The sequence below is a fragment of the Streptomyces sp. NPDC002958 genome (genome assembly GCF_055563255.1).
On sequence record NZ_JBVHDS010000001.1, the window covers coordinates 477,838 to 534,884 of the forward strand.

The 57,047-nt window shown below is 69.8% G+C and carries 51 protein-coding genes (1 of these 51 running past the window's edge); 28 read left to right on the plus strand and 23 right to left on the minus strand.

The window, feature by feature from the left end; translation table 11 throughout:
- Positions 1–287: 287 nt before the first annotated feature.
- The 3 genes from ACZ3IC_RS02240 to leuE all read left to right on the plus strand — a co-directional run bounded on the left by ACZ3IC_RS02240 (position 288) and on the right by leuE (position 3,310).
- A complete protein-coding gene (locus ACZ3IC_RS02240; protein WP_467411667.1) occupies positions 288–1,868 on the plus strand; it encodes an acyl-CoA mutase large subunit family protein in 1,581 nt (526 codons plus the stop codon).
- 89 nt (positions 1,869–1,957) lie between these two features.
- Positions 1,958–2,569 carry a Uma2 family endonuclease gene (locus ACZ3IC_RS02245; protein ID WP_467411668.1) on the plus strand — a complete coding sequence of 204 codons (612 nt, stop codon included), beginning with the start codon at positions 1,958–1,960 and terminating at the stop codon, positions 2,567–2,569.
- Positions 2,570–2,629: 60 nt separating this feature from the next.
- Positions 2,630–3,310 (plus strand): leucine efflux protein LeuE, encoded by a 681-nt coding sequence (leuE, locus tag ACZ3IC_RS02250; protein ID WP_467411671.1) that lies wholly within the window; start codon positions 2,630–2,632, stop codon positions 3,308–3,310.
- On the opposite strand, the gene ACZ3IC_RS02255 is transcribed toward leuE, so the two are convergent.
- Positions 3,297–3,443, minus strand: a complete 147-nt coding sequence (locus ACZ3IC_RS02255; RefSeq protein ID WP_467411674.1) for a hypothetical protein — start codon at positions 3,441–3,443, stop codon at positions 3,297–3,299. The genes leuE and ACZ3IC_RS02255 overlap by 14 nt on opposite strands.
- A gap of 301 nt (positions 3,444–3,744) precedes the next feature.
- Here ACZ3IC_RS02255 and ACZ3IC_RS02260 point away from each other — a divergent pair, with 301 nt between their 5' ends.
- Complete coding sequence (locus ACZ3IC_RS02260) at positions 3,745–5,262, plus strand: glycosyltransferase family 29 protein (protein ID WP_467411675.1); 1,518 nt, start codon at positions 3,745–3,747, stop codon at positions 5,260–5,262.
- A 2-nt stretch (positions 5,263–5,264) separates the two neighbouring features.
- Entirely contained in the window at positions 5,265–7,640 is a 2,376-nt protein-coding gene (locus ACZ3IC_RS02265) for a glycosyltransferase (RefSeq protein WP_467412103.1), read from the plus strand.
- A 73-nt stretch (positions 7,641–7,713) separates the two neighbouring features.
- Here the strand turns inward: ACZ3IC_RS02265 and ACZ3IC_RS02270 are convergent, their stop codons facing one another.
- Positions 7,714–9,126, minus strand: coding sequence for a polysialyltransferase family glycosyltransferase (locus tag ACZ3IC_RS02270; RefSeq protein ID WP_467411677.1), 1,413 nt, complete (start codon positions 9,124–9,126; stop codon positions 7,714–7,716).
- Positions 9,123–10,112 carry a glycosyltransferase family 2 protein gene (locus tag ACZ3IC_RS02275; protein ID WP_467411680.1) on the minus strand — a complete coding sequence of 330 codons (990 nt, stop codon included), beginning with the start codon at positions 10,110–10,112 and terminating at the stop codon, positions 9,123–9,125. The genes ACZ3IC_RS02270 and ACZ3IC_RS02275 overlap by 4 nt, the downstream gene beginning before the upstream one ends.
- Before the next feature lie 209 nt (positions 10,113–10,321).
- On the opposite strand from ACZ3IC_RS02275, the gene ACZ3IC_RS02280 reads away from it, so the two are divergent.
- The 5 genes from ACZ3IC_RS02280 (at position 10,322) to ACZ3IC_RS02300 (ending at position 15,519) form a co-directional block, all read left to right on the plus strand.
- Entirely contained in the window at positions 10,322–11,671 is a 1,350-nt protein-coding gene (locus ACZ3IC_RS02280) for a DUF6716 putative glycosyltransferase (protein WP_467411681.1), read from the plus strand.
- 98 nt (positions 11,672–11,769) lie between these two features.
- Positions 11,770–13,002 (plus strand): cytidylyltransferase domain-containing protein, encoded by a 1,233-nt coding sequence (locus ACZ3IC_RS02285; RefSeq protein ID WP_467411682.1) that lies wholly within the window; start codon positions 11,770–11,772, stop codon positions 13,000–13,002.
- Between the two features lie 128 nt (positions 13,003–13,130).
- On the plus strand, positions 13,131–14,084 hold the full coding sequence (locus tag ACZ3IC_RS02290; protein ID WP_467411685.1) for an N-acetylneuraminate synthase family protein: 954 nt from the start codon (positions 13,131–13,133) through the stop codon (positions 14,082–14,084).
- Between the two features lie 11 nt (positions 14,085–14,095).
- The gene (locus ACZ3IC_RS02295; protein WP_467411686.1) at positions 14,096–15,151 is read left to right on the plus strand and encodes a hypothetical protein; all 1,056 of its coding nucleotides are present in this window, start codon (positions 14,096–14,098) and stop codon (positions 15,149–15,151) included.
- A gap of 146 nt (positions 15,152–15,297) precedes the next feature.
- The gene (locus ACZ3IC_RS02300; protein ID WP_467411689.1) at positions 15,298–15,519 is read left to right on the plus strand and encodes a hypothetical protein; all 222 of its coding nucleotides are present in this window, start codon (positions 15,298–15,300) and stop codon (positions 15,517–15,519) included.
- A 21-nt stretch (positions 15,520–15,540) separates the two neighbouring features.
- Here ACZ3IC_RS02300 and ACZ3IC_RS02305 read toward each other — a convergent pair whose 3' ends face one another.
- Both ACZ3IC_RS02305 and ACZ3IC_RS02310 read right to left on the minus strand, forming a co-directional pair.
- A complete protein-coding gene (locus ACZ3IC_RS02305; RefSeq protein ID WP_467411691.1) occupies positions 15,541–15,915 on the minus strand; it encodes a type II toxin-antitoxin system VapC family toxin in 375 nt (124 codons plus the stop codon).
- Entirely contained in the window at positions 15,915–16,157 is a 243-nt protein-coding gene (locus ACZ3IC_RS02310; protein WP_467411693.1) for a type II toxin-antitoxin system Phd/YefM family antitoxin, read from the minus strand. Before ACZ3IC_RS02310 ends, ACZ3IC_RS02305 begins: the two co-directional genes overlap by 1 nt.
- A gap of 247 nt (positions 16,158–16,404) precedes the next feature.
- On the opposite strand from ACZ3IC_RS02310, the gene ACZ3IC_RS02315 reads away from it, so the two are divergent.
- The 9 genes from ACZ3IC_RS02315 to ACZ3IC_RS02355 all read left to right on the plus strand — a co-directional run bounded on the left by ACZ3IC_RS02315 (position 16,405) and on the right by ACZ3IC_RS02355 (position 26,697).
- The gene (locus ACZ3IC_RS02315; RefSeq protein ID WP_467411696.1) at positions 16,405–17,028 is read left to right on the plus strand and encodes a hypothetical protein; all 624 of its coding nucleotides are present in this window, start codon (positions 16,405–16,407) and stop codon (positions 17,026–17,028) included.
- A gap of 199 nt (positions 17,029–17,227) precedes the next feature.
- Positions 17,228–18,502, plus strand: coding sequence for an amidohydrolase (locus ACZ3IC_RS02320; protein WP_467412104.1), 1,275 nt, complete (start codon positions 17,228–17,230; stop codon positions 18,500–18,502).
- 149 nt (positions 18,503–18,651) lie between these two features.
- A complete protein-coding gene (locus ACZ3IC_RS02325; RefSeq protein ID WP_467411698.1) occupies positions 18,652–19,692 on the plus strand; it encodes a BMP family lipoprotein in 1,041 nt (346 codons plus the stop codon).
- Between the two features lie 274 nt (positions 19,693–19,966).
- Positions 19,967–21,607, plus strand: coding sequence for an ABC transporter ATP-binding protein (locus tag ACZ3IC_RS02330; RefSeq protein ID WP_467411700.1), 1,641 nt, complete (start codon positions 19,967–19,969; stop codon positions 21,605–21,607).
- Positions 21,604–22,746, plus strand: a complete 1,143-nt coding sequence (locus ACZ3IC_RS02335) for an ABC transporter permease (protein WP_467411701.1) — start codon at positions 21,604–21,606, stop codon at positions 22,744–22,746. Before ACZ3IC_RS02330 ends, ACZ3IC_RS02335 begins: the two co-directional genes overlap by 4 nt.
- Positions 22,743–24,032 (plus strand): ABC transporter permease, encoded by a 1,290-nt coding sequence (locus tag ACZ3IC_RS02340; protein WP_467411703.1) that lies wholly within the window; start codon positions 22,743–22,745, stop codon positions 24,030–24,032. Before ACZ3IC_RS02335 ends, ACZ3IC_RS02340 begins: the two co-directional genes overlap by 4 nt.
- Positions 24,029–24,442 carry a cytidine deaminase gene (locus ACZ3IC_RS02345; RefSeq protein ID WP_467411704.1) on the plus strand — a complete coding sequence of 138 codons (414 nt, stop codon included), beginning with the start codon at positions 24,029–24,031 and terminating at the stop codon, positions 24,440–24,442. The genes ACZ3IC_RS02340 and ACZ3IC_RS02345 overlap by 4 nt, the downstream gene beginning before the upstream one ends.
- A 117-nt stretch (positions 24,443–24,559) precedes the next feature.
- On the plus strand, positions 24,560–25,837 hold the full coding sequence (locus tag ACZ3IC_RS02350) for a thymidine phosphorylase (RefSeq protein WP_467411705.1): 1,278 nt from the start codon (positions 24,560–24,562) through the stop codon (positions 25,835–25,837).
- Between the two features lie 269 nt (positions 25,838–26,106).
- Positions 26,107–26,697 carry a Uma2 family endonuclease gene (locus ACZ3IC_RS02355; protein WP_467411707.1) on the plus strand — a complete coding sequence of 197 codons (591 nt, stop codon included), beginning with the start codon at positions 26,107–26,109 and terminating at the stop codon, positions 26,695–26,697.
- 105 nt (positions 26,698–26,802) lie between these two features.
- Here the strand turns inward: ACZ3IC_RS02355 and ACZ3IC_RS02360 are convergent, their stop codons facing one another.
- Positions 26,803–30,138, minus strand: coding sequence for a S8 family peptidase (locus tag ACZ3IC_RS02360; RefSeq protein ID WP_467411708.1), 3,336 nt, complete (start codon positions 30,136–30,138; stop codon positions 26,803–26,805).
- A gap of 291 nt (positions 30,139–30,429) precedes the next feature.
- On the opposite strand from ACZ3IC_RS02360, the gene ACZ3IC_RS02365 reads away from it, so the two are divergent.
- Positions 30,430–30,810: an STAS domain-containing protein gene (locus ACZ3IC_RS02365; RefSeq protein ID WP_467411709.1), complete on the plus strand. Its 381-nt coding sequence runs from the start codon at positions 30,430–30,432 to the stop codon at positions 30,808–30,810.
- Between the two features lie 54 nt (positions 30,811–30,864).
- On the opposite strand, the gene ACZ3IC_RS02370 is transcribed toward ACZ3IC_RS02365, so the two are convergent.
- From ACZ3IC_RS02370 to ACZ3IC_RS02385, 4 genes are all read right to left on the minus strand, one after another.
- Positions 30,865–31,203, minus strand: a complete 339-nt coding sequence (locus ACZ3IC_RS02370) for a hypothetical protein (protein ID WP_467411711.1) — start codon at positions 31,201–31,203, stop codon at positions 30,865–30,867.
- A complete protein-coding gene (locus ACZ3IC_RS02375) occupies positions 31,200–32,228 on the minus strand; it encodes a sigma-70 family RNA polymerase sigma factor (RefSeq protein WP_467412107.1) in 1,029 nt (342 codons plus the stop codon). The genes ACZ3IC_RS02370 and ACZ3IC_RS02375 overlap by 4 nt, the downstream gene beginning before the upstream one ends.
- A gap of 67 nt (positions 32,229–32,295) precedes the next feature.
- Positions 32,296–33,012, minus strand: coding sequence for a L,D-transpeptidase family protein (locus tag ACZ3IC_RS02380; RefSeq protein WP_467411712.1), 717 nt, complete (start codon positions 33,010–33,012; stop codon positions 32,296–32,298).
- 85 nt (positions 33,013–33,097) lie between these two features.
- A complete protein-coding gene (locus ACZ3IC_RS02385) occupies positions 33,098–34,417 on the minus strand; it encodes an MFS transporter (protein WP_467411714.1) in 1,320 nt (439 codons plus the stop codon).
- 62 nt (positions 34,418–34,479) lie between these two features.
- Here ACZ3IC_RS02385 and ACZ3IC_RS02390 point away from each other — a divergent pair, with 62 nt between their 5' ends.
- The gene (locus ACZ3IC_RS02390; protein ID WP_467411715.1) at positions 34,480–35,433 is read left to right on the plus strand and encodes a LysR family transcriptional regulator; all 954 of its coding nucleotides are present in this window, start codon (positions 34,480–34,482) and stop codon (positions 35,431–35,433) included.
- A 134-nt stretch (positions 35,434–35,567) separates the two neighbouring features.
- Positions 35,568–37,898 carry a leucine-rich repeat domain-containing protein gene (locus tag ACZ3IC_RS02395; RefSeq protein ID WP_467411716.1) on the plus strand — a complete coding sequence of 777 codons (2,331 nt, stop codon included), beginning with the start codon at positions 35,568–35,570 and terminating at the stop codon, positions 37,896–37,898.
- Between the two features lie 71 nt (positions 37,899–37,969).
- Here the strand turns inward: ACZ3IC_RS02395 and ACZ3IC_RS02400 are convergent, their stop codons facing one another.
- Positions 37,970–38,731: an alpha/beta hydrolase gene (locus tag ACZ3IC_RS02400; RefSeq protein ID WP_467411717.1), complete on the minus strand. Its 762-nt coding sequence runs from the start codon at positions 38,729–38,731 to the stop codon at positions 37,970–37,972.
- A gap of 103 nt (positions 38,732–38,834) precedes the next feature.
- Between ACZ3IC_RS02400 and ACZ3IC_RS02405 the strand changes: the two genes are divergently transcribed.
- Positions 38,835–39,989, plus strand: a complete 1,155-nt coding sequence (locus ACZ3IC_RS02405; protein ID WP_467411718.1) for an adenosine deaminase — start codon at positions 38,835–38,837, stop codon at positions 39,987–39,989.
- 135 nt (positions 39,990–40,124) lie between these two features.
- A complete protein-coding gene (locus ACZ3IC_RS02410; RefSeq protein WP_467411719.1) occupies positions 40,125–40,442 on the plus strand; it encodes a hypothetical protein in 318 nt (105 codons plus the stop codon).
- A gap of 70 nt (positions 40,443–40,512) precedes the next feature.
- Here the strand turns inward: ACZ3IC_RS02410 and ACZ3IC_RS02415 are convergent, their stop codons facing one another.
- From ACZ3IC_RS02415 to afsQ1, 5 genes are all read right to left on the minus strand, one after another.
- Positions 40,513–40,713: a PspC domain-containing protein gene (locus ACZ3IC_RS02415; protein ID WP_467411720.1), complete on the minus strand. Its 201-nt coding sequence runs from the start codon at positions 40,711–40,713 to the stop codon at positions 40,513–40,515.
- A 94-nt stretch (positions 40,714–40,807) separates the two neighbouring features.
- On the minus strand, positions 40,808–41,356 hold the full coding sequence (locus ACZ3IC_RS02420) for a VanZ family protein (RefSeq protein ID WP_467411721.1): 549 nt from the start codon (positions 41,354–41,356) through the stop codon (positions 40,808–40,810).
- Between the two features lie 307 nt (positions 41,357–41,663).
- Positions 41,664–42,281, minus strand: coding sequence for a GerMN domain-containing protein (locus ACZ3IC_RS02425; protein ID WP_467411722.1), 618 nt, complete (start codon positions 42,279–42,281; stop codon positions 41,664–41,666).
- Entirely contained in the window at positions 42,278–43,816 is a 1,539-nt protein-coding gene (locus ACZ3IC_RS02430) for an ATP-binding protein (protein ID WP_467411724.1), read from the minus strand. The genes ACZ3IC_RS02425 and ACZ3IC_RS02430 overlap by 4 nt, the downstream gene beginning before the upstream one ends.
- Positions 43,813–44,490 (minus strand): two-component system response regulator AfsQ1, encoded by a 678-nt coding sequence (gene afsQ1 / locus ACZ3IC_RS02435; protein WP_176729344.1) that lies wholly within the window; start codon positions 44,488–44,490, stop codon positions 43,813–43,815. Before afsQ1 ends, ACZ3IC_RS02430 begins: the two co-directional genes overlap by 4 nt.
- A gap of 192 nt (positions 44,491–44,682) precedes the next feature.
- Between afsQ1 and ACZ3IC_RS02440 the strand changes: the two genes are divergently transcribed.
- Entirely contained in the window at positions 44,683–45,471 is a 789-nt protein-coding gene (locus tag ACZ3IC_RS02440; protein WP_467411725.1) for a SigE family RNA polymerase sigma factor, read from the plus strand.
- A gap of 345 nt (positions 45,472–45,816) precedes the next feature.
- Here the strand turns inward: ACZ3IC_RS02440 and ACZ3IC_RS02445 are convergent, their stop codons facing one another.
- The 4 genes from ACZ3IC_RS02445 to deoC all read right to left on the minus strand — a co-directional run bounded on the left by ACZ3IC_RS02445 (position 45,817) and on the right by deoC (position 49,955).
- Complete coding sequence (locus ACZ3IC_RS02445) at positions 45,817–46,524, minus strand: uridine kinase family protein (protein WP_467411727.1); 708 nt, start codon at positions 46,522–46,524, stop codon at positions 45,817–45,819.
- A gap of 104 nt (positions 46,525–46,628) precedes the next feature.
- Complete coding sequence (locus ACZ3IC_RS02450; RefSeq protein WP_467411729.1) at positions 46,629–47,558, minus strand: aldehyde dehydrogenase family protein; 930 nt, start codon at positions 47,556–47,558, stop codon at positions 46,629–46,631.
- Complete coding sequence (locus ACZ3IC_RS02455; protein ID WP_467411730.1) at positions 47,551–48,987, minus strand: aldehyde dehydrogenase family protein; 1,437 nt, start codon at positions 48,985–48,987, stop codon at positions 47,551–47,553. The genes ACZ3IC_RS02450 and ACZ3IC_RS02455 overlap by 8 nt, the downstream gene beginning before the upstream one ends.
- Before the next feature lie 5 nt (positions 48,988–48,992).
- Positions 48,993–49,955, minus strand: coding sequence for a deoxyribose-phosphate aldolase (gene deoC / locus ACZ3IC_RS02460; RefSeq protein ID WP_467412111.1), 963 nt, complete (start codon positions 49,953–49,955; stop codon positions 48,993–48,995).
- Positions 49,956–50,079: 124 nt separating this feature from the next.
- On the opposite strand from deoC, the gene ACZ3IC_RS02465 reads away from it, so the two are divergent.
- Positions 50,080–50,748 carry a PH domain-containing protein gene (locus ACZ3IC_RS02465; protein ID WP_467411732.1) on the plus strand — a complete coding sequence of 223 codons (669 nt, stop codon included), beginning with the start codon at positions 50,080–50,082 and terminating at the stop codon, positions 50,746–50,748.
- A 149-nt stretch (positions 50,749–50,897) separates the two neighbouring features.
- Positions 50,898–51,482, plus strand: coding sequence for a hypothetical protein (locus ACZ3IC_RS02470; RefSeq protein WP_467411733.1), 585 nt, complete (start codon positions 50,898–50,900; stop codon positions 51,480–51,482).
- A gap of 204 nt (positions 51,483–51,686) precedes the next feature.
- Here ACZ3IC_RS02470 and ACZ3IC_RS02475 read toward each other — a convergent pair whose 3' ends face one another.
- Positions 51,687–52,364 carry a helix-turn-helix domain-containing protein gene (locus ACZ3IC_RS02475; protein ID WP_467411734.1) on the minus strand — a complete coding sequence of 226 codons (678 nt, stop codon included), beginning with the start codon at positions 52,362–52,364 and terminating at the stop codon, positions 51,687–51,689.
- A gap of 274 nt (positions 52,365–52,638) precedes the next feature.
- Between ACZ3IC_RS02475 and ACZ3IC_RS02480 the strand changes: the two genes are divergently transcribed.
- The gene (locus ACZ3IC_RS02480) at positions 52,639–54,084 is read left to right on the plus strand and encodes an NCS2 family permease (protein ID WP_467411736.1); all 1,446 of its coding nucleotides are present in this window, start codon (positions 52,639–52,641) and stop codon (positions 54,082–54,084) included.
- A 586-nt stretch (positions 54,085–54,670) separates the two neighbouring features.
- Here ACZ3IC_RS02480 and ACZ3IC_RS02485 read toward each other — a convergent pair.
- Together ACZ3IC_RS02485 and ACZ3IC_RS02490 are read right to left on the minus strand one after the other, a co-directional pair.
- Positions 54,671–56,311: a phospho-sugar mutase gene (locus ACZ3IC_RS02485; protein WP_467411737.1), complete on the minus strand. Its 1,641-nt coding sequence runs from the start codon at positions 56,309–56,311 to the stop codon at positions 54,671–54,673.
- Positions 56,312–56,524: 213 nt separating this feature from the next.
- Positions 56,525–57,047, minus strand: partial view of a purine-nucleoside phosphorylase gene (locus tag ACZ3IC_RS02490; protein WP_467411739.1) — the 3' portion only. The gene runs 302 nt beyond the window's last position; only the last 523 of its 825 coding nucleotides appear in the window; the start codon falls outside the window, past its right edge; it ends in the stop codon at positions 56,525–56,527.

Sequence of the window (57,047 nt, forward strand, 5' to 3'; positions counted from 1 at the left end):
CCGTACCTGCGGCTCAGCGCATTGGCGCGGGCGGGACACGTTCCCCCGGTCCCGTCCGCGCCCCTTTCCTTCCGGTGTCCCATTGGGCGGATTCCCGCTCTGCCCGGTTGCCAAAGCCCACGCATGATGGGGAGAGCGGCGACGAGGGCCGTGAAGGAGGCTGTGAGCAAGGTCCCAGCCCGTGCCCCTCCACCGGTCTCGCGCCCGCCGCTACAGTCCGTCACGGGAACCCTTGGTTACCAGCAAGTAGAAGCTCCATTGAGCAGCTTCAGCGGGAGGCACAGCAGATGACGCGCGAGTCGGAGTCGGGACAGCCCATCGAGCCGGTGTACGGACCGGACGCACTCGACAGGTGGAACCCCGACGAAAAGCTGGGAGAGCCGGGCGCCTACCCCTTCACGCGCGGTGTCTACCCGACGATGTATACCGAACGGCCGTGGACGATGCGCCAGTACGCAGGATTCGGTACGGCCGCGGAATCCAACGCCCGCTACAAGCAGCTGATCGCCAACGGCACGATGGGCCTCTCCGTCGCCTTCGACCTGCCCACCCAGATGGGCCACGACTCCGACGCGCCGATCGCGTCCGGTGAGGTCGGCAAGGTCGGGGTCGCGATCGACTCGATCGACGACATGCGGGTCCTGTTCGGCGGGATTCCGATGGACAAGGTCTCCACGTCCATGACGATCAACGCCCCTGCGGCGCTGCTCCTGCTGCTGTACCAGCTGGTCGGCGAGGAGCAGGGGGTCCCGGCGGACAAGCTCACCGGCACCATCCAGAACGATGTGCTCAAGGAGTACATCGCGCGCGGCACGTACATCTTCCCGCCGGGCCCCTCGCTCCGGCTGATCGCCGACATCTTCAAGTACTGCCGGGCCGAGATCCCGAAGTGGAACACCATCTCGATCTCCGGCTACCACATGGCCGAGGCCGGTGCCTCGCCCGCGCAGGAGATCGCGTTCACCCTCGCCGACGGCATCGAGTACGTCCGTACCGCCGTCGCCGCCGGCATGGACGTGGACGACTTCGCGCCCCGGCTCTCCTTCTTCTTCGTCGCCCGCACGACGATCCTCGAAGAGGTCGCCAAGTTCCGTGCGGCCCGCCGGATCTGGGCGAGGGTGATGAAGGAGGAGTTCGGCGCGAAGAACCCCAAATCGCTGATGCTGCGCTTCCACACCCAGACCGCGGGCGTCCAGCTCACCGCCCAGCAGCCGGAGGTCAACCTGGTACGCGTCGCCGTCCAGGGTCTGGCCGCGGTCCTCGGCGGTACGCAGTCGCTGCACACCAACTCCTTCGACGAGGCGATCGCCCTCCCGACCGACAAGTCCGCCCGCCTCGCCCTCCGTACCCAGCAGGTTCTGGCGTACGAGACGGACGTCACCGCGACCGTCGACCCGTTCGCCGGGTCGTACGTCGTGGAGAAGATGACCGACGACGTCGAGTCCGCGGCCCTGGAGCTGATGGCCAAGGTCGAGGACATGGGGGGCGCGGTCAGCGCGATCGAGCGCGGTTTCCAGAAGAGCGAGATCGAGCGCAGCGCGTACCGCATCGCCCTGGAGACCGACAGCGCGGAGCGCGTGGTGGTCGGCGTCAACCGCTTCCAGCTCGACGAGGAGGAACCGTACGAGCCCCTCCGCGTCGACCCGGCGATCGAGGCCCAGCAGGCGGCTCGCCTGGCGAAGCTCCGCGCCCAACGTGACCAGGGTGCGGTGGACGCGGCACTGGCCCAGCTGCGGAAGGCGGCCGAGGGGACGGACAACGTCCTGTACCCGATGAAGGACGCACTCAGGGCACGGGCGACGGTGGGCGAGGTCTGCAATGCGCTGCGGGAGGTGTGGGGGGCTTACGAGCCGTCGGACGCGTTCTGACCGTGCGGGTACCCGCACGGGTGATCTCTCGCTGAATGTCCGCGAACCTGGATAGGCTCATGAACAGTGGTTTCCGAAAGGAGGATGCCGTGGCCGTAATACAGCACGAGGAGCAGGTGCACGTGCAGGAACAGCCGGAGCTGACGCTCGGCGAGGCAGCCGACCAGCTCGCACGCTCGCTGCCTGGGCATCGCGTGGAGATTCTCCAGGGGAGGCTCACTGTGACACCACCGGCGGACGTATCGCACGCTCTGGCCCTGTCCTGGTTGGGTGAGGAGTTCGGAGCGCGGGCGCGCACCGTGGGGCTCAGACTCGTCCAGGGGGTCGGATTGTGGTTGCCCTCCGGGCCGGAGGACTACGCGATTCCCGACCTGTCGGTCGTCGAGGCCGACATCAAGGACGCCCATGTCATGAAGAACTGCTACGCCGCCCACGTCTTCCGCATGGTCGTGGAAGTGACCTCGACCAACTGGGCGGACGACCTCGGCCCCAAGGTCGAGGACTACGCCCAGGCGGGTATTCCGGTCTACGTCGTGGCCGACCGCAAGCACGACCAGGTGCTGCTCTGCACCGACCCCCGGGGCGGCGAGTACAAGAACAAGGCGCACCACAAGCGCGGGACCTCGTTCACCGTGCCGGACGTGGTCGGCGTCGAGATGGAGCTCTCCGTCGACCGCCTCCTCGACGGAGACGAGGACTGACCCCGCGCCTGCCCGAACCCCCCGAGCGGAGTGTCGTACTCGCGTGCGACACTCCGTTTCATGCTGGGTGTCACCGACCTTCCGACGTATCTCGCCGGCCTGGTGCTGATCGTTCTTCTGCCGGGGCCGAATTCGCTGTATGTGCTGTCCGTCGCCGCCCGGCGCGGGGTGCGGGCCGGCTATGTGGCGGCGGCCGGAGTATGGACCGGGGACACCGTGCTGATGACGCTGTCCGCGCTGGGGGCCACGTCGCTGTTGCAGACGACGCCGGTGCTGTTCGCCGTCGTCAAGTTCGCGGGTGCGGGCTATCTGACCTGGCTGGCGATCGGCATGCTGCGGGCCGCGGTGGCCATGTGGCGCGAGCGGCACCGGCGGATGGCCGAGCTGGCCGAGGAGAGCGCCGGACCCGAGAGTGCCGGGCCCGAGAGTGCCGGGGTGATGGAGCGGCCGTACCGGCGGGCGCTGGTGGTGAGCCTCTTCAATCCGAAGGCGATCCTGTTCCTGATTTCGTTCTTCGTGCAGTTCGTCGACCCCGGCTACGCCTATCCGGCGCTGTCCTTCCTGGTGTTGGGCACCCTGCTGCAGATCGCCAGCTTCCTCTATCTGTCGATGCTGATATTCGGCGGCACCCGCCTGTCCGCCGCCTTCCGCCGTCGCAAGCGGCTGTCGGCGGGGGCCACTTCGGCGGCCGGTCTGCTGTTCCTGGGGTTCGCGGCGAAGCTCTCGCTCAGCAGCGTGTGATCGCGGCGACGCCGAGGGGGGCGAGGTACTGCGCCAGGCCCGAGGCGTCCTCGCCCGCCCAGCCGATGCAACCGTCGGGGCGGACCAGGAACAGGCCCTTCCCGTACGCCCCATGGGTGTCCGTGCGGTGCACGCGGACCAGGTCGTCGTCGAACCTCGCAAGTCCGGTGTCCGTGCCGACGTCGCGTGCATCGAGGCACGGTACGGGGTGCGCCGAAGGCGCTCGTACCAGCGGGGGCAGTGCGCCGTTTCCCGTTCCGACAGGGCGAGTTCATCCGGTGGCCGTACAGGTTTCCTAGCGTGTCGTGAAACCGAACACGCGCGCCGGGCATCCGCCCCCTCCTACCGAGGGGGCGGGCACATTCCCGGCGAGCTCCGGTGACCGCACACCCGGATACGCCCCTCCCCCCACGGGCACAGACGCTTGGAGCGCCATGAGAGAAGCCCGCACCCGTTGGCCACGGCAACGTGACGCGGCCCCGCCCGAGGGTGTCACCTCGCAGCTTGCCTCCGTCACTCCGACCGACCTGGACGTGTGCCTGCGCGCCTGCGCCGCGCACAGCGCCAAACTGGTGGCGGGGCTCGACCGGCGGCGTACGGCACTCGCGGAGGCGCTGCGGCACCTGCTGGCCGTGCACGCCGCGGCACAGCCCGCGGGACCCGGGCCCGCCGCATCCCCGATCGCGCTGATCCGCCGCCCCGGCAAGGCCCAGGCGGGCACCGCGACGGCCCTCGCCGACGAGCTGCTCGACCCGCTGCTCGCGGTCGGCAACAAGGCCCTGGACTGCGGTTACGAGGACGAGCTGAAGCTCGCCGTCCTCATCGGGGACACCGTGCTGACCCAGCGCAGGCGTTCGCGGGCCGGCTGGCGGCTGCGGGCCAGGACGCTGGAGGCGATGGGCGCGGAGGCCGCCGCCATCGAGGCATACGAACGCTACCTGGAATTCACCGACGAGGACGGTTTCGGCGTCGCGGCCAAGGTCGTCGGCATGCGGCTGGGCGCGGACCGGCAGAGCGAGCTGCTGCGGAGGCTGGAGCGCGAGTGCCCCGACGCCGCGGAGTTCGCCGCCCGCCCCGTCACCGAGTCCTGGGCCGAGGGCCTGGCGCTCTGGGCGCACGGCGACCGGGACCGGGCGAGGCCCCGGCTGGTCGGCGCACTGCTCGCGCAGGAGCGCGGTGGTGCCCCGGTGACCGAGCTCCAGGACGCCACGTCCCAGTACCTCGACCTGGCCATGGAGGCGGCCGGAACGGACCCGGGCGCCGTGGCCGGACTCACCGGACTCATCGAGCTCCACGCCGAGCAGCGCAGAAGCCGCATGCGGGGCCCGGTCGAGGACCCCACCTTCGGCGGCGTCGAGTGGACCACGGTCGGCGAGTTCCGCAACCGGATAGCGGGCAAATCGATCTGCCTCATCGCCAACTCCCAGCGTGTCGGCAACAGTTCGATGGGCGCTGAGATCGACGGCTACGACCTGGTCGTCCGCTTCAACTCGTACCGGCTCGACCCGGCGGCGACCGGACGGCGCACCGACATCCACGCCACCATCCACAAGCACGGCTTCAACTGGGACCAGCAGGTGCACACCCGGCTGGTCTTCGGCGGGGTCTCCGGCGACTGGAAGTACTCCCTGCGCAACCGCCTCGTCCCGGGCGCCCAGCAGTACCTGGGCGACGAGTCGCTGCGCTGGCCACTGCGTGACATCGGCCGCGTCGGCGCCGACGTCTGGCCGGCCATCCCCACCACCGGGTTCAACATGCTGTGGCTCCTCGACCACCTGGACGTCAGCACCCGGCTCGACCTGATCGGCTTCGACTTCTACGAGAGCGGCGCCTACCGCCTGCCCGACGCGATGCGGATGCCCATCACCTCCGTGCACGAGTACACCAGCGAAAAGGCATGGGTCATGGAACGCGCCCAGAGCGTCACCGACATGAGGATCCGACTGCGATGACGATGCCCGCCACGACGCCGCCCGCCACGACGCCGCACGCCACGGCGCTGCCCGCCACGGCTCCGCCCGTGTCGCCCGCCCCCGCGAACACGCTCACCGGCAAGCGCCGGGTCGTCTTCGCGAGCTTCGTCGACGAGAACTACCTGCCCGGCTTCCTCGCCCTGCTGCGCAGCCTCGCCCTCTCCAACCCGAACGTCTGCGAGGACTTCCTCGTCCTGCACGACGGGCTGCGCCCCGCCTCCGTGGCGCAGATCCGGGCGCTGCACCCGCGCATCGACTTCCGCCGCGTCGACGCCGACCACTACGACTCGTACGCCAAGGGCGACCAGGACAACTACCTGGTGCGCAAGGCCTACTTCATCCTCGATGTCTTCCGGGTGCGCGACTACGACACCGTGATCACGCTGGACACCGACATGGTGGTCCTCGGCGATCTCGGTGAACTGCTGAAGCTGCGCGACGGACTGGCTGCCGTGCCGCAGTTCTTCTACGGACAGCACAAGCTCAACAGCGGGCTGCTGGTCATCCAGCGCGAGTATCTGAGCGAGGCGTTCTGCGCGAAGCTCGACGAGGTCGGGCGGGCCGGGACGTACGAGCTCGACAAGCACGACCAGGGCATCCTCAACGCCGTGCTCGACGGTGACTTCGTGCAGCTCGACGCCCGCTACAACTTCGTCAAGCGGCGGCTCTCCGGCGACCTCCCCGTCCCCGACTCCACAGCGATCCTGCACTTCACCGGGCGGCACAAGCCCTGGCAGGGCGGCGAGTCGGGCTACCGCGAGGCCGAGGACCGCTGGCACGAATTCGAGCTGTCCGACGCCGAGTTCCACTCCGCGTACCTGGCACTGCCCGGCGCCAAGCACCACGACCTGCTGGTCCACTACGGCACCCCGCACGTGTTGCGCACCGGCTCCCCGGAGGCCGCCCGCAAGGTCGCCGCCGCCCACATCGCGGCCGGCGAGTACCAGGAGGCGGCCGATCTGCTGGGCCGGGTCCGGATACCGGTGGACGAGGCCTGGCCGCACGAGGTTCTCGGCCACGCCCTGATGAGCGTCTCCCGCTACGAGGAGGCCCGCGCCCGGCTCCTGCTCGCCACCGCGGCCCCCAACCGGGCCGCGACCGCCTTCGGGCGCCTCGCCCAGATCTCCTGGATCCACGGCGAAGACGACGCGGCGGCCGAGTACGCGCTGAAGGGTCTTGCTGTCGATCCGACCCACCGCGCGAACCGGCTGATGTACAAGCGCACCACGGACGTGCCCGCGCCCGTGGAGGGCCCCGCGTCCGGCCAACTCGCCCATGTCGCCTTCTACATGGAGCGGCAGGGCAACGCCGGGGACAAGCTGCTGCCCGAGAGCGTACGACTGGCCTTCGGCCGGGACACCGGCCCGCAGCGCTGGCACTCGATCCACGCCCACCGCCTCTTCGACGAGGCCGCGCTGGAACGGGTCAACGAGCGCCGCGGGCTGGTCATCGGCGGCGGCGGCCTCTTCATCCCGGACACCGCGCCCAACGGCAACAGCGGCTGGCAGTGGAACGTCCCGGACGAACTCCTCGACCGGATCGACGTACCCGTCATGGTGTACGCGGTCGGCTTCAACGCCTTCGACGGCCAGGCCTACGGGCACGGGCGGGACCGGTTCCTGTCCAGCCTGCGCAGACTCGTGGAACGGGCCTCGTTCTTCGGGCTGCGCAACCACGGCTCGATCGAGAAGGTCCGGGCGCTGCTGCCCGCCTCGCTCCACGACAGGGTGCGCTTCCAGCCGTGCCCGACGACGGTGACCAGGCAGCTGGTGGACGGCTGGACGGACCCGGTGCAGCGCGAGAACACCGTGCTGATCAACGCCGCGTACGACAGGGCGGGGCTCCGCTTCGGCCATGACTACGGGCACTTCCTGGGCGAGATGGCCACCGCGGTGCGGGAGCTCGGCAAGCGGACCGAGGTGCACTGCGTCGCCCACTCGTTGGACGACGAGCGGATCGCCTTCGACCTGCGGCGCGAGCACGGGATCTCGCTGCCGGTGATCCCGATGTACGACTTCGACAACGACGCGATCCGGGACACGTACGCCCGCACGAAGCTGGTCATCGGGATGCGCGGGCACGCGGGCATGATCCCGTTCGGCTGCGGTACGCCGATCATCAGCCTGATCTCGCACCCGAAGATGGCGTACTTCCTCTCCGACATCGACCGCCCGGAGTGGGGCATCTCGGTCCACGACCGCCACCTCGGCGCCCGGCTCGTCGAGCGGGCCGCCGGACTGCTGGACGACCACGGGGCGGCGGTCGCCGATGTGCACGGCCGACAGCAGGAACTGTGGAAGGTCACCGAGGCGAACGCGGCGGACCTGAGGGTGATCCAGGGCGGCGTTCGCGTCTGAGGGGCGAGCACGAAATCGCCGGACGGGCTTGTTCCCGAGCCCGTCCGGCGATCGAGGACAGAGTGGTCGGCGCCTACTGGCGCACGACCCGCCGCCGCACCGATCGCGCCACCCTCCGCACCACCGTATTGCGCGGCAGGAAAGCGAACTGCGCCGGTACCGCCCCCGGCAGCGCCAGCGCGGTGAGCCGCTTGCGCTTGAAGTACCGCCATGTTGTGGCGTCCAGGTGCGCGGCCAGATACCGCTCGGCGGCCGGCCGCAGCCCCGGGTGGATCCTCGGCTGCATCGCGAACCCGACCGCGGTGAGCAGCCCGTTCAGATCCGCCGGCCCGTTCAGATCCGCCAGGTCGGCAGGGCCTGCCGGGTCGGCAGGGTCCGCCGCCTTTGTCCTCTCGACGGCCGCCCGGTCCGTCACCTCCGGCACCAGCGCGTCGACGAGCGTGACCGGGACGCGGTTGCTGTTCTCGTACGGGGACAGCCGGTCCAGCAGCATCTCCGTACCGACCCGGGCCACCGGCAGCCCGTAGAACGCCGACGCGGTGAGCAGCGCCGTCGAGAAGCAGCCGACGACCAGCGCGGGCCGCATCCGCTGGTAGAGCACCTCGGCGAGGACCGGGGCGGTGAGTACCCCCGCGTCCAGCACCGTCAGCTCGGCGCCGAGTTTCTCGGCCTCCGCGCCCATCGCCCGCGACCACTGCGCCGGGGCCGTGGGATGTGGTTTGAAGACGATGCGGGTGTGGCCGAGAGCGACCGCGCCGCGCATCATCCGCAGATGCAGGTTCTCCTCCTCGGCCGCGCTGATCAGCCCGAGCGCGGACAGATACTGGCCGAGCAGCAGCGCGGGCGCCTCCACGGACGGCACACTGTCCACGACCTCGGGCGCGTCCCCCAGTTCACCGAGCACCTTGAGGAACACCTCGGTCGGCACGATCTGCGGCATCACTCCGAACTCCGTGAGCAGCAGCGGCTTCAGCCCCGGCACGAGGTCGAGATGGAGCAGCCGGCGCACCCGCGTACCGACCAGCGGGTCGATCTTGTTGCGGGTGGGGCCGTAGCTCATCAGCCCGTCCGCGTACACATCGACCGCCGCGCCGGTGAAGATCTGGGCCACGGCCATGGCCGGGTTGACCTGGATCGACTCGACCGCCAGCTCGATGTCGTCGTCGCCGAGACCCCAGGCCAGGCGCAGATGCCGCTCCCACAGGGGCAGGTCGTCGGGGCGCGGCGCCCAACCGCTGGGGTGGAAGGGGGCGATCGTCGTGTTCCACGACACCACGTCGTCGAAACGGCCGCGCAGCGCTCCGAACCCCGGCATCGCGTCGACGGCGGGTGTCGTCTCCGGGACGGCCGCGTTGTTCGAGACGAGCAGGATGCGGCGGTCCGCGTCCGGGAAGCAGCCCGCGTCGAGCGCGGCGGCGAGCGTGGCGGTGCCGTAGAGGGTGGAGGCGAAGAAGATCTGCGTGGTGCGGGTCCGGGCGCTGTTCACGCGGCCGCCACCTCCTTGGCACCCGCGGCGACCGGTCGGCGCCGCAGCCTGCGCAGCAGCGTGGCGCGCCGTACATCCATCGAGTCCAGGGCGTCGTCGAGCACCCGCTGCGGCATGCGCTTGAGTGCGGCTCCACTCATCGACTTCAGTGTGCGGGCCACGGCGGGTTCGAACCTTTCGATCGAGCTCATATGGTGGGAAATGATCGCGCAATAGGTACGAATCGCTTTAGGTAGGAGTGCCTGTGCGTCACGGTCTTCGGCCGTTTCCCGAATGACCTGGTCGAACGAGCGAATGAAATCGAGCTGGCGTACGTCACCGATCTGGGTGAGCGAAGAGGCGACCCCGCGCCGGTAAAAGATTCCGAGAAGTCCGAGCACCGCAAAAGAATCGGCCTCGCGGTGCAGCCGCCAGATCCACGGGCGGTCCTCCGCGGTACGCAGTCCGTCCGTGAAATGCAGCAGCCCGCGGTCCAGGAGACGCCGGTGGTACAGCCCGGCCCAGGCGTACGGATAGTCGACCGAGGTGGTCCGCTCGGCGGGCAGGATCGCGTCCCGCGGGTCCAGTACCTCGCCGCGCCTGCCGTGCGGGACGCGGTGCACCGTACGGTTCCTGCCTTCGACCTGGACATGGTCGGTACGGACGAAGTCGCAGCCCAGTGCCTCCATTTGGGCCAGGATTTCGCCGTAGTACCCGGGTGCGAGCCAGTCGTCGCCGTCGAGGAAGGCGACGTATTCGCCGCGCGCCGCGTCCAGGCCGGTGTTACGGGCGGTGGCCAGTCCGCCGTTCTGCTTGTGTCTGCGTACGAACACCCCCGGGATCTCTTCCTCGGCGCGGCGCAATATGTCCGCGGTCCCGTCGGTCGAACAGTCGTCGACGAGGATGAATTCGAAGTCCTCGCGGGCGTTGGCCCGCAGGCTTCTCAGGGTGTCGGGGGCGTATGTCTGCACGTTGTAGAACGGCACGATGACCGAGAGCTTAACCACGCCTCTCACGCTAGGCGGGAGCCCGTCATTTGCCTTGGCCCCAGGAGGGACGCCGGGTGAACGGCGAATGTCGGAATGATGAACCGGATTGAATCACGGGTGGTTGCATCCCCTTTGTGGAGGTGATTTGCCAAGCGTCGGCGGGCTGTTAACCAGCTGTTGCCGTCACGTTGGGCCGCGAATCGAAATGCCTTCCTAAGTTCTGGGACGTGCCCCCACGTACCAGCAAATCGACCGCCCTCCGGGTAGCCATACTCGCCGACTCCGACACCCGGTGGAAATGGGGCGCGCTCACCGCGCGCCGCCTCACCACCGGTGCCTTCGAGGGGTCGACGCAGCGCGTCGACATCAGCGGACTCCTGCTGCGCGGCCGGGCCACCCCGACCCCGCGCCAGCTCGCGGAGGTCGGCGACGTCGGTATCGACGCGGACCGGGTGCGTGAGGTGACGGCCGTCGAATTCCTGCACACGGTGCGGGACGAGGGGTACGACGTCGTCGTCCTCGCCCTCGTCGGGGGAGCTGTCCAGGCAATGCTGCACGGCCTCGCCGCGCTGCGGCTGCCCGCCAGGCCCGTCGTCGTCACCGGCTATGTCGGCGTCGTCTACGAGAAGCTCGCCGACGGACTGCTGCTGCGGCACGGCGCGGACGTCGTCCTCGCCAACTCCCGCCACGACGCGCAGCGTTTCCGCGCGGTGTACGAGGGAGTGGGCGCCGACGCCTCGGCCGTCACGGAGGCCGCCCTGCCGTTCCTCGGCGGCGAGCCGCACCGCCCGCAGGAGGGCCGTGACACGGTCGTCTTCGCCGCCCAGCCCTCCGTACCGGCCTCCCGCGCCGACCGTACGTATCTGCTGCGCAGGCTCGTCGAGCACGCCAGGCTGCACCCTGACCGCGATGTGCTGCTGAAGCTGCGCTCCAAGCCCGGTGAGCACACCACACACATCGAAGAACTCCCGTACCAGCGGCTCGCGGAGAAGCTGCCCGGCCAACTCCCGCCCAACTTCCGTCTGGTGTACGGACACATGGGCGAGGTCCTGGACCGCACCGATCTGCTGGTCACGGTCTCCTCGACCGCCGCGCTGGAGTCCCTGCACCGGCGCATCCCGACCGCGATCCTCACCGACCTCGGCGTCCGCGAGGCCCTCGGCAACCACCACTTCATCGGCTCCGGCCTGCTCACCTCCTGGGACCACCTGGACGGCGGCTTCCGCCCGGAGCCCGACGGCGCATGGCTGGCCGGCCAGGGCGTTGCCGCCGACGGCACGTACGCCACGGCCTACGACAACGCCCGCGCCCGTGTCGACACCCTGCTCGCCGCCGCCCGCCTGCCCGACCTCGCCCCGTACTACACACCCGCAACCGCCCCCGGCTACCTCCCCGGCATCCTCGCCCGCCATCACCTGGCCCCCGACGGCCACCCGCTGCCGGGCGCCCAACGGCCGCGCGAGACCGGCGGGGTGCGCGGCGCGGTCCGCAACGCGGTGCGGGAAGCGGCGCGGGGCGCGTACCGGCACGGCGTCCAGAAGGTCGCCCCCGTCATCCGGCGGATGGGCGAGCTGTGACCACTTCACCCGCCACATTCACCGCAAGCACCGCATCCACTGCGATCACCGCATTCACCGCAACCACCACCCCATCGACCACGACACCAGGAGCAGCGATGACGCCGCCCACCGTGCTCGCCGTGATTCCCGCCCGCGGCGGATCCAAGGGCGTCCCGGCCAAGAACCTCGCCCAGGTCGGCGGCGTACCGCTGGTCGCCCGCGCCGTGCGCGCCTGCCTGGCCTCGCGTGAGGTCACGGATGTCGTCGTGACGACCGACGACGCGGCCATTGCCGACGCGGCCCGCGCCGCGGGCGACACGCTGGGCGCCCCGGAGCGGGTGCACATCGTCCAGCGCCCCCGGGCCATCGCCGGGGACAAGGCCAGCAGCGAGGATGCGGTGCTGCACGCCCTGGACGCGTACGAGGCGATGCACGACCGGAAGGCCGACGTGGTGCTGCTGGTCCAGTGCACCAGCCCCTTCGTCGTACGGGAGGACATCGACGGCGTCGCCTCGGCGGTCGCCCACGACGGCGCCGACACGGCGGTCACGGTCGCCCCCTTCCACGGCTTCATCTGGCGCGACGGCAGTGCGCTGGAGGAGGAGAACTACGGCGTCAACCACGACAAGTCCGTACGGCAGATGCGCCAGGACCGCCCCGAGGACCTGCTGGAGACCGGTACCGCGTACGCCATGAACGCCGCGGGCTTCCGCGTCCACCGCCACCGCTTCTTCGGCCACACCGCGCTGGTGCGCACCGACGCGGCCCGCGTCCTGGAGATCGACGACCCGCACGACCTGGCCCGCGCCCGCGCCCTCGCACCGCTCCTGGACCCCTCCCCGCTGCCCACCTTCGACGACATCGACGCGGTCGTCCTCGACTTCGACGGCACGCAGACCGACGACCGGGTCCTGATCGACGCCGACGGACACGAGACCGTCGCCGTCCACCGCGGCGACGGCCTGGGCATCGCGGCCCTGCGCAAGGCCGGAATGCCGCTGCTGATCCTCTCCACGGAACAGAACCCGGTCGTCGCGGCCCGCGCCCGCAAGCTCCGTATCCCGGTCCTGCACGGCATCGACCGCAAGGACCTGGCGCTCAAGCAGTGGTGCGACGAACAATCCATCGCTCCCGAACGTGTCCTCTACGTCGGCAACGACGTCAACGACCTGCCGTGCTTCGCACTCGCCGGCTGGCCCGTCGCGGTCGCGAGCGCCCATGACTCGGTCCGTGCGGCGGCCCGCGCCGTCACGTCCACTCCCGGTGGCTTCGGCGCCATCCGCGAAGTCGCGGCCTGGCTGCTGGGCCCCACCCTCACGACCACAGCTTCGACGAAGTCCCCCGAGTAACCCCACATCCCCCAAGCGCTTTCCAGGCTCCCGAGTCTGCCCAGCCCCTCAAGTCTTCCCAGTCCCCAAGTCGTCCCAGTCCCCAAGTTGTTTCAGTCCCCCAAGTCTCCAAGTAAGGAACGCATTTCATGAGCATCTCCCGTCTGCGCACCCTCGGCACCCGCACCGCGGGCCCGGGCCGGCCCGTCTACATCACCGGCGAGATCGGCATCAACCACAACGGCGACCTCGACAACGCCCTCGCACTGATCGACGTGGCCGCCGAAGCCGGCTGCGACGCCGTCAAGTTCCAGAAGCGCACCCCGGAGATCTGCACCCCGCGCGACCAGTGGGACATCGAGCGCGACACCCCCTGGGGCCGGATGACGTACATCGACTACCGCCACCGCGTCGAGTTCGGCGAGGACGAGTACCGGGCCATCTCCGAGCACTGCGCCGAGCGCGGCATCGACTGGTTCGCCTCCCCGTGGGACACCGAGGCCGTCGCCTTCCTGGAGAAGTTCGAGGTCCCCGCCCACAAGGTGGCCTCGGCCTCCCTGACCGACGACGAACTCCTGCGCGCCCTGAGGGCGACCGGCCGCACGATCATCCTCTCCACCGGCATGTCGACCCCGCGCCAGATCCGCCATGCGGTAGAGGTCCTGGGATCGGACAACATCCTTCTCTGTCACGCCACTTCGACGTACCCGGCGAAGGCCGAGGAACTGAACATGCGGGTCATCAACACCCTCCAGCAGGAGTTCCCCAACGTCCCGATCGGCTACAGCGGCCACGAGACCGGCCTCCAGACGACGCTGGCCGCCGTCGCTCTCGGCGCCACGTTCGTCGAGCGCCACATCACCCTCGACCGCGCCATGTGGGGCTCCGACCAGGCCGCCTCCGTCGAGCCGCAGGGCCTCACCCGCCTCGTCCGCGACATCCGCACCATCGAGGCCTCGCTCGGCGACGGCATCAAGAAGGTGTACGAGTCCGAGCTCGGCCCGATGAAGAAGCTCCGCCGGGTCGCGGGCGTCGTCGCCGAGAGCGCCGAGGCGGCCCCGGTCGCCGAGCCGGTCGCGGTCGCCGAGCCGGTCGCGGTCTGACGGGCCGACCGGTGAACCTCGCCTTCGTCGAGAGCCCGGTCCAGCTCCTGAACGTCCTGGAGTGGACCTACGCAGAGGGAGGTGACGACCAGGTCTTCACGGACATCACGGTCGTCGTCCTCTCCCCGGTCGACCCGATGTCGCGCGGCCAGCTGCGCCGGATGGCGGAGCTGGCCCGCGACGAGGGCATCAACGTCCACTGGCAGGAGGCGCGCGGCGGCGCGGGCGCGCCCCTGAAGACCCTGCGCTCACTGGCCGGACTGCTGCGCAGGGCGGAGCACATCGTCATAGGCGACCCGTTCTCCCGCTACGTCCAGCTCCTGCTCACCATGGTCCGCGCCCGCCGCCTCACGGTGGTCGACGACGGCACGGCCACCATGGAGTTCGTCGCCCAACTGGCCCGCGGCGAACGCCTGGTGCGCTGGCACCGCAAGGGTGGCTCGGGCCCGCGCGAACTGGTCCTGGCCCCGGTCACGGCCCGAGCCCGCAGCCGCTTCACCCCGTCCGCGACCCGTACGGTCGAGGTTTTCACGGCCATGCCGGTCGAGGCTCCACCCGGCGTCACCGTCACCCCCAACACCTTCGCCTGGACCCGCGCCCGCTTCGGCCCGCCGCTGCTCACCAAGGGCGCGGACCTGGTCGGCACCTCGCTCGTCGAGACGGGCGTGGTCGACCAGGCCCAGTACCTGGAGGCCGTCGCGGCCCTGGCCCGCACCCACCACGCCACCCGCTACTTCGCGCACCGCCGCGAGTCCACCGACAAGCTCCACGCCCTGGAAGCCGCCACGGGCCTGGAGATCGTCCGCCCGGACCTCCCCCTGGAACTCATCGCCCGCCGAGGCCCCATCGGCCGCACGGTCCTGAGCTTCCCCTCCACGGTCGTCCACACCCTGCCCCTCGCCCTCGCCGGCACGGATGTCAAGGTCGCGGTCTGCGACATCGCCCCGGAATGGCTCCGCGACACGGCCTCCCCACGCGCCCAGGGCTTCCTCTCCGGCGTCACCGAAACCGCCCGCGACGTACAACGCCTGGCCCCGTGGCGGGCTACGACGATCAAGGAGGCATGAGGGTCGTCACAGCCCCCGCCCCTGTACGAAAACGTGACACCCGCACCTTGGGGTGTCACGTTCGTGTTTGGCCGAGGTGTTGGCAGCTGCCCTCGGTCGCGGACCTGCACGACGTGGCGGTCTGCCCCTCGGGTGCCGTCCCCGCCATGACCTGCGGCGACGGCGGACAATTTCTCAAAGCCACCAGGACCATATTCGGCGGCGACCGAACCACCGTCATCCCTCCCGTCGGCGGCACCGCGACGACCACCCTCACCGACGCTCGCGGCATCCCCGCGCGCCCTGGGTTCCTGAGCGGCGTCACGGAAACGGCCCGCGGTGTCCAGGGCCTGGCGCCCTGGCGGGCGATGGCGGTCACGGAGGCGTGATAAGGACCGTGGTGGGGGTGGTCAGACCGGCATGACCCTGACGTCGTAGGACGGGATCCACTTGTCGCGGGTCAGGATTGTCATTCCCTCGGTCTGGGCCTGTGCGATCAGTATCCGGTCGAATGGATCGCGGTGATGTGCGGGCAGTTTGCCCGCCCGCACGCCGTGTCCCGCGGTGATCGGAAGCGGGGTGAACTGGCTGTCCCGTACCCGTTCGGCCAGGTCCTCGGGACCTTCGAGCTTTCCGAGGGACTGCTTGATCGCGATCTCCCACGGGGTGACCGCACTGACGAAGACCGAGGGCTCCGTGTCCAGCAGGTGCTTGATCTCGTCGGTGAGCTCGGCTGAGTCATCGAGCCACCACAGGACGACATGTGTGTCGAGCAGCATTTTCATCAGCGCATCCCGAAGGCGTCGGCCAGGTCGTCCGGCAGGTCGTCGAAGTCTTCCCGGATATGGATCTGGCCCTGGAGCGAGCCGCGCCCGGTCCGCTGCACCCGGGCGCGGAGCGGCACGACCTTGGCCACCGGCTGTCCCGCTTTGGAGATCACTACTTCCTCGCCTGTGGCCACCTGCTCCAGGATGCGCGAGAGGTGGGTCTTGGCCTCATGGACGTTGTACTGACGAGCTGCTTCCACGGCTGCCTCGCAGGGACGGATCGGCGGGTGGACTAACCACTGGACTAAGTTTACTCCGCGATCCCGAGGCGTGCGCCGATGGCGGCCGACTCCTGCCTGCAGGGGAGTGGCGGTCGATGCCGATGCCGGTACGCAAGCCTGAGCGGGGCGTCATGCATCACCCTGACCCGTAAGTGGCCTACACCCAGGGTTTGTTGGGGGAAAGCCCCGATAGCGGGCAGGGTCGGCCGGGCGCGAGCATCAACGCATGACAACGATGCGGATGGCGACGGAGCGACAGGGTGGGACGGCCAGGGTGACGGTCGCAACGGCCCTCCTCGCGGGACCCGCCCTGATGGCGGGGTACGGGGCGGTGCGGCTGGTCGGGCGGGCCGTCGGCGATTACGGGCCCGGGGTGTGGTGGACGGCGGCGCATCTGCTGTTGCTGGCCGGGGTGCTCGCGTTCGTGCCGGTGTTCCTGGGGTCGCGGAGGCTCGCCGGGAAGCGCGGGGGTAAGCGGGTCGCCGCCGAGGCAGCCGCCTGGGCCGGGCTGCTCGGGACGGCGGCGGTGGCCGTCCAGGCGGTGATCGACCTGGTGGTCGGGTTCGTCGCGACGGACGAGCAGGCCATGAGCGACCTGTTCGGGCGGGTGCAGGGCGTACCCGGGGTGATGCCGTTGGTCTACACGGTGATGCCGATGCTGTTCTGGTTCGGGCTGCTGGGCCTCGTCACCCTGTTCGCGTTTTTTCGGCGGGACCTGGTCCGGGCGTGGGCTCCCATGGCCGTGCTGGCGGGGACCGTGCTGATGGCCATGAGCCTGGACCTGCTGTCGGCCGGAGCCCTGTGCATCGGGCTGGCACTGTTCCCGGTACTCCGGGGGCTGCCCGACTGACGGAGCCCCACCGGGACGTCGTGCGGGTGACGGCAGACCGGGACAGTCGGCCAGGGCACGAAACGGGCGAGTGTACCCACCCCGTCATCACCTCACACGCCACGACACAGCCATTTATTCGTCTATGTGGCTGAACTTTTCTTGTTTCATGGCCAGTTGGCGAGGGAAGGGGCTTACGCTTTACCAGGTGAACCAGTTGATGTCCCGTGATTCCCATGTCCAGCCGTCCAAGGAAGAAGAGGCACTGCCCGGCACCCTGTCCGAGGCCCTGCGTGCCGAGCTGGTCGCGTTCCGCCGCGACCTGCACATGCACCCCGAGCTCGGCAACCAGGAGTTCCGTACCACGGCGGCCATCAAGGCCCGGCTGGAGAAGGCGGGACTTGCGCCCCGGGTGCTCGACACGGGGACGGGGCTGATCTGTGACGTGGGCACATCCAGCGGGGCGAGAAGCTCGGACAAGGGTGGTGGCGGGCGACGGGCGGGAGGCGACCCGCGGCCCATGCTCGCCTTGCGCGCGGACATCGACGCACTGCCCATCCCCGACACCAAGGCGGGCGTCCCGTATCGCTCCACCGTCCCCGACCGGGCGCACGCCTGCGGGCACGACATCCACACCACCGCGGTCCTCGGCGCCGGGCTCGTGCTCGCCGAGCTCGACCGGCAGGGGCTGCTGCCGCGGCCGGTGCGGCTGATCTTCCAGCCGGCCGAGGAGGTGCTGCCGGGCGGGGCGCCCGACACGATCGCGTCCGGGGCGCTGGAGGGTGTCGGGCGGATCATCGGCGTGCACTGCGACCCGAAGGTGGACGTGGGGCGGATCGGACTGCGGGTCGGGGCGATCACCTCGGCCTGCGACCGGCTGGAGGTCGGCCTCGACGGTCCCGGCGGGCACACCGCCCGGCCGCATCTGACCACGGACCTCGTCACCGCCGCCGCCAAGGTCGCCACCGAGGTGCCCGCGCTGCTGGCCCGCCGGGTCGACGCACGGGCCGGGCTCGCCGTCACCTGGGGCCGACTGCAGGCCGGGCACGCCTGCAATGTGATCCCACAGCACGCCGAACTCTCCGGCACGGTCCGCTGCCTGGACCTGGCGGCCTGGCGGGAGGCACCGGACCTGGTGCACGCGGCGATCGACGAGGTGGCCGGGATGTACCGGGCCAAGACAGTGATCAACTACGTCCGGGGTGTCCCGCCCGTCGTGAACGACGCCGCCGTGATCGATCTGCTCGCCGGGGCGATGACCGCGCGCCGCGGATCGTATGCGATCGAGGACACCGAACAGAGCCTCGGCGGCGAGGACTTCTCCTGGTACCTGGAGCACGTCCCCGGAGCCATGGCGCGGCTCGGGGTCCGTACCCCCGGCGACACTGCCCGGCTTGACCTGCATCGTGGTGATTTCGACGCGGACGAGGAGGCGATCACGGTCGCTGTGGAGCTCTTTACCGCCTCCGCGTTGCTTGACGGCAACCATCCGTAACCGGGCAGGTCACCCCCGGGGCACTTCCGGTTCGCGACGATCCGATAACGGCTTCCGTACAGGGCTTTATCTGACATCTACGCGCGTTACGATCGCCGCGAAACCAGCGCCGGAAGAGGCGCTTCGGTCAGGTTTGAAGGAGCCTTCCCTTGCGCCGGGTATCCAAGATCACCGCTGCGTGTGCTGTCACCGCGGCCCTCGCGCTCACCGCCACCGCATGTGGCGAGTCGTCCACCGAGAGCTCCAGCTCCGACAAGGGCAAGATGAAGATCGGCATGGCCTACGACGTGGGCGGCCGTGGTGACAACTCGTTCAACGACTCCGCCGCGCGTGGTCTGGACAAGGCCAAGGCCGAGTTCGGTGCCGAGACGAAGGAGCTCACCGCCAAGTCCGGTGAGGCTCCTGCCGACCGTGAGCAGCGCCTCCAGTCGCTCGCCGAGGGCGGCTACAACCCGGTCATCGGGGTCGGCTTCGCGTACAAGGACGCGATCGACAAGATCGCCCCCAAGTACCCGGACGTCGACTTCGGTCTGGTCGACTCGGTCTCCGACGCGAAGAACGTCGCCAGCCTCGTCTTCACCGAGGAGGAGGGCTCGTACCTCGCCGGTGTCGCCGCAGCGCTGAAGTCGAAGGACGGTCAAATCGGCTTCATAGGTGGTGTGGACCTTCCGCTGATCAAGAAGTTCGCTGCGGGCTTCGAGCAGGGTGTCCTGGACACCAACCCGAAGGCCAAGGTGCAGATCCAGTACCTGTCCACCGGTTCGGACCTGTCCGGCTTCGGTAGCCCCGACAAGGGTGCGGCCGCCGCCAAGGGCATGCTCGACAAGGGCGCGGACGTCATCTTCGCCGCCGCGGGCGGCTCGGGTGCCGGTTCGATCGAGGCAGTCGCGGGCAAGGAGGGCGCCTGGTCCATCGGCGTCGACTCCGACCAGGCTCTCGACCCGGCGCTGGCGAAGTACAAGGACACGATCATGACCTCCGTCGTCAAGAACGTCGACGGCGGTGTCTACGACCTGATCAAGTCCGTCAAGGATGGCAAGCCGCTGACCGGCACGCAGTCGTACTCCCTGGCCCAGGGCGGCGTCAGCCTGACCACCACGGGTGACCACCTCAAGGACATCCAGCCCCAGCTCGACGAGGCGAAGAAGAAGATCGTCGACGGCACCGTCAAGGTCAAGACCACGACCTGATCCGACCCGTCGATCGGGGCCCGGGTGAGCCGCTTCGGCTTCGCGCGGGCCCCGATTCACGTACGGCATCCCCCTGTGTGCCGTAGTCGTACGCACACTGTCCGCCACCCTGTGACCGGGTGGCCAACGATTCGGTGGCGCTACGCGCGTAGTGTCCGCCGGGCGCGGTCGGCGCGGTACCTTTTCTCGCTCCCACCGCCTCCGTCCCACCGCCTCCGCCCCCCGCTCCTGCCAAGGAGAGTGCGCCATCAACGCGTCCAGCAGTCCCCATGCCGTGGAGCTCCGCGGCATCACCAAGCGGTTCCCCGGAGTCGTGGCCAACCACGACATCGACATCACCGTGCGCCGCGGCACCGTCCACGCTCTCGTCGGCGAGAACGGCGCCGGCAAGTCCACTCTGATGAAGATCCTGTACGGCATGCAGAAGCCGGACGAGGGCACCATCGCGGTGGACGGCGAGCAGGTCTCGTTCCACAACCCCGGCGACGCCATCGACCGCGGTATCGGCATGGTGCACCAGCACTTCATGCTCGCCGACTACCTCACGGTCCTGGAGAACGTCGTCCTCGGCTCCGAGAAGCTGTACGGGATCGGCGACCGGGCCCGCGCCAAGATCAAGGAGATCTCCGACGCCTACGGTCTCGGTATCCGCCCGGACGCCATGGTCGAGGACCTCGGGGTCGCCGACCGGCAGCGCGTGGAGATCCTCAAGGTCCTCTACCGAGGCGCCCGCACCCTGATCCTCGACGAGCCCACGGCCGTCCTCGTACCGCAGGAGGTCGACGCGCTCTTCGACAACCTCCGCGAACTCAAGGCCGAGGGCCTGACCGTCATCTTCATCTCGCACAAGCTGGGCGAGGTGCTGTCGGTCGCCGACGAGATCACCGTCATCCGGCGCGGTACGACGGTGGGCACCGCCGACCCGAAGCGCACCACGACCAAGCAGCTCGCCGAGCTGATGGTCGGCAGCGAACTCCCGTCCCCGGAGACCCGCGAGTCGACCGTCACCGACGTTCCGATGCTGACCGTCGAAGGGCTGCGGCTGAGCGCCACCGACCCGGAGGGCGTGGTGCGTGCGGTGCTCGACGGCATCGACTTCACCATTCACAAGGGCGAGGTCCTCGGCATCGCGGGCGTCGAGGGCAACGGCCAGTCCGAACTGGTCGACGCCATCATGGGCATGCGGCACCTCGACGCCGGCGTACTCACCCTGGACGGCACCGATATCTCCCGCACGCCGACCCGCAAGCGCCGCGAGGACGGCATGGCCGTCATTCCCGAGGACCGCCACCGGCACGGACTGCTGCTGGAGGCCCCGCTCTGGGAGAACCGCATCCTCGGCCATGTCACCGAACGCCCCAACAGCAAGGGTGCGTTCCTCGACCTCAAGGCTGCCCGCGCCGACACCGAGCGGATCGTGCGCGAGTACGACGTCCGTACCCCCGGTATCGACGTCACCGCGGCCTCCCTCTCCGGCGGCAACCAGCAGAAGCTGATCGTCGGCCGCGAGATGAGCCACGACCCGAAGCTCCTGATCGCCGCGCACCCCACCCGGGGCGTGGACGTCGGCGCCCAGGCGCAGATCTGGGACCAGATCCGCGAGGCACGCCGCGAAGGACTGGCGGTGCTGCTGATCTCCGCCGACCTGGACGAACTGATCGGGCTCTCCGACACCCTGCGTGTCATGTACCGCGGCCGGCTGGTCGCGGACGCCGACCCGGCGGCCATCACCCCCGAGGAGCTCGGCTCGGCGATGACGGGCGCGGCCACCGGTCACCTCGAAGCACCGGACGAGACAGCAGCACCGGACAAGACAGCAGTGCCGAACCAGGCGACAGCACCGGACGACTCGGCTGCCGGAAGCGGAAGCGAAAGCACCGACACCGACCCCCGGAACGGGGGAGAGGACCGATGAAGAAGATCGACAAGGAGCGGCTGCTCCTGGGGATCGCGGCCCCCGTACTCGCGATCGTGGTCGCCTTCCTGGTGACCGCACTCGTGCTGGCCGCCACCGGCAAGGAGCCGTTCAGCGCCTTCGGCATCATGTTCGACTACGGGATGAAGTCGGACAGCCAGGTCTACATCCTGAACAAGGCGACGACGTACTACCTCGCGGGTCTCGCGGTGGCTGTCGGCTTCCGGATGAACCTCTTCAACATCGGCGTCGACGGCCAGTACCGCCTCGCCGCCTTCTTCGCCGCCGCGGTCGGCGGCGCGCTGACCCTGCCCGGCGCCCTGCAGATCCCGCTGATCATCCTCACCGCGATGATCGTCGGTGCGATGTGGGCCGGTATCGCCGGTGTCCTCAAGGTCACCCGCGGCGTCAGCGAGGTCGTCTCGACGATCATGCTGAACGCCATCGCGACGGCCATCATCGGTTATCTGCTCCAGGAGGGCCGCCTCGGCCACCTCGACGAGGCCGGCACGAAGATCTCCACCAAGCCGCTCCCGGAGTCCGCGCACTTCTTCGAGTTCCCGACCACCCCGGCGCCCGTCTGGGGCTTCATCGTGGTCGCGGTCGTCGCGGGCATCGCCTACTGGTTCGCGCTTTCGCGCACCCGGTTCGGCTTCGACCTGCGCACCGTCGGCCAGTCCGGCTCCGCCGCCGAGGCCAGCGGTGTCGATGTCAAGAAGATGGTCGTCACCTCGATGCTGATCTCCGGTGCCGTGGCCGGTCTGGTCGGCATGCCGACCCTCCTCAACGACAGCTTCGAGTACAGCGGCGACTTCCCGGTCGGCATCGGCTTCACCGGCATCGCCATCGCACTCCTCGGCCGCAACCACCCCATCGGCATCGCGCTCGGTGCCCTGCTCTGGGGCTTCCTCGAGCGCGGCACCGGCAAGCTCGAATTCGAGGGGTACGACAAGGAGATCGTCGGCGTGATCCAGGGCGTCATCGTCCTGTGCGTCGTCATCGCCTACGAAGTCGTCCGCCGCTACGGACTCAAGCGCCAGCAGAGCAGGGTCGGCGCGGAACTCGCCGCACAGGCCGCCTCCCGAGACTCCGACCAGCAGGCCGCCCGTAACTCCGACCAGCAGGAGGTGTCGGCGTGACCGCCACGGCGACTTCCACCCCGCCCCCCACGGCCCCCAAGGTCTCCGGCGGCAAGGGCGGCCGCACCCGCCTCTCCTTCCCCGTCGTACTGCTGCTCATCGCGGGTGTTCTGCTCGCGCTGTCCGCCGTACGCACCATCACCGGCGCCGAGGACGTCACATCGTCCGGACAGATCAGTGCGGCGCTCGCCATGGCCGTGCCGATCGGCCTCGCCGGTCTCGGTGGCCTCTGGGCCGAGCGGGCCGGTGTGGTCAACATCGGCCTCGAAGGCATGATGATCCTGGGCACGTTCTTCGGCGCCTGGGCCGGCTGGCAGACCGACCCCTGGCTCGGCGTCCTCGCCGGGGTCCTCGGCGGCATGCTCGGTGGACTGCTGCACGCCATCGCGACCGTCACCTTCGGCGTCGACCACATCATCTCCGGTATCGCCATCAACATCCTGGCGCTCGGCTTCACCACCTACTTGGCCAAGCTCTGGTTCAACTCGGGCGAGGCGGCGGCCAAGGGCGGCAGCCCGAAGCAATCCCCGCCGGCCGACGACATCACCTCGGTGACGATCCCGGGCCTCTCGGACTGGCTGCACTCCATCGAGCAGCACCACTGGTTCTTCGTCTCCGACGTGGCAGGCGTCATCGGCGGCCTGGTCACCAACGTGTCGCTGCTGACGATCCTGGCCATCGTCCTCTTCGTCCTCACGTTCTTCGTGCTGTGGAAGACCTCGTTCGGGCTGCGGCTGCGCTCCTGCGGCGAGAACCCGGTCGCCGCCGAGTCGCTCGGTGTGAACGTCTACTACTACAAGTACATCGCGGTGATCGTCTCCGGCGGCATGGCCGGCCTCGGCGGTGCCTTCCTCTCGCTCGTCACCTCGCACATCTACAACGAGGGCCAGACCGGCGGCCGCGGATACATCGGTCTCGCCGCGATGATCTTCGGCAACTGGCGGCCCGGCGGACTCGCCATGGGCGCGGGCCTGTTCGGCTTCGCCGACGCGCTCCAACTGCGCAACGGCGGCGAGTCCGTCCACGCGCTGCTCCTGCTGCTCGTGGTCGTGCTGGCCGGGCTCGCGGCCTGGAAGCTCTACCGCAGGAGCTTCGTCCAGGGCGCGGTCAGCGCGGTTATCGCCGCCGCGGTGCTGGTCTGGTACCTCGGAACGGACACGGTGCCCACCGAGTTCGTGAGCGCCACCCCGTACATCGTCACGCTGCTCGTCCTCTCGCTCTCCGCCCAGCGGCTGCGGATGCCGAAGGCGGACGGCATGCGCTACCGGAAGGGCCAGGGCAAGTGACGGCCGCCGCGGAGGTCGACTGGGCGGCACTGCGGAGCGCCGCACGGTCCGCCATGACGCGTGCGTACGTCCCGTACTCGCACTACCCGGTCGGCGCCGCGGCCCGCGTCGACGACGGACGCACGGTGTCCGGCTGCAACGTCGAGAACGCCTCGTACGGCCTCGGGCTGTGCGCCGAGTGCGGTCTGGTCTCCCAGCTCCACGCCACCGGTGGCGGGCTGCTGACCCACTTCACCTGCGTGGACGGGGCGGGCGAGATCCTGGTGCCGTGCGGCAGGTGCAGGCAACTGCTGTACGAGTTCGGCGGCCCGGAATTGATCCTGGAGACGCCCGACGGCCTGCGCACGCTCGACGAGATGCTGCCGCAGGCCTTCGGGCCGGACCACCTGAGGCCGGACCGTTCGAAGTAGAACCGCGGTGGCCCTCCCGTCCGTTGGGAGGGCCACACCCGTATCCACCCTCTATGCGCGTAGAGTCATTCGGGACTCTTGCGTACCGTACGTACCGGCCGGAAGGACTCCCAGGACATGGACGCCATCTCCGTCATCCGCACCAAGCGGGACCGAGGCGAGCTGAGCCCCGAGCAGATCGACTGGGTCATCGACGCGTACACCCGCGGCGAGGTCGCCGACGAGCAGATGTCCGCGCTGGCCATGGCGATCCTGCTGAACGGCATGAACCGCGCCGAGATCGCCCGCTGGACCGCCGCGATGATCGCATCCGGAGAGCGCATGGACTTCGCGTCGCTCTCCCGGCCCACCACCGACAAGCACTCCACCGGCGGCGTCGGCGACAAGATCACCCTGCCGCTCGCCCCGCTGGTCGCCGCGTGCGGCGCCGCCGTGCCGCAGCTCAGTGGCCGCGGCCTCGGCCACACCGGCGGCACGCTCGACAAGCTGGAGTCCATCCCCGGCTGGCGCGCCCACCTCACCAACGAGGAGATGCTGAACGTCCTGGACACCACCGGCGCCGTGATCTGCGCCGCCGGTGACGGGCTCGCCCCCGCCGACAAGAAGCTGTACGCGCTGCGCGATGTCACCGGGACCGTCGAGGCCATCCCGCTGATCGCCAGCTCGATCATGTCCAAGAAGATCGCTGAGGGCACCGGCGCGCTCGTCCTGGACGTCAAGGTCGGCTCCGGCGCCTTCATGAAGACCATCGAGGACGCCCGCGAACTGGCCTCCACCATGGTCGCGCTGGGCACCGACAGCTCAGTGCGTACGGTCGCGCTGCTCACCGACATGGCCACCCCGCTCGGGCTGACCGCGGGCAACGCCCTGGAGGTGCGCGAGTCGGTCGAGGTGCTGGCCGGCGGCGGCCCCAAGGACGTCATCGAGCTCACCCTGGCGCTGGCCCGCGAGATGCTGGACGCGGCCGGACTCAAGGACGCCGACCCGGAGAAGGCCCTCGCCGACGGCCTGGCGATGGACGTCTGGCGCCGGATGATCTCCGCCCAGGGCGGCGACCCGGACGCCACGCTGCCGGTCGCCCGCGAGCAGCATGTCGTGACGGCCCCGTCCACCGGCGTACTGACCCGCCTGGACGCGTACGACATCGGCGTCGCCGCCTGGCGCCTCGGCGCGGGCCGGGCCCGCAAGGAGGACCCGGTGCAGGCGGGTGCGGGCATCGAACTGCACGCCAAGCCCGGTGACACGGTCACGGCCGGACAGCCGCTGCTGACGCTGCACACCGACACCCCCGAGAAGTTCGACTACGCGCTGAAGGCGCTGCCCGGCTCGTACGACATCGCGCCGGCCGGGACGGCCTTCACGGCCACCCCCGTGGTGCGGGAACGCATCGCCTGACCTGCGGCTCAGAGCGTCCGGCAGGAGGCTTCGCGGCTTCGCGGCTTCGCGGGGCTGGAGCACGCACCTCGCGGCGTTGTCGTCAATCACCAACGCTCCGCGTTGACCCGATCCTCCGGCCTTGCGATGCACGCACCCCAGCCCCGCTCCTTCACCCGCGCTGCCTACTGCCGGGCACTCTTACTCGCACGGGTGAACGGGACCGGTGGACTGCCGCCGGTCCCGTTCGGCATGCTGGACTTGGTGACGCACCGATAGAGGAGACCGCCATGAGCGCACTCACCGTCGACCCCGTGCCGGGCCACGGCCAGGACTGGGACGACCTCGTCCGGATCTGGGAGGAGACGGACGCACCCGAGGGCTGCAAGGTGGAGATCATCGAGGGGATCGTCACCGTGTCGCCACCGCCGTCCAAGGACCACAACACCACCGCGGAACTGCTTCAGCGCAGGCTCTACACCGTGATCCCGGAGGACTGGGGGATCTACCAGACGCTCGGTGTCGCCGTGCCGTGCCGGGCCGGGCTCTACATCCCCGATCTCGTCGTCGTGCCGCGTGCCGTGGCGACCGGGCCGGGCAACCGCGTACCGGCGGAAGAGGCCCGGCTCGTCGTCGAGATCACCTCCAGGGACAACGCCAACCACGACCGCATCGGCAAGGCGCACGGATATGCGAAGGCCGGTGTCGCGATCTTCCTGCTCCTCGACCCTTGGCACTCCGGCCGTCCCACCGCCACCTTGTACGGGGAACCCGCCGACGGCACCTACCGGGTTCTGGACGCGGTCGAGTACGGGGAGAAGCTGACGCTTCCCGAGCCGTTCATGCTGGACCTGGACACCGGGGTCTTTCCGGTCAGCTGAGAAGCAATGCCGCGCCGGCCTCGTCGGTGTGCGAACGGCCCGCCGGGGCGGAGGAATCCGTCCGGGCGGGCCGCTCTCATGCGATCGGTGGGCCTACCTGCTCACTTACTTGCCGAAGTACGCGTTGTAGATCGACACCGACGACGTGTTGCCCTGCTTGTCCGTGACATTGGCCCTGTAGGAGAGGGACTTGCCCTTGGCCGGGTTCTTCACGGAGAGCTTGCCCGACTTGACCGTGGACTTCTTCCAGGTCTTGCCGGCGTCGTAACTGACGTACACCGTCAGCGACTTGAGGTTCTTCCCGGCGGCTGCGCCCTGCACCGTCACCGGCACCGAAGCGGTCCTGCCCGCCGTGACCTTGCCGTCCTGCGTCACATTGGGCGTGAAGCGGACCATGGAGACCGGCATCCGGGTCGGGCCGGCGGTCTTCTTGGACCGGAAGGTCCAGCTCGCGTCGATCCGGGTGGAGACCGCCGAGAGCTTGGAGCTGCGCTGCACCGAGGTCGTCAGCTTGTAGTCGGCGGCACCGGACGGCACGGTGGTGAAGGTGTCACCCTCCAGCGGGTTCGCGTTCTGGATGAGCTTGGTGCCGTTGCGGTACAGCGCGGTCTTGACCGAGCTGTACGTGGACCAGCCGATGTTGCCGCTGCCGTCAGCCGCGAGCGGCAGCGCACCGGTGATTTCGTTGCCGTCGCGGAAGATCCCGTAGTCGGAACCGATCGCGGGGCCGAACACCGCGGTGTTGACCTTCTTCGTGTAGGTCTTGCCCGCCTTGAGGGTCTCCGGGTCACCGAGGGAGTACAGCGCGTCGGTCGCCAGGTAGCCGTCCTCGTCGACTTCGCCGTTTTGGACGAAGTCGAAGGTCCACTTCGCCTTGTCGGCGGTGGAGACATAGACCGTGGCGGTACCGGGGAGCTTCTGCTCGGTCCAGGACGCCCAACCGCCTTCCGATCCGGGAAGCGAGCCCGATGCCGCGAGCTCGCCGGTCTTGCCCTTGACGGACGAGCCGAGACCGATGCTCACCTTGGCCAGCTGACTGGAGGTGATCTTGCGGCTGTAGCCGGTCGCCGCCTGCGTCACCGGACCGCCGACCACGATGTCGTACCGGGTCGAGGCTCCCTTGGTCCAGCTGCCGGACCAGTGCTGGGAGAGCGAGCCTTCGGTCACCTTCGGGCCGACCTGCGCGGTACGGAAGTTCTGGTACGTGCCCAGGACCCAGCCGTAGGAGTAGGCATTGTCCTTGCTCTCGAACTGGAGCTCGGACGTGGCCAGTTCGGGTTTCGTGCCGGTGGCGGGCAGGGTGAAGTTCACCGGCTTCGCCTTGCGCGCATCGAATGTCACGGTGACGTTCTTGGTGACGTTCAGGTTCGGCTGGGACAGCCAGTCGGTGCCCTTGGTGAAATCCTCCGGGTCGACGTAGACGCCCGAGTTGAACGCGTAACCGCCCTTGGGAATGCGCACCTTCACCGTTCCGTCGTCGCCCGTCTGGTGCAGCCACACGTCGCGCGCCAGGCCGGACAGGCCGTAGAGGTCGGAGTCGTAGAACTTGGCGGGCTTGCCGTCACGTCCGATGGTCTTGACCGTGAGGTCGTACGACTCGATCTCACGCTCGACCGCGGCCGCGGTGCGGACGGTCTGGCCGCCGCCGGTCCCGACGACGTACGCGGAGTAGGAGCCGTCGGCCGTGCCGCCGAGCTTGCTGTTCACGGTCAGCGGTACGTCGGCGGTGCCGCCCGCGGGGACGGTCACCTTGTCGGCGCCGAGGGTGAAGAAGCCAGCCGGGGCGGGCTTGCCCTTCGGGCCGGTGGCCGTGACCGCGAGGTCGAGGGTGACGTCCGCCGTACCGAGGTTGCGGTACGTCAGCTTCTTGCTGACCGGGGCGTCATCGGTGTGCGGCCACTGCTGCACACCGAAGCTCATCGAGACCGGCTCGGCGACGACGGTCTGGGCGATCGCCCGGTCGACGGCGATCCGGCCCGAGCCCTGCTCGAACGGCGTGTACGCGCCCGGCTTCGTCGAGGCCGTGAGGGCGCCCTTGAGCTCGGCGTACTTCCACTCCGGGTGCTGCTGCTTGAGGAGCGCCGCGGCGCCCGCGACGTGCGGGGTCGCCATCGACGTACCGGAGATCGACAGATAGCCCGGCGGGTTCTGCCCGACCTCCTGGTCGATCGCGGAGCCGGGTGCGGCCGCCGCCGTGATGTCCACGCCGGGGGCGGTGACATCGGGCTTGATCGCGCCGTCGCCGATGCGCGGGCCGCGGCTGGAGAAGTCGGCCAGCTTGTCGTTGTCGTCGACCGCGCCGACGGTCAGTGCGGCGTCCGCGCTGCCCGGCGAGCCGACCGTGCCGGCGCCGTCGCCCTCGTTGCCCGCCGCGATGGCGAACAGGACGCCCTTGTCGGCCGACAGCTTGTTCACCGCCGCTTCGAGCGGGTCGATCTCGGGGGTGTCGCCGCCCCCGAGGCTCAGGTTGATGACGTCGGCGCCCTGCGCGACCGCCCACTCCATGCCGGCCAGGATGCCGGAGTCGTCGCCGAAGCCGTCGTCGTCGAGCACCTTGCCCTCGAGCAGCTTGGCGTCCGGCGCCACGCCCTTGAACTTCCCGTCCGACTTGGCGCCCGTACCGGCCGCGATCGAGGACACATGGGTGCCGTGCCCGACGCGGTCCTCGGTGTCGGGCGACGAGGTGAAGTTCTTCGTGTCGAGGATCTGGCCCTGGAGGTCGGGGTGGGTGGCGTCCACACCGGTGTCCAGGACGGCGATCTTGACGCCCTTTCCGGTGTAACCGGCTTTCCAGGCGGTCGGTGCGCCGATCTGCGGCACGCTCTTGTCGAGGCTCGCCTTGCGTACGCCGTCCAGCCAGACCCGGTCGATGCCGGCGGCCGTGGTGCGCTGGGCGCCGTGCGAGGGCTTGCTGGTGAGTGCCTGCCAGACTTCCTGGGCGTCTCGCTCCGGCGTGGTCACCGACTCGGCATTCAGCGACTTCAGGGTGCGGCCGACCCGGGTGGAGCCCGCGTCACGGACCTCCGCCTTCGCGGCGGACGCCTGGGCGCCCCGGTAGGCGACGATCAGCTTCAGGCCGGCCTTCTGAGCCCTGCGGTTCTCCGCACGGCTCAGCTCGGTGACATCGAACAGCCGGCGGTCCAGCTTTCCGGAGCTGATCAGCCGGTGCGCGTCGGCCGGGACGAGCAGGGTGTGCCCGTCGCGTATCTGCCGCTGCACGGGTATGTGTTCGCGCCCCTTGGCCGGCCGGAAGCTCACGACCCGGCCCTCGGCGTCGACCGAGACGCGGTCGCCGGTGATGAGCGTCAGCCGGTGCTGTGCCACGGGCTCGGCGCCTGCCTGCCGGGCGTCGTCGGGCTGTGCCACGGCCGGGGTGGTCATCCCGGCCGCGAGCGCCACGGCGGCCGCCGTGGCGATGGTCGAAACACACGCGTTTCTCACGTGTCTGCGCAACTCTCCCCCTGGAGAATCAGGCGGCCCCCTGGGGGCCACTGGTCAGCCGGCACCGAATGGGACACCGGTGCCGACCGGGTCACGTACCTAGAGGGGGAATTGATCGAGAGGGTTCACAGAGAACGTACAAATAAACGGAGTTGACGGAAGTTCACCGGTCGCCGCCTGCACCGGCCGGGCAGCCGGGGGACGAGCGCGAGGCGGGTGGGAGCAGCTACTGAACGGGTACGGGGCGTGCGCCGGGCCGGGGCGCCGGGAAAGCGCGGAAGCGGGGGAGCGATGAGTTTCGGCCGCCGGACCGGTCTGCCTGATGTGAAATCCACGACCCCGATCGTTCTCGTCGTCACCGGCCGCGTCACGCGGGCCGCGGTGCCGGGACTCTGCGCCGAGTTGGAGTCGCTGCTGTACGACCCCGAGGGCGCCGTCCGCGCCCCGGACGCCGGGGTGGACTGCGATGTGGGTGGGGTCGTACAGGCGGATCTGGCCCTCGTCGAGGCGGTGGCGCGGCTGGGGCTCGTCGCACGCCGGGCAGGTGGCAGAAGCCTGCGGCTGCGCAATGCGCCGCCTGAACTGAAGGGCCTGATCGACCTGGTGGGCCTGGTCGATGTGGTGGACGTGGCGTGCGGGTGCGGGGGTGGGGCCGTGAGGAACGAGGCCTGAAGGGGCGGCGCTTCAGGGAACGCGCGCCGCCCGTCCGCTCGCGCCGCCCGTCGTTCAGTCCTCGCCCGGGCCCGCCCGGCTACTCCCCTTGAGCCGTGCGCAGAACCGCACCGAGAGTTTGACCAGGTCCCTGTCCGGGATCGCCGTCGCTGTGGGGAACGGCGACAACACGCTCGACGCCTGACTGTCGCCGTCGCCGTCGCCGTCGCCGTCGCACTCGTTCTCCGGCTGCGGCCCCGGTCCGCCGACGGAAGCGGGATTCGGAGTCCAGGCGGCCCCGGGCGTGGGCCCGTCGGTGGCGACGGGCTCGCCCAGCCACTGGGTCAGCCCCCAGCCGCCGGCCGCGAGCACCACCCAGCCCGCCACCAGCCCGTTCCGTATGCCGCGCCTCATGCCGCGTCGGCGTCGAGACGGTCCGGCAGACCGAACAGCGGGAACCAGCGGGGCGTGTCCAGGAAGCAGTGCATCCCGGTGATGGAGCCCTCCGAGACGTCGATTACCTGCACCGCCCACGGCACGAACCCCGGCCCGTCCGGATTCGGCTTGTAATGCGCGAACGCCGGGGTGCCGTTCGCCGCCGTCGCGACCAGCCGCGAGCCCGCGCAGCTCGCACCGATGGTCCCCATGAAGCCGGTGATGTCGTCGTGCCCCCGGAGCCAGAGGCCGAACGGCGGCATGGTCATCACGGCGTCCTCACGGAGCAGCGCGGTCAGCGCCGCCATGTCGTACCCCTCGAAGGCCGCGACGTACCGGTCGAGGAGCTTGCGCTGCTCCTCGTCGAGCGGATCGGCGGTGTCGGCGCTCAGGCCCTGGTGCTCCGCGAGGGTCGCGCGCGCCCGCTGGAGGGCGCTGTTGACCGAGGCGACCGAGGTGTCGAGGAGCTCGGAGACCTCGCTCGCCTTCCAGGCCAGCACTTCGCGCAGGATCAGCACGGCCCGCTGCTTGGGCGGCAGATGCTGCAACGCGGCGACGAACGCGAGCCGCACCGACTCCCGTGCCACCGCGGCCTCCGCCGGATCGGCCACCGACGGCAGGATCCGCCCGTCCGGCATCGGCTCCAGCCAGGTGTTCTCCGGCAGTGGGTTGAGCGCCGCCTCGGCGAGCGGCGTCGGGCCCGTCAGATCGACCGGACGGGCCCGCTTGTTTCCCGCGTTCAGCATGTCCAGGCAGACGTTGGTGGCGATGCGGTACAACCAGGACCGCAGCGAGGAACGCCCCTCGAACTTCTCGAAGTTGCGCCAGGCACGCACCAGCGTGTCCTGTACCGCGTCCTCCGCCTCGAAGGCCGAGCCGAGCATCCGGTAGCAGTAGCCGGTCAGCTCGACCCGGTGTCCCTCAAGACGGCTGTCGATGTCCGCCGGCGCTGTCAGATCACTCATTGCCCCACCCCTGTTGCGCTGTGATGCCGCTCGCTTCAGCACTTCGGAAACTACGGCAGGGCACTGACAACGGGGGCGGGAAGTGCTGAAGCGGCGCACATTCCGGTCACGTCCCGGGCTTGCGTCCGTACACGTAGACGTCGTCGCCGTTCTTCAGCAGATTCCAGTACGACTTCGCGTCGGCGTCCCGCATGTTGACGCAACCGTGCGACCCCGGCGGGCTCCACATCTTCACGCCCACCGAGTGGAACGCCTGCCCGCCGTCGAAGAACTGGGAGTACGGCATCCACACGTGGTAGAGCGACGACCAGTGCTTGATGTGCCGCATGTAGATCTTCGTGGACCCGGTGCGGGTCTCGTACTTGTTCCGCCCGGTCCGTACCGGCACAGGACCGAACTTCAGCTTGCTGCCGTCCTGTATCCAGCTCAGCTGCCGGGTCAGGTCCACACACGCGATGCGCCCCTTGTTGGTGGGGCACTTCTTGGCCTTGTTCGGGTTCTTGCCGGCTGCTTTCTGAGCCGTGAGCGTCTTCATCGTGCGCCAGGTGATCGGCCCCGCGTAACCGATGTCGGGGGTGATCCCGTAGGTGCGCTGGAACGACCGGATCGCCTTGCAGTCGGCGGCCGACTGCTTGCCGTCGACCGGCCGGTGCAGATACTTCTCGACCTGCTTCTGGTACGGCCCGGTGGACGTCGTGCAGGACGCCGCCTGCGCGGATCCGCCGGTGCCCAGGACGAGGGCGGGCGCCGCCATCAGACCGGCGACGGACAGCGCGACCGCGCGCCGTGCCCGGACCCCCCGCATGTTCCCTGCGACTCTCATGTACGCCAACTCCCCTTCGCGCGCAGTGAGGTGCTTCCGTCTGCTAGACGCGCGTCGGGGAGTGGATGGTTGTGCGTCGTATGTCTCAGTTCTGTACGGACGCCACCGGCATGAGCCGGCGCCGCTCGGCGCGTGCGGCCCGCGAGCCGTGCAGCGTGATCGAGACGACGCCGAGGACCGCGAGCAGTCCCAGCGATACGGTCCAGGCCCAGCCTCCGGCGTGGAAGGCGACGGCGCCGAGCGTGCCGCCCGCGCTGGAGCCCAGGTAGTACGCGGACTGGTAGAGCGCCGACGCCTGGGCCCGGCCCTTCGTCGCCGTACGGCTCACGGAGGAGGAAGCGACCGCGTGCCCGGCGAAGAAACCCGCCGTGATCAGGACCAGGCCGAGGAGTACGGCGGCCAGCTGGTCGGCGAGCGAGAGCAGCAGACCGGCGGCCGTGGTGGAGACGGCCAGATACAGCGCGCCCCGGCGGCCGAGCCTGGCGACCAGCTTGCCGGCCCCGGCGGAGGAGACCGTACCGACGAGGTAGACCAGGAAGATCGAGCCGACGACCCCCTGCGGGAGGTTGAACGGCGCCTCCACCAGGCGGTAGCCGATCACCGTGTAGACCGCGCCGAACACCGTCATGAACAGCGCGCCGATCGCGTACAGCCGGCGCAGCAGCGGATCGGAGAGGTGCCCGCCCACGGTCTTCGCGAGGGCCTTCGGGTTCAGCGTTCCCGGGGTGAAGTTCCGCGCCCTGGGGATCATGAAGTGGAAGACGACCGCGCAGGCCACGGCCAGCAGGCCGACCGCGCCGAGCGCCGCGCGCCAGCCCCACAGCTGGGCGATCCAGCCGGTGAGGATACGGCCGCTCATGCCGCCGATGCTGTTGCCGGCCACGAACAGCCCGATCGCGGCGACCAGCGCCTTCGGCCGTACCTCCTCCGCCAGGTACGCCATCGCGGAGGCGGGCAGCCCGGCCAGTGCCGCGCCCTGGACGGCGCGCAGCGCGATCAGCCAGCCCAGTGAGGGGGCGAAGGGGACGAGCAGCCCGACCAGCACGGCGACCGTCAGCGAGGCGGCCATCATCTGCCGCCGTCCGAACCGCTCGGAGAGCGCGCTCATCGGCAGCACGCACAGCGCCAGTGCGCCCGTCGCCGCGGAGACCGTCCAGCTGGCCTGTCCGGCCGTGGCGCCGAAGGAGGCGGAGATGGCGGGCAGCAGGGCCTGCGTGGAGTAGAGAAGTGCGAAGGTCGCGACACCTGCGGCGAAGAGCGCGAAGCTCATCCGGCGGTAGCCGGGGCGGCCCGGTTCGAGACGGTCCGGCGCGGTGGTGGCGGGAGAGTCGGCGGTGGCGACGGGGGACGGCTGGGGCGAGGCGGCCACGGTGAGGGTGGACGCCCCGGTACTGGCAGGAGGCATGCTTCGAAAGTAGGCTTTCCGCTTTCATGCGTCCAATGCACGAAGTGGCGATAATCAATCCCATGGTGCATGAACACAGCTCACAGCCCCGGCTGTCACCCAGTAGTTACGAAGAAGACATTCGCGCCGTGCTCGCGCCGCGACTGGCCCACTTCGAGGCGGTGGCCCGCCACGAGCACGTCACGCGCGCCGCCCAGGAGCTCGGCGTCCCGCAGTCGACGCTGTCGCGGGCAATGGTCAGGCTCGAACAGGACCTGGGAGTCGCCCTGTTCGCCCGCAAGGGCCGTACCGTCTCCCTCACCCCGGCGGGCCGCACCTTCCTGGGCTCCGCCGAGCGGGCCCTCGCCGAGGTCGAGAAGGCCGCCGACTCGGTACGGGCCGACGCCGACCCGGCCACCGGCAAGGTCACCTTCGGCTTCCTCCACACCATGGGCTCGGAAACCGTCCCCGCCCTGATCCGCGCCTTCCGCGCCGACCACCCCCGGGTCCGCTTCCAGCTCGTGCAGAACTACGGCGAGGCGATGATCGAACGCCTGAGGGCCGGCGGCCTCGACCTCTGCCTCACCTCACCCGTGCCGGACGCCCCCGACCTGGTCGCCCGCCGCCTGGACGAACAGCGGCTGCGCCTCGTCGTCCCCGAGGACCACCGCCTCGCCACCCGCCGCCGCATCCGCCTCGCGGAGGCCGCCGACGAAAAGTTCGTCACCCTCGAACCGGGTTACGGCCTGCGGCGGATCACCGACGACCTGTGCGCCGAGGCGGGCTTCACGCCCCGTGTCGCCTTCGAGGGCGAGGAGGCGGAGACCCTGCGCGGCCTGGTCGCGGCTGGCCTCGGCGTGGCCCTGCTGCCGCCGCCCGCGGTCGCCCGCCCCGGCGTCGTCGAACTCACCGTCACGGCCCCGAGGGCGGCCCGCGAGATCGGCGTCGCCTGGCTGGACGGCCACCCGGACACCCCACCGGTCGCCGCCTTCAAACGCTTCCTGCTGTCGCGGCGGGGACATCTGCTGCCGGACTGAGCCGCCGCCGCTGACCCCCGTCCCGGGACCCGCCCTCCCGCTGTCAGTGCCTCCCCCTAGGGTCACCCGCGTGCAGCCGCGTCGAACCGGCGCACCACACCATTCCGAGCAGAGCAGCAGGGGAGCCGACACGGATGACCGACCAGGAATCCCGGAGCGCAGCCGCTCCGGCAAGCCACGAACTCACCATGGTTCACTCACCCCCTGGGTATCGCGTCATCACCGCCGAGGAGGCGGAGGAACGCTTCCGGATCTCGGCCGATGTCTGCTACCCGTACGCCGACTTCGCCGACGAGCAGGAGATCCGTTTGTACGAGGGTGGCTTGCATGTCGCGGGGCACATGGGGCCGGAGGGGGACGACGACTGGGTTCCGTACAACATCGTCGTGGACGGTGACCTCACCGTCGACGGCGATCTGGACTGGTGGGACCACAGCGGCGGCAACTTCCTGCTCGTGACCGGCAGTCTGCGGGCCCGGAACGTGATCCTGTCCGGCTGTCCCCACGTGGTGGTGCGCGGGGACCTGGAGGTGGCGGGCGGTATCTGCGGCTCGTACGGGGACGACGGCGGCATCCTCACGGTGTGCGGCAGCTCCTGCGCCCGGATCGTCATCGGCATGCTGTACTTCGGCCTGACCTTCGCCGAGCAGCCGCAGGCACTGCTCGTGGCCGACACTTACCGCACCAACTGCCCGGTCGACTTCACCAACGGGGAACTGAGCGGCATCCTGCTGCCCGAGCTCTTGGACAAATACGGTGAGCCCGACGCGCAGAAGATCGAGAATGCCCTGAGGGAGGGGCGTCAGGTGCTGCGCGCCGGGGTGCGCCCGAGCCGCGTCATCGCGCTGGAGGAACTGGACTCCCTGCTGGACCGGGCCGACGAGGTCACCGAACTCGACCTCTCCGGACGGAAGCTTCACAGCTTCCCGGAGCAACTGCTCGCGTTCCCCCGACTGCGTGTCCTGTCGCTCGCGGACAACGGCGAGATCGGCGCCATAGGCGCACGCATCGGCGAACTCACCGCCCTGGAAGAACTCGACGTGTCGGGAACGGGGCTGACCGGGCTGCCCGAATCCATCGGCGCCCTCCAGAACCTCCGGGTACTGGACATATCCGGCAACCGCTTCACGGAACTCCCCGAGTCCCTCGGCGACCTTGGCCGGCTGGAGGTCCTGCGCGCCGGACATCTGACCTGCCGGCTCCCCGCATGGATCGACCGCCTGCGCTCACTGCGCGAGCTGGACCTGTCCTGTCTGAACCAGGGGCGCTACCACTGCGACACCCTGGTTGCGTTCCCCACGGCCGTCACCCGCCTGACGGGACTGCGCTCCCTCGACCTGTCCAACACCTGGCTGGAGTCCGTCCCCGACGCACTGCTGGACCTGACCGCGCTGGAGGAGCTGAACCTCAACTCCTGCCTGTCCGCCCGGCCGACCCGGCTGCCCGAGCTGGCCCGGCTGCCCCGCCTGCGCGTACTGCGGATCAGTGGCCACACCCCGTGGACCGAACAGCCCCCGGCCTCCAGGGACCTGCTCACCGGCATCTGGGACATCACGACGCTGGAACACCTGGAGCTCGACCGCTGGGGCCAGGAGACCTTCGACGGGGAGAAGGTACGCACCGCTTTCAGGTCCCTGCCCGACGACGCCTTCGCCCGCACGCCGAACCTCCGGCACCTCGACCTGGCGTTCAACGAACTCACCACCCTTCCCGAGCCCTTCTTCGCCCTGCGGAACCTGGAGTTCGCGAACCTCCAGGGCACGAAGCTCGACCGGCCGACGCTGGACCGGCTGCGCGCGACGTTCCCCCGCACCCGACTCCAGCTGAAGGGAGTCGCGGTCAAGGAGGTCGTCCACGACCCGAACTGGCAGGCCGTGCACGCCCTGGTCAGGGGCGGCGCCGGGAAGAGACCCAAGGAGGCGATCGCCGCCTACAAGGAGGCCATCGCACTCTGCGTCCCGGGCGCGTGCTACTCCGACTACGACCAGCTCTACGCCCACTACGCCCTGGTCAACATCCTCGGCGACCTCAGCGACAACGCGACGGAGGCCGACCGCCCCGGTCTGGACGCCGAACTCATCCGGTACGCCGAACAGGCCATGTCCCTGCTGCCCGACACGATCTGGCACTTCACCGACGAGGGCGCCTTCCAGGAAGAGGTCAGGCGCCGCACCGGCAACGCCCTGGCCTGGCACCTGCTGCACGGCGGCGAACCGGAGCGCGCGCTGACCGCCGTGGAACAGGCGTTGGCCGACACCGAGGGCCCGGCGCACGACTTCATCCACGACACCCATGTCCGCATCCTGCTCGCCCTCGGCCGCACCGACGACGCCTACCGGGTGGCCGACCGGGTCCTCACCCGTGACCCCGAGTTCGCAGACCTCACCGACATCGCGACACTGCCCGAGTTCCAGCAGTGGCGGCAGGCCCAGCGCATCGACCGGTTCCTCGGAGGCGACCGATAACCCGACATCGAGCGGGGCCGTTCCCGAGCCTGCGGGGACGGCCCCGCAGGCTCGGGGACGGCCCCGCCCCCTCACCCCCGCAGCGACTTCCCGAACCCCGCGGCCAGCGGCATCCGTAACCCCAGCGGTGGCGGTGCCGCCAGGGCGTCGACGACCGGGCGTGCGTACGCCCGCCCGAAGAGCGAGCCGCGGACGAAGTCCGTTGCCAGGGCTGCCACTTCGGCCCGGTGCTGGCGCAGTGCGTGGCCGTCCGAGTGGACCTCGAAGCGGCAGGTGTCGCGGTTGGCCTTCTTGGCGCGTTCGGCCAGGCGGAAGGAGAGCTCGGGGTCGGTGCGGGCATCGTTCGTGCCGTGAACGAGCAGGACCTGCCGGCCGAGCAGATGCTTCACCGGCTCCGGCTCGTCCGTCGGGCTGTCGGGTAGCCAAGGAGCCATTGCCAGAACGGAGTTGACTGCATCGTGGCCGCCCGCACGGAGTGCGGCCCGGCCGCCCATGCCGTGACCGGCGAGGCAGACGGGGACATCGCCGTAGCGTCGTACGACCTCGTCCACCGCCCATCGGGCGTCCGCCGCGAGCTGTGCGTCGGTCGCGTTCCAGCCGCGGCAGCGGTAGCGCACGACATGCGCGGCGAGCCCGTCCTCCTGGCCCGCGCGGGCCAGGGTCCGGGCCAGCGGGAGTTGGAGGGCGTACGAGAGAGGGGAAGGGCGGCGGTACGAGTCCACCTCGCCGTCCGGGAGCAGCAGGACCACGCCGCTGACCGCAGATGGTGCTCCGGCCGTCCTGACGGCCCGTCCCAGCCTCGCAGCAGGCAGGGGGAGTGCGCGCTGTGCCATAACAGAACAGTGTCAGAAGGGCAGGTGTATTCCACCCGTATTCACGGTCACTGTTACGCATCGGCAAGCGACAATCTACGCGCGTAGGCGCTAGAGTGCCCAAATGATGAGCCCGACCCTCCATGTGCCCGGCCAGGATCAGATCCGGCGTGCCCCCAAGGTTCTTCTCCACGACCATCTCGACGGCGGTCTGCGTCCGGGAACGATCGTCGACCTCGCCCTCGCGAGCGGATACAAGGGACTTCCCGAGACCGAGCCGGACAAGCTCGGCATCTGGTTCCGTGAGGCGGCCGACTCCGGATCGCTGGAGCGCTACCTGGAGACGTTCGCCCACACCTGCGCCGTCATGCAGACCCGCGACGCACTGGTCCGGGTGGCCGCCGAGTGCGCCGAGGACCTGGCCGCGGACGGTGTCGTGTACGCGGAGGTGCGGTACGCGCCCGAGCAGCACCTGGAAGCCGGGCTGACCCTCGAAGAGGTCGTCGAGGCGGTCAACGAGGGCTTCCGCGAGGGCGAGCGGCGGGCCCGCCGGGACGGGCACCGTATCCGTATGGGCGCCCTCCTCACCGCGATGCGGCACGCCGCCCGCTCCCTGGAGATCGCCGAACTCGCCAACCGCTACCGCGACCAGGGCGTCGTCGGCTTCGACATCGCGGGCGCGGAGGCGGGCTTCCCGCCCACCAGGCACCTCGACGCGTTCGAGTACCTCAAGCGCGAGAACAACCACTTCACCATCCACGCGGGCGAGGCCTTCGGCCTGCCGTCGATCTGGCAGGCCCTCCAGTGGTGCGGCGCCGACCGGCTCGGCCACGGTGTCCGCATTATCGACGACATCGAAATCGCCGAGGGCGGCGGTGTGAAGCTCGGCCGCCTCGCCTCCTACGTACGGGACAAGCGCATCCCGCTGGAGCTGTGCCCGACCTCCAACCTCCAGACCGGTGCCGCCGCCTCGTACGCCGAGCACCCCATCGGGCTGCTGCGGACGCTGCATTTCCGGGTCACCGTGAATACGGACAACCGGCTGATGAGCGGTACGAGCATGAGCCACGAATTCGAGAAGCTGACCGAGACTTTCGGATACACGCTCGACGACATGCAGTGGTTCACCGTCAATGCAATGAAATCTGCGTTCATCCCTTTCGATGAACGTCTGGCGATGATCAATGACGTGATCAAGCCCGGATATTCCGAGCTGAAGTCCGAGTGGCTCTTCGAGCAGACCGCCGCGACCAGCGTGTCTTCGACTCCCGCGGGTTGATTCACACCTGCGCGGCAAACGGCCGGGACGGCGAAATCCCGGCCGTTTCCCGTGTCGGGCATGTTTGCGGGACGAGTAGGCGGCTGACTACGTTTCAGAGCCGCTCACATCCCTCTCCCCAAGGATGAAATTCACATGAAGCAGTCTGCTGCCAGGACTCTCGGCGTCGCCGCGCTCGGTGCCGCTTTCGCCGCTGCCGCCGCGGGTACCGCCTCCGCCACCGCCCTGCCGGCCGACGTCGCGGCAACCGCTCTGCCGGTCGCCGGCTCGGCGGCAAAGACCGCGGCCCGGACCCTGCCGGACCAGGACACGGCCACCAAGCTCCTCGGCACCGGCCAGCAGAGGCTCGTCGGCGACGCCACCACCCCGGTCAAGGGCCTCCTCGGCGGTCTGCCCGCGGGCGGCTTGAAGGCCAGCGGTCTGTCGACCAACGGAATCCCGCTCGGCGGCTGATCCCCCGTACTCACGCCTGTGGGGCGGGCACCCAATCCGGGTGCCCGCCCCACAGGCGTGAGTACGGGGGTCACCAAGCGGTGGGCGACATCTTCTCGGACGGGAAGAGCATCCACAGCGCCAGGTAGAGCAGGAACTGCGGCCCCGGCAGCAGGCAGGAGACCAGGAAGATGACGCGCATGGTTCCCGCGGAGGTGCCGAAGCGCCTTGCCAGCGCTGCGCACACTCCGCCGATCACGCGTCCGTCACGAGGGCGGGCAAGTGCGGCCATGGTGAGCTCCTTCGCGAACCGTTGCTGAGGGAGCAGCTCCGTCGTGCCCCCGATGCCTCCATGGTGGCTCGGCGAACAGGGGCAAAGCGTCGCTCTACGGTGCGATGCCGACCCTGGGAATCGTCGGGGTCGCCCCCTGAGCCGCCTCGTCCCTGGGACGGGGCAGCGCCCTGACCCGCTGCTGCACCCTGCGGCGCAGCCGCGCCCGGCACATGGGGACGACCAGCAGATGGGCGAGCGCCACGCCGGTGGTGTTCAGCAGCAGCGAGTCGACGTCGACGACCTGTCCCGGCACGCCGGTCTGCGCCAGTTCGATGGCCAGCGAGATCAGCGCCCCCGCCGCGACGGTACGGGCCAGCGAGGCCCACGGGGAGACGAGCAGTCGGCCTCCGGCCATCGGCAGCAGTATGCCCAGGGGGGCGAGCAGCAGCAGCCCCTCACCGATGCGGCGTGCGGCCTCGACCGGGCCGAGGGACAGGTCCGCTCGGATACCGGCGAGCGGTTGAAGATTCGAGGCGGTCATCCACGGGACGTCGAGCGGGCGCAGCGTCAGCCAACCGACAAGCAGCAGATGCGCGAGGAGGAGAGAGACCCCGGCCGCGCGGAAGCGGATGACGGCTTGACCGCCCGAACCTTGACGCACGCCCCCCAAGACGCGCCGGGCGGCAGGATCGGTTCCGCCACGCCCGCCGAAGCCTGCGATTCAAGCCCAGCCCGGGCGAAACCCGGTCCGTCCAGCGTTCGAGGACGAATCGACGGCCGGCCGCCGAACCGGCCCCGGGCCGAACCGGCGCCCGGCCGCCGAACCGGCCCCGGGCCGAAACGGCGCCCGGCCGCCGAACCGGCCCCGGGTCGAACCGAGCCCGTCCGGCGCCCGAGGACGAAGAACCGCCGCCGGACGACCCGGCACCCGAGGACGAAGAACCGCCGCCGGACGACCCGGCCCCCGCTCAGGCCCCCGTCCCCGTCCCCAGTGTCGGTGCCGCCTTCGGCCTGGCCTTTGTCTCCGAGGTGCACAGATACCCACGCGGCGCGTAGTCCCCGGGCCCGCCCAGCACCACGGTGCCGTCCGGGGCGAGCGTCTCGCTCTCCGCGTACGTACACACGATCTGTGCCAGAGCCTCGGCCGACAGGTCCTCCGGCTGCTCGCTGAGCCGCAGAGTGCCCTGCCGGTCGCCGCTGCGGGCCGCGCTGACCCGGAGGGCCGTCGGGACGGCAGTGGAGAACCCGGCCTGCCGCTCGCCGGTGGGCGGCTTCTGCTCCAGTTCATCCAGGAGCGCCTGCGCGATCCGGACCCGGTCCGAGCTCGTCTCGCCGACCTGCACCGTACGGTCCACCGTGACCAGCTGGGAGGAGCAGACCAGATAGATCTGTACGGGGATGCCCTGGAGGGCCTGGGTGGCAACGTCCTCCGCGGACATCGAGCACGGCACCTGGGACGGCGCGGCCCCGGCGTCCACCGGCACGGAGGTGGTCCTGATCCCGCAGCCCGCGGCCAGCACGGCCGCAATCACGGCACCGGCCAGCGCCACGGCCGAACGGCGTGCCCGGTGGTTGGTGCTCCTCACGTCGCGTCGCCCTCCTCGTCCTGGCCCCCCGCGTCGTGCCCCCCGGCGGGACGGGTGAGCGGCTCGGCATCGCGTGGCAGCCGCAGTACGAACACCGCGCCGTCGCCGTCCGGCGAGTTCGCGGCCGTGATGTCGCCGCCGTGGATGTGCGCGTTCTCCATGGCGATCGACAGACCGAGACCACTGCCCTCGGAGCGCGGACGGGAGGCGCTGGCCTTGTAGAAGCGGTCGAAGACGTGCGGCAGGACGTCCTCGGGGATACCGGGACCGTGGTCGCGCACCTCGACGACGAGTTCGTCGCCCTCGGTCCGCGCCGCGACCCGCACCGGCGAACCGCCGTGCTTGAGCGCGTTGCCGATCAGATTCGCCAGGATCACATCGAGCCGACGCGGGTCGAGGCGGACCATCATGCCGCGCTCGGCGTCCAGGTCCACCGCGTCCAGCCAGGCGCGGGCGTCGATGCAGGCGGTGACCTGGTCGGCGACATCGACCGTGTCGAGGACGAGCCGGGCCGAGCCTGCGTCGAAGCGGGTGACCTCCATCAGGTTCTCCACCAGGTCGTTGAGGCGCCGGGTCTCGCTCACCACCAGGTGCACCGCGGGCGCGATCATCGGATCGAGGCTGTCCGCCTCGTCCTCCAGTACCTCGGTGACGGCGGTCAGCGCGGTGAGCGGGGTGCGCAGCTCGTGCGACATGTCGGCGACGAACCGCCGGCTCGCTTCGTCCCGCGCGCTCATGTCCGCGACCTTCTTCTCCAGCGAACTGGCGGTCCTGTTGAACGTACGGGAGAGATCGGCGAGTTCATCGGTGCCGGACACCACGAGCCGGGTTTCGAGCTTGCCCTCACCGAGCTTGCGGGCGGCGTCACCGAGCCGTTGCACGGGCCGCAGCACGGTCGTCGCCGCGGCCTGCGCGAGCAGCGCCGAGCCGACCAGCGCGAGCGCGGTGGCGATCCCCAGCGACCAGGCGAGGGAGTTCAGATCCTGCCGCTCCTGGTCGAGCGACTTCAGCATGTAGCCGGCCGGGCCACCGCCGATGATCTTCGTACCGCCCACCAGATACGGCGTACCGCGGATGCTGACCCGCTGCCAGAACAGGTGGTACTCGTACTTGTTGCCCGCTTCCAACGGCTGCTTCTTGTTGACGGCCTTCTGCAGTGACAGCGGCACATTGTCGAGCGTGAAGGTGTCCAGATCGGAGTTGCCGACGATCGGCTTGCCGGTGTCGCGCTCGTCGACCAACAGCACGCTGTAGCCGGGCGAGCTGCTGGCCATCTGCACGGCGGCGTTCTGCAGATCGTCCTTGGTGGGCCGCAGCGGCAGCGAGGCCGCCCGATTCTGCATCTCCTGGCGGAAGTCCCCGAGTGCGGAGTCCTGGGTACGCGTCAGCACGGCCTCGCGGTTCAGCCAGTACGCGATCCCTGAGGCGGACACCGCGGCGGTCAGCGCCACCAGCGCGAACACGACGACGAGACGCAGCCGCAGACTGGTCCAGCGAAGTCCGGTGAGCAGGCTCCGTTTGGCGACGTCGCTCACTGAGGCGAATCCAGCCGGTAGCCGACACCCCGAACGGTACGGATCAGGGTCGGTGAGGACGGTACGTCCTCCACCTTGGCGCGCAGTCGCTGCACACAGGCGTCCACGAGCCGGGAGTCACCGAGGTAGTCGTGCTCCCAGACCAGCCGCAGCAGCTGCTGCCGCGACAGGGCCTGGCCCGGCCGACGGCTCAGCTCCAGCAGGAGTCGCAGCTCGGTCGGCGTGAGTTGCAGATCCTCGCCGTTTTTGGTCACGGTCATCGCGGAGCGGTCGATCACCACGTTCCCGAAGGACGCGGAGTCGGTGGACTCGCGCTCACCGCGGCGCAGCACCGCCCGGATCCGGGCGTCGAGCACCCGGCCCTGCACGGGTTTCACCACATAGTCGTCGGCACCGGACTCGAGCCCGACCACGACGTCGATGTCGTCGCTGCGCGCGGTCAGCAGAATGATCGGCAGCTGGTCGGTGCGCCGGATGCGCCGGCACACCTCGAAACCGTCGATGCCGGGCAGCATCACATCCAGCACGATCAGGTCCGGCCGCTGCTCACGCAGCAGTTTCAGGCCGTCCTCTCCCGTCGCCGCGGTGGCCACACGGTGGCCCTGGCGTGACAGCGAGAGTTCGAGGGCCGTGCGGATGGCGTCGTCGTCCTCGATCAGCAACAGGAAAGGCACGCTGGTCATTCTGGCCCATGGTGGAGCCCCAGTTCGACAGTTGGTGCCGACTCATACATCCGGAGCACCGGCGACGCACCGACGACAGGCTCTGTGACAGGGCTGTGACAGTCGACGGACAGTGCCATGAAACTGCCCCGGCAAGCTCATTGGCGCAAGGAACGGACGGACTCCACCGATGGGGGGCGCGAGATGAACGCAACTCACAGCACCACCGCAAGCGCAGTTGTCACGCGTCTTCACGATGTCGGCCGGAGCACCGAGAAGTCCGGCCCTGGAGGGGGAACCTCCCTGCTCGAGCGGAGCCGAGAGCTCGCGGGAGGGCGGGGGTGCGAACGCGCCGTCAGGCGTCAGCACACGTCGTACATGACGGTGGTTGACGCACCTGTGGGGGCCAACGGGGGAGCCGCGCACGGGGAGGCCATGGGGGAGCGGAGAATCCCGGCGCAGGCCGAGGACGCCGAAACGGCGTTCACGGCCTACGTCCGGGAGCGCCGCGCCTCCCTGTACGCAACCGCCTACCACCTGACCGGAGACCGGTTCGAGGCCGAGGATCTGCTGCAGAGCGCCCTCTTCTCGACGTACCGGGCGTGGGACCGGATCAGCGACAAGGCGGCGGTCGGCGGCTATCTGCGCCGGACCATGACCAACCTGCACATCAGCGCCTGGCGCAGGCGCAAGCTCAACGAGTACCCGACCGAGGAGCTGCCGGAGACGGTGGGCGAAACGGACGCGATGCGCGGCACGGAACTGCGCGCCGTGCTCTGGCAGGCGCTGGCGCGGCTGCCCGAACTCCAGCGCACGATGTTGGTCCTGCGCTACTACGAGGGCCGCACCGACCCGGAGATCGCGGCCATCCTCGACATCAGTGTCGGCACGGTGAAGTCCAGCATCTGGCGGTCGCTCCGCCGACTGCGCGAGGACGAGGTCCTCAGCTTCGGCCGTGACGAGGAGGAGTCCTTCGGCGAGTTGGTGGCCTGAGGGGACGGGGGGCAAAGGGGGATACGGGGGAGAGCGGGGCCGCCGCTTCGGGGGAGGCGGTGGTGTACGGGGGACGGGGGAACGCTGCGGGGTCGGACGGGCCGGGGGGTCCAGTCCGGCCCCGTCGGCGTGTGTGCGGGGTGGGCCGCTGCGCGGGGCTTGTTCCCCTGCCCGCCCCTTTCCGTTACCGGGGGTTCTGCCGCCGATTCCCCGCTCCTCGACCGCCGGCGGGGCTGAAAAACCAGCCTTGTCGGCCTTTGAGCCGTGGGGTCCGGGGCGGATCCCCGGTTCGGGAAGGGGCAGGCAGGGGACGCCCGCCGCAGGCGCCCCGCTACACCGCCCCCGCTACACCGCCCCCCGCGCCGCGGACGCCCGCCGGCACCGTCCCGCCGCCGCAGCGGCCAGCCGTCCCAGCGCCTCCTCCTTGCCGCACGGATACGCACCAAGTGCCGCCTGCCGCGCCACGATCCGCCGCTCCGCCCGCATCAGCCGCCACCCCCGCCGCAGCAGGAACGGCACCGATTTGCGTCCCTCCCGCAGATCCCGCAGCAGCCGACGGCGGAACGTCGTCGTCGGACGGCCGCGCAGGCACAGTGCGTCGGCGAGCACGCCCAACTCCTGGCACCGTTCGACTATGTCCGCCGCGAAGATCCCCTCGGCCACGAACAGCGGTGTGCGCTCGATGTGAAGGGCCTCCCGGTCCACCCGGGAGCTCGTGGCGATGTCGTACACCGGGACGTTCGTACGTCCCGTGCGGCACAGCTCCGTGATCGCGGCGACCGCCGCATCGGCGTCCCAGGACTGTGCGGAGTCCCAGTCGATGTCCGTACCGCCGGGAACGAGCGGCAGCGTGGGGTCGTCGCCCTCCTTGTAGAAGTCGTCCAGGCGCAGCACCGGCAGGTCGGTGCGGGCGGCGAGGGAGGACTTACCGGAGCCGGAGGGGCCCGCGAGCAGCACGACGCGGGTCGGGATCGGTTGGGAATTCACAGGACACGAGTGTGAGGCATCGACCCGTGCAGGGGACCCCCCGGAGGCCGTGTTGGTATCGAGCATCACACCTCAACTACTCTTCGCACTCTCATGATTACTCGATCGGGTGGGGCACGGGGACGGCCCGCTTCTCCGGGATCCCGGAGAAGCGGGCCGTCGTCACGCGGTCAGTACGAGGACCCCGAGGCGCCCAGTGCGCCCGTCGGGTGCCAGACCGTCTTCGTCTCCAGGAAGGCCGTCAGGCGGTGGGTGCCTGGATCGGCCGACCAGTCGAGATCGGGACCGTGGGGGGAGACGGGCGGGCGGAGAACCCGCTTCAGGTTGTCCGCCGCCGCGATCTCCAACTCCTTCGCCAGAGCGGCGTCGGCGCCCGTGAGGTCGATGGCGTTCACGTCCTGGTGGGACGCGAGCGGTGCCGCGATCTCCGCCGTCCTGCCGGAGAGGATGTTCACCACGCCGCCCGGCAGGTCGGAGGTGGCCAGCACCTCGCCCAGGGACAGGGCCGGGAGCGGGGCGTTCGCCGAGGCGATGACGACGGCCGTGTTGCCGGTCGCGATCACCGGGGCGATCACCGAGACCAGACCCAGGAACGAGGACTCCTGGGGCGCCAGGACCGTGACCACGCCGGTCGGTTCGGGGGTGGAGAGGTTGAAGAACGGGCCCGCGACCGGGTTGGCCCCGCCCACGACCTGGCCGATCTTGTCGGTCCAGCCCGCGTACCAGACCCAGCGGTCGATCGCGGCGTCCACGACGGCAGCCGCCTTGGACTTCGACAGGCCCTCCGCGTCCGCCACTTCCCGTACGAACTGGTCCTTGCGGCCCTCCAGCATCTCCGCGATGCGGTAGAGGATCTGGCCGCGGTTGTACGCCGTCGCGCCCGACCAGCCGCCGAACGCCTTGCGGGCGGCCACGACCGCGTCACGCGCGTCCTTGCGGGAGGACTGGGGTGCGTTCGCCAGCCACTTGCCCTTGCCCGCCGCGCCAGCGGCTGATTTCTTCGCCGTCACCTCGTACACCCGGCCGCTCTCGGAGCGGGGGAACTTGCCCCCGACGTACAGCTTGTAGGTCTTGAAGACGCTCAGACGGTTATCAGACATCGAGGTACGCCTCCAGGCCGTGACGGCCGCCTTCGCGGCCGAAGCCCGACTCCTTGTAGCCGCCGAAGGGCGAGGTCGGGTCGAACTTGTTGAACGTGTTGGCCCAGACGACGCCCGCCCGGAGCTTGTTCGCCACCGCGAGGATGCGGGAGCCCTTCTCCGTCCAGATGCCGGCCGAGAGGCCGTACTGGCTGTTGTTGGCCTTGGCGACCGCCTCGTCGGGCGTACGGAACGACAGCACGGACAGCACCGGGCCGAAGATCTCGTCGCGGGCGATGGTGTGCGCCTGGGTGACGTTCGTGAACAGCGTCGGGGCGAACCAGTAGCCGGAGGAGGGGAGTTCGCACGGGGCGGACCAGCGTTCGGCGCCCTCCGCCTCACCCGTGTCGGCGAGAGCGGTGATCCGGGCGAGCTGCTCCGCGGAGTTGATCGCGCCGATGTCGGTGTTCTTGTCCAGCGGGTCGCCGAGCCGGAGAGTGGACAGTCGGCGCTTCAGTGCGTCCAGCAGCTCGTCCTGGACCGACTCCTGTACGAGCAGGCGCGAGCCCGCGCAGCAGACCTGGCCCTGATTGAAGAAGATGCCGGTGATGATGCCCTCGACGGCCTGGTCGATCGGGGCGTCGTCGAAGACGATGTTGGCGCCCTTGCCGCCCAGTTCCAGGGTGACCTTCTTGTCCGTACCGGCGACCTGGCGGGCGATGGCCTTGCCGACCGCGGTCGAGCCGGTGAAGGCGACCTTGTCGACGTCCTCGTGTTCGACGAGGGCGGCGCCCGCGTCCCCGTACCCGGTGAGGATGTTCACGACACCCTTCGGCAGTCCCGCCTGGCGGCAGATGTCCGCGAAGAAGAGCGCGGAGAGCGGGGTCGTCTCGGCGGGCTTGAGGACCACCGTGTTGCCGGTGGCGAGCGCCGGGGCGATCTTCCAGGCCAGCATGAGGAGCGGGAAGTTCCACGGGATGATCTGGCCCGCGACGCCGAGGGGGCGGGGGTTCGCGCCGTAGCCGGCGTGGTCCAGCTTGTCGGCCCAGCCCGCGTAGTAGAAAAAGTGCGCCGCGACGAGGGGGAGGTCCGCGTCGCGGGTCTCCTTGATCGGCTTGCCGTTGTCGAGGGTTTCGAGAACGGCGAGCTCGCGGCTGCGCTCCTGGATGATGCGGGCGATCCGGAAGAGGTACTTGGCGCGCTCGGAGCCGGGCAGCGCCGACCACTTCTCGAACGCCTTGCGGGCCGCCTTCACGGCCCGGTCGACGTCCGCGGCGCCGGCCTGCGCGACTTCGGAGAGCACCTCTTCGCTGCTCGGCGAGAGAGTCTTGAAAACCTTGCCGTCGGCCGCGTCGGTGAACTCACCATCGATGAACAGGCCGTACGACGGCGCGATGTCGACGACCGAGCGCGACTCGGGCGCGGGGGCGTACTCGAATGCAGATGCCATGGGGATCAGTCCACCGTCACGTAATCGGGGCCGGAGTAACGGCCGGTGCTGAGCTTCTGACGCTGCATCAGCAGATCGTTCAGCAGGCTGGAGGCGCCGAAGCGGAACCAGTGGTTGTCCAGCCAGTCCTCGCCCGCGGTCTCGTTCACCAGCACCAGGAACTTGATCGCGTCCTTGGAGGTGCGGATTCCGCCGGCCGGCTTCACACCGATCTGTACGCCGGTCTGCGCCCGGAAGTCGCGCACGGCCTCCAGCATCAGCAGAGTGTTCGCGGGCGTGGCGTTGGTGCCGACCTTGCCGGTCGACGTCTTGATGAAGTCGGCGCCCGCCAGCATGCCGAGCCAGGACGCGCGGCGGATGTTGTCGTACGTGGACAGCTCACCGGTCTCGAAGATCACCTTCAGCCGGGCGTCGGGGCCGTCGGCCCGGGCGCACTCGGCCTTCACGGCGAGGATCTCCTCGTACACCTTGAGGAAGCGGCCGGAGAGGAAGGCGCCGCGGTCGATCACCATGTCGATCTCGTCGGCCCCGGCGGCCACGGCGTCGCGGACATCCGCGAGCTTGACGTCGAGCGCGGCGCGGCCCGCGGGGAACGCCGTCGCCACGGACGCCACCTTTACGCCGGAACCGGCCAGCGCGGCGACGGCGGTCGCCGCCATGTCGGGATAGACGCAGACCGCCGCGGTACGCGGGGTCGTGCGGTCGGTCGGGTCGGGATTGACGGCCTTGGCGGCGAGAGCCCGGACCTTGCCCGGGGTGTCCGCGCCTTCCAGCGTCGTCAGGTCGATCATCGAGATGGCCAGGTCGATGGCGTACGCCTTGGCCGTCGTCTTGATCGAACGGGTTCCGAGGGACGCGGCGCGCGCTTCGAGGCCGACGGCGTCGACGCCGGGCAGCCCGTGCAGGAAGCGGCGCAGCGCACTGTCGGACGCGGTCGCGTCGGAGAATGCGGGAGCAGTGGTGGGCATGGTCACCAGGTGAGCATATCTACGCGCGTAGCGACCTGTACAGGGGGCCAGGTCGTCCGTGCGTTGCACAGTACCGGGGCGGCCGCCCCGGCGCCCCTTGCGCGCGTCAGGCAGAATCGGCCCCATGACAAGCCCCACGCCGCCTGCCGAGCCGACCTACGCCGACCGGACCTTCCGGTCGCCCGCCGGAATCGTCGGGGGTGTCCTGCTGCTTCTCCTCATCTGCTGGATCGGCGGGGACGCCGTGTTCCGGGGCGAAGGCCGGGTGCCGTGGCTGGCGCTGGCCGGGCTGCTGACCGCGGTGCCGCTGATCGTCGCGTTCACGCTGCGGCCCGTCGTCCTCGCCAATGAGCAGCGCATCAGGATCCGTAACCCGTTCCGGACGATCACCATGCCGTGGACCGCCGTCGCGGACCTGCGGGCCGGGTATTCGAGCGAGCTGTTCACCGAGGACGGCACCAAGTACCAGCTGTGGGCGGTACCGGTGTCGCTGCGGCAGCGGAAGAAGGCGGCCCGGCAGCAGTCCCGGCAGTCGCTGGACGACCCGTACGGCCGGACCTCCGTCCACGCCGATGTCCGTGACAGCAAGGCCCGGATGGCGGCGGCCGACCAGACCATGGTGGACCTGCGGGAGCTGGTGGAGCGGGCGAAGGAGGGAGCGGCGGCGTCCTCGAAGTCCGCCAAGTCTTCGGCCTCTTCGGCTTCTTCGGTTTCGGTGCGCTGGGCGTACGAGGTGATCGCCCCGACGGTGGTGGGTGCGGTGCTGTTGGTGGCGCTGCTCGCGACCGGCTGAGAGCCGGTCGGAGGTCACCCCCGCTTCCTGCGAGCGGACGGTTCCCATATGGCAAGATCGTGCGCTTGAACATGCCCCGGCTGTGGGGGCTTTGCCACCCGGCAGGGCAACGGGAATGTTTTAACGGGGAGATCGAAAAAGATATGCGCATGTGGAATCGTGCTGTGCCGGCGGCGGTGGGCGCCCTGGCGCTGGCCGTGGTGCTGACCGGTTGCAACGACTCGGATTCGGGTAAGGGCGGGCACAGTTCCGGCTCCTCGTCGGAAGACAGGACGAGCTACCGTCTGGGCGAGGCCAGCCCGCCGCAGGAAAGCTCCATGCAGAACTCGAAGGACAGCAAGTTCACGGTCACGCCCACGAAGGTGCAGACCGGAACGAAGGCCGACATGGACAACTCCGGCTTGGAGAAGGGCAAGGACGAGGCCCCCAAGGTCCCCGTGTACGTGTGGTCCACCCTCACCCACAAGAGCGGTAAGCCCATGGAAGTCGGCGACATGGACAACGACTTGGTCGTCGAGACGGACAAGGGCGAGCGCACCAAGGCCCTCATCGTCATCATGGGTGACGCCGAGTGGCCGAACTGCCCGGCGCCCGACACCGGCAAGAAGCTGGGCCCGGGACAGTCGGAGAAGATCTGCACCGCCTTCCTGATTCCCGAGGGCCAGAAGGCCGCCGCGGTCCAACTCAGCCAGGGCTTCTACAAGGACCCGCTGGAGTGGCCGGTCAAGAGCTGACGCTCGGCCGGGGCGCCGCCGAGCCCGATAGCCGGGGCTTCGCCGCTTGACGGAGTGCGCGCACCCGAGATGGAGGGTGCGCGCACTCCACGGCCACCTTTGCCGGAGACGGTGGACACGACCGAGCCCGGTTCCGGACCGGACACGCCCGCCTCGCCGCAACCCCGGGAATCGTGATGCACCGGCCGTGCGGATGCGGCCCGGCTAGTGCTCCGGGAGCCGGGCCCAGAAGTGGTTGACGATGTCGTCGATGTAGCGTCGCCCGTTTTCGCCGGAGGCGGTGGTGCCGCCGGCTCGGCTGAGGGTGGCGGCCATGAGGGTCTGGTACTCGTGGTGCATGTCGCGCAGGGGGTCTTGCAGGTCGCGGCGTTCCATGGAGACGAGGCGGGCGATGGCGCGGATGTGGGCCTGCCAGCGGGTGGAGACGGCTTCGGTGAGAAGGCGGGCGAGTTCGTCCTCCAGGCCGGTGATGGCGATGAAGTCGCGTGAGGGCAGGTTGAGGAGGGTGCCGAGTTTGGCGGACTGTCGTTTGTCGCCCGTCCATCGGCCGTCTTCTTCCATCTGGTGGTAGGCGTCGAGGGTGAGGCCGGTGGCGCGGGCGACGTCCTCGACGGCCAGTCCGCGGGCGAGACGGTGTTCACGCAGGGTGCGGGGAGCGCCCATGAGTTCGCTGGGATTGCACCACAGGGCACCGGCCAGGGCGGTGAGTTCGCTGGCGGTGGGCAGTGCGGTGCCGCGTTCCCACGCGGTGATGTGGTCGGGGGTGATGTGGGTCGTGCCGTAGGAGGCGCGCATGCCGTAAGCGACGTGGCCGGGGGCCATCCCGAGTTTCTCGCGCAGGATGCGGGCGGCGCGCGCGTTGAAGGGGAGCGGTGGATGCACGGACTGAGAGTAGGGAGTCACCCGGGGTGAACTCCATGGTCGTTGTCGCCCGCATCCCGGTTTGGCCGGATAGGTCGCCGGTGATTTTGGAGGAACCGACAGGGGGGTGCGGGAAGGTCAACTAACGGATTCCGCGAAGTGATTGAGATTACATCCCTGCCGCGTATGATCCGCTCGCAAGGCGTCGCATGTGTGTTCGCACAACCGGCTGACACACGCTTCCGACGCCACTGCCATGCTTTCCCTCGCACTTGCAGGTCCAGGAGACGCAGTCATGCACACCAGCACGACAGGCCCGGCCGAAGCGCCGACCATCAGACCCGGTGGCCCGCTCGACCGGTTCTTCCGTATCGGCGAACGCGGCTCGACGTACGGCCGTGAGATACGCGGCGGGTTCGCCACCTTCTTCACCATGGCGTACATCCTCGTACTCAACCCGATCATCCTCAGCAGTACTGAGGACAAGTTCGGCCACCGGCTGGACGCCGGTCAACTAGCAACAGCCACGACCCTGGTGGCAGCCGTGATGACCGTGATCATGGGTGTGGGTGGCAACCTGCCGCTCGCCATGGCCGCGGGCCTTGGTCTCAACGCCGTCGCCGCTTTCCAGATTGCGCCTCTGATGAGCTGGGACGATGCGATGGGCCTCATCGTACTCGAAGGCCTGCTGATCTGCGTACTGGTGATGACCGGCCTGCGTGAGGCCATCATGCACGCCATTCCGCAACCTCTCAAACAAGCCATCAGTGTCGGCATCGGCCTGTTCATCGCCTTCATCGGCTTCGTGGACGCCGGGTTCGTCACCCGCATCCCGGACGCCGCGAACACCACCGTGCCCGTTCAGATCGGCACAGGCACCCTCACCGGCTGGCCCATGCTCGTCTTCTGTCTCGGCGTGCTGCTGACGATCGTCCTCCTGGCCCGCAAGGTGCAGGGCGCCATCCTCATCAGCATCGCCGTGATGACCGTCGTCGCCATCGTCATCAACGGGGTTGCCGACATCAAGTCCTGGGGTCTGACCGAGCCCTCGCTGCCCGACAATCCCGTCGCCGCACCCGACTTCGGGCTCCTGGGCGAGTTCGATCTGTTCGGGTCGTTCGGTCAGGTCAGCGCGCTGACCGTCGTCCTGCTCGTCTTCACTCTCATCCTGTCCGACTTCTTCGACACGATGGGCACCATCGTCGGCGTCACGTCCGAAGCCGGACTCCTCGACGAGCGCGGCCAGGTCCCCGGTCTGGGCCGCGTGCTGCTCATCGACGGAGCAGCCGCCGTCGCCGGCGGCGCCGCCTCCGCCTCGTCCGCCACCACCTACATCGAGTCCGCCGCCGGTGTCGGCGAAGGCGCACGCACCGGCTTCGCCAACCTCATCACCGGCGGCCTGTTCGCCCTCGCCCTCTTCTTCACCCCCGTTCTGACCATCGTGCCCCTCCAGGCTGCGGCCCCCGCCCTCATCGCGGTCGGGTTCCTGATGATGACCCAGGTCAAACACATCGACTGGGACCGGTACGAACTCGCCATCCCCGCCTTCCTGACCATCGCCGTCATGCCGTTCACCTACTCCATCACCAACGGCATCGGTGCCGGCTTCATCGCCTACGTGGTCATCAAGGCGTGCCTGGGCAAGGCCCGCGAAGTCCACTGGCTGCTCTGGGGTACCGCGGCGCTCTTCCTGGTCTACTTCGCCATCGACCCGCTGGAGCAGCTGCTCAACATCAAGTAGCCGATGTGGTGGACCCGAAACGGAGCGGGGGGCGGCCCAAGACGATCAGCGGCGGAGTGTGTGAGCACAGCGCGTCCGACTGATCGCCCGGACGTCCCTCGCCGGCCGGGAGACCACTGCCTGCATCCGCTGGTGCGACGCCCGCGCCACCGAAGGCCGGCTCATCAGCTTTCGGCCCGCGGACAGTTCGAGGACCGCGGGCACCGGCACCGGGATGTCTCCGTGCACCGGCCGCACCCGCACCCGCAGCCGGCTTCGGGTCGAACTCGACGAAGCGCAGGGAAGCCACGGTTACCGACCCCGACATCGATCTGTACCCGCAGCTGGGTGCCGGGATGGCGGCGCCGGCCGCCTTCGACGCCGTGCTGCAACGGTGGAGCGGCAGTGACGGTGCCGAGGACCCCGCCGGACTGACCGACCGGGCCTTCGCCGCCAACCGCCCCTGCGTCGGACGATCGCCCCTGCGCCGGGCACGGGACGCAGCCAGTAGGCATCGTGCCGACCGGCCGAGGCACCCGAGCGGAATGCATCCGTGCATGCGGGGCACCCCAGGGGCAACGTCCGCGCGAAAGCCGATAACAACCGGTCAGATCCCCGCAGTGGCGGCCAGGTCCCGCTTGATCCCGGCCAGCAGCTCCGCGCCCTTCGCACGGGCCGCGGGCAGCTCGTCCGCCGAACCGACCGGCACCACGACCTCCAGGTAGCACTTGAGCTTCGGCTCGGTGCCGCTCGGACGGACGATCACCCGGGCGCCGCGGAGGTGGTAGCGCAGCCCGTCGGTGGGCGGCAGCTGTGCGGTGCCCTGCGAAAGGTCCTCGGCCGAGGTGACGGGGAGGCCGGCGAGCGTGATCGGAGGCTGCTCGCGCAGCCGCCGCATGGCATCCGCGATGACCGACAGGTCCTCCACCCGGACCGACAGCTGGTCGGTGGCGTGCAGCCCGTGGTCGACCGCGATGTCGTCGAGGAGATCGAGAAGGGTACGCCCCTGCTCCTTGAGTACGGAGGCGAGTTCGGCGACGAGCAGCGCGGCCGTGATGCCGTCCTTGTCGCGTACGCCGTCCGGGTCGACGCAGTAGCCGAGCGCCTCCTCGTACCCGTATCGCAGGCTGTCCACGCGGGCGATCCACTTGAAGCCGGTGAGCGTCTCCTCGTACCCGAGGCCCGCCTTCTCGGCGATCCGACCGAGCAGCGAGGACGACACGATCGACTCGGCGAAGACACCGGTCACACCGCGGTCCACCAGATGGGCGGCGAGCAGCGCCCCGACCTCGTCGCCGCGCAGCATCCGCCAGCCGCCGTCGGCGGCCGGGTCCGGGACGGCGACGGCGCAGCGGTCGGCGTCCGGGTCGTTGGCGATGACGATGTCCGGGTTCGTACGGCGTGCGGTGGCGAAGGCGAGATCCATCGCGCCCGGCTCTTCCGGGTTGGGGAAGGCGACGGTGGGGAACGCCGGGTCGGGTTCCGCCTGCTCGGTGACGAGTACGGGCTCGGGGAACCCGGCCCGGGCGAAGGCGGCGGTCAGCACGGAGGTGCCGACGCCGTGCATCGCGGTGTACACGATCTGGGCGGTACGCGGTGATCCGGCGGCGAGCACGGCGTCCGTACGGGCCAGGTAGGCCGCCAGGACCTCGTCACCGAGGGTCTCCCAGCCGTTGTCGGGGCGGGCCACGCCGTCGAGCGGGCCGACCGCGGCGATCGCGGCGGCGATCTCGCCGTCCGCCGGGGGGACGATCTGCGAGCCGTCGCCGAGATAGACCTTGTAGCCGTTGTCGCGCGGCGGATTGTGGCTGGCCGTCACCTCGACGCCCGCGACGGCGCCCAGGTGCCGTACGGCATACGCCAGCACGGGAGTGGGCAGCGGGCGGGGGAGCACCGCGGCCCGCAGGCCCGCGCCGGTCATCACGGCCGCGGTGTCGCGGGCGAAGTCGGCGGACTTGTGGCGGGCGTCGTACCCGATGACGACGAGCCCGCCGGTCTGTCCCTGGGCCCTGAGGTAGGCGGCGAGTCCGGCCGCGGCACGTATGACGACGGCACGGTTCATCCGCATCGGCCCGGCCCCCAGCTCACCGCGGAGCCCGGCCGTGCCGAACTGCAGCGTGCCGGCGAAGCGTGCGGCGAGCTCGTCGAGGTCCTCGGTGTCGATGAGCTCGGCGAGTTCGTCCCGGGTCTCGGGATCGGGGTCCTCCGCAAGCCACGTCCTGGCCTGCGCGATGAGGTCCTGCTGCACGGTGTCCGCCTTTCTGCGGGGTGGGGTGGGTTACGGGGGCGCTGCCCCCGGCCTGACTGCTCCTCGATCGCCGGGGGGCTTACTTCTCAGCCGCGCCGTCGTTCGAGGCGCGGGGTCCGGGGCGGAGCCCGGGTCCGGGAAGGGGTGGGGGCGGGGAGCAGGCCTGCCGCAGGCGCCACGCACGCCCACCCGAACCCGCACCCCTCTCCCGGCTCAGATCCGCTCAAGCACCCGCGCCAGCAACGCCCCCATCCGGGTCGCCGAATCCCGCCCGGCCTGCAACACCTCTTCATGGTTGAGCGGCTCCCCGCTCAGCCCCGCCGCCAGGTTCGTGACCAGGGAAATGCCCAGCACCTCGGCCCCCGCCTCCCGTGCGGCGATCGCCTCCAGCACGGTGGACATACCGACCAGGTCACCGCCCATGACACGGACCATGTCGATCTCGGCGGGGGTCTCGTAGTGCGGACCGGGGAACTGCACGTACACACCCTCTTCGAGGGTGTCGTCGACCTCCTTGCACAGCGCGCGCAGCCGCGGCGAGTACAGGTCGGTCAGGTCGACGAAGTTGGCGCCGACGATGGGGGACGCCGCGGTCAGGTTGATGTGGTCGCTGATCAGGACCGGCTGCCCGGGGCGCATGCCCTCGCGCAGACCGCCGCAGCCGTTCGTCAGGATGACGGTCTTGCAGCCCGCGGCGACGGCGGTACGGACCCCGTGCGCGACGGCGGCGACGCCG

Coding starts and splice junctions, on each gene's coding strand:
- ACZ3IC_RS02240 (WP_467411667.1), top strand. CDS start 288: ATGACGCGCGAGTCGGAGTCGGGACAGCCCATCGAGCCGGTGTACGGA.
- leuE (WP_467411671.1), top strand. CDS start 2,630: ATGCTGGGTGTCACCGACCTTCCGACGTATCTCGCCGGCCTGGTGCTG.
- ACZ3IC_RS02260 (WP_467411675.1), top strand. CDS start 3,745: ATGAGAGAAGCCCGCACCCGTTGGCCACGGCAACGTGACGCGGCCCCG.
- ACZ3IC_RS02265 (WP_467412103.1), top strand. CDS start 5,265: ATGCCCGCCACGACGCCGCCCGCCACGACGCCGCACGCCACGGCGCTG.
- ACZ3IC_RS02285 (WP_467411682.1), top strand. CDS start 11,770: ATGACGCCGCCCACCGTGCTCGCCGTGATTCCCGCCCGCGGCGGATCC.
- ACZ3IC_RS02290 (WP_467411685.1), top strand. CDS start 13,131: ATGAGCATCTCCCGTCTGCGCACCCTCGGCACCCGCACCGCGGGCCCG.
- ACZ3IC_RS02300 (WP_467411689.1), top strand. CDS start 15,298: ATGACCTGCGGCGACGGCGGACAATTTCTCAAAGCCACCAGGACCATA.
- ACZ3IC_RS02305 (WP_467411691.1), bottom strand. CDS start 15,915: ATGAAAATGCTGCTCGACACACATGTCGTCCTGTGGTGGCTCGATGAC.
- ACZ3IC_RS02315 (WP_467411696.1), top strand. CDS start 16,405: ATGACAACGATGCGGATGGCGACGGAGCGACAGGGTGGGACGGCCAGG.
- ACZ3IC_RS02320 (WP_467412104.1), top strand. CDS start 17,228: ATGTCCCGTGATTCCCATGTCCAGCCGTCCAAGGAAGAAGAGGCACTG.
- ACZ3IC_RS02335 (WP_467411701.1), top strand. CDS start 21,604: ATGAAGAAGATCGACAAGGAGCGGCTGCTCCTGGGGATCGCGGCCCCC.
- ACZ3IC_RS02350 (WP_467411705.1), top strand. CDS start 24,560: ATGGACGCCATCTCCGTCATCCGCACCAAGCGGGACCGAGGCGAGCTG.
- ACZ3IC_RS02355 (WP_467411707.1), top strand. CDS start 26,107: ATGAGCGCACTCACCGTCGACCCCGTGCCGGGCCACGGCCAGGACTGG.
- ACZ3IC_RS02365 (WP_467411709.1), top strand. CDS start 30,430: ATGAGTTTCGGCCGCCGGACCGGTCTGCCTGATGTGAAATCCACGACC.
- ACZ3IC_RS02370 (WP_467411711.1), bottom strand. CDS start 31,203: ATGAGGCGCGGCATACGGAACGGGCTGGTGGCGGGCTGGGTGGTGCTC.
- ACZ3IC_RS02380 (WP_467411712.1), bottom strand. CDS start 33,012: ATGAGAGTCGCAGGGAACATGCGGGGGGTCCGGGCACGGCGCGCGGTC.
- ACZ3IC_RS02385 (WP_467411714.1), bottom strand. CDS start 34,417: ATGCCTCCTGCCAGTACCGGGGCGTCCACCCTCACCGTGGCCGCCTCG.
- ACZ3IC_RS02390 (WP_467411715.1), top strand. CDS start 34,480: ATGGTGCATGAACACAGCTCACAGCCCCGGCTGTCACCCAGTAGTTAC.
- ACZ3IC_RS02395 (WP_467411716.1), top strand. CDS start 35,568: ATGACCGACCAGGAATCCCGGAGCGCAGCCGCTCCGGCAAGCCACGAA.
- ACZ3IC_RS02400 (WP_467411717.1), bottom strand. CDS start 38,731: ATGGCACAGCGCGCACTCCCCCTGCCTGCTGCGAGGCTGGGACGGGCC.
- ACZ3IC_RS02405 (WP_467411718.1), top strand. CDS start 38,835: ATGATGAGCCCGACCCTCCATGTGCCCGGCCAGGATCAGATCCGGCGT.
- ACZ3IC_RS02410 (WP_467411719.1), top strand. CDS start 40,125: ATGAAGCAGTCTGCTGCCAGGACTCTCGGCGTCGCCGCGCTCGGTGCC.
- ACZ3IC_RS02415 (WP_467411720.1), bottom strand. CDS start 40,713: ATGGCCGCACTTGCCCGCCCTCGTGACGGACGCGTGATCGGCGGAGTG.
- ACZ3IC_RS02440 (WP_467411725.1), top strand. CDS start 44,683: ATGAACGCAACTCACAGCACCACCGCAAGCGCAGTTGTCACGCGTCTT.
- ACZ3IC_RS02445 (WP_467411727.1), bottom strand. CDS start 46,524: ATGCTCGATACCAACACGGCCTCCGGGGGGTCCCCTGCACGGGTCGAT.
- ACZ3IC_RS02450 (WP_467411729.1), bottom strand. CDS start 47,558: ATGTCTGATAACCGTCTGAGCGTCTTCAAGACCTACAAGCTGTACGTC.
- ACZ3IC_RS02455 (WP_467411730.1), bottom strand. CDS start 48,987: ATGGCATCTGCATTCGAGTACGCCCCCGCGCCCGAGTCGCGCTCGGTC.
- deoC (WP_467412111.1), bottom strand. CDS start 49,955: ATGCCCACCACTGCTCCCGCATTCTCCGACGCGACCGCGTCCGACAGT.
- ACZ3IC_RS02465 (WP_467411732.1), top strand. CDS start 50,080: ATGACAAGCCCCACGCCGCCTGCCGAGCCGACCTACGCCGACCGGACC.
- ACZ3IC_RS02470 (WP_467411733.1), top strand. CDS start 50,898: ATGTGGAATCGTGCTGTGCCGGCGGCGGTGGGCGCCCTGGCGCTGGCC.
- ACZ3IC_RS02480 (WP_467411736.1), top strand. CDS start 52,639: ATGCACACCAGCACGACAGGCCCGGCCGAAGCGCCGACCATCAGACCC.